This window comes from Paenibacillus sp. UNC451MF (genome assembly GCF_000686845.1).
Classification (GTDB): domain Bacteria; phylum Bacillota; class Bacilli; order Paenibacillales; family NBRC-103111; genus Paenibacillus_S.
Genome location: NZ_JMLS01000012.1, coordinates 57,672 through 115,342 on the forward strand (window position 1 = coordinate 57,672; position 57,671 = coordinate 115,342).

47 protein-coding genes, 1 pseudogene and 1 other annotated feature (2 of these 49 cut by a window edge) are annotated in these 57,671 nt (G+C 46.0%); of the genes and pseudogenes, 38 read left to right on the forward strand and 10 right to left on the reverse strand.

The annotated features are described in order from the left end of the window. The 12 genes from BP97_RS0114250 to BP97_RS0114310 form a co-directional block, all read left to right on the forward strand. Window positions 1–226, forward strand: the 3' portion of a protein-coding gene (locus tag BP97_RS0114250) for an HAD family hydrolase (protein ID WP_028549706.1). The gene continues 557 nt to the left of window position 1, outside the view; the window shows 226 of its 783 coding nt (coding positions 558–783); the start codon falls outside the window, past its left edge; the stop codon is at window positions 224–226. An 85-nt stretch (window positions 227–311) separates the two neighbouring features. After that, the gene (locus BP97_RS0114255) at window positions 312–1,253 is read left to right on the forward strand and encodes a DUF4432 family protein (protein ID WP_197035468.1); all 942 of its coding nucleotides are present in this window, start codon (window positions 312–314) and stop codon (window positions 1,251–1,253) included. After that, on the forward strand, window positions 1,225–3,231 hold the full coding sequence (locus tag BP97_RS40680) for a GSU2086 family protein (protein WP_197035469.1): 2,007 nt from the start codon (window positions 1,225–1,227) through the stop codon (window positions 3,229–3,231). Before BP97_RS0114255 ends, BP97_RS40680 begins: the two co-directional genes overlap by 29 nt. After that, window positions 3,221–4,303 carry a bifunctional heptose 7-phosphate kinase/heptose 1-phosphate adenyltransferase gene (locus BP97_RS0114270; RefSeq protein ID WP_051620587.1) on the forward strand — a complete coding sequence of 361 codons (1,083 nt, stop codon included), beginning with the start codon at window positions 3,221–3,223 and terminating at the stop codon, window positions 4,301–4,303. The genes BP97_RS40680 and BP97_RS0114270 overlap by 11 nt, the downstream gene beginning before the upstream one ends. A 131-nt stretch (window positions 4,304–4,434) precedes the next feature. Further along, window positions 4,435–5,850 (forward strand): HEAT repeat domain-containing protein, encoded by a 1,416-nt coding sequence (locus BP97_RS0114275; protein WP_028549709.1) that lies wholly within the window; start codon window positions 4,435–4,437, stop codon window positions 5,848–5,850. A gap of 326 nt (window positions 5,851–6,176) precedes the next feature. Further along, window positions 6,177–8,276 carry a right-handed parallel beta-helix repeat-containing protein gene (locus tag BP97_RS0114280; RefSeq protein WP_028549710.1) on the forward strand — a complete coding sequence of 700 codons (2,100 nt, stop codon included), beginning with the start codon at window positions 6,177–6,179 and terminating at the stop codon, window positions 8,274–8,276. A 134-nt stretch (window positions 8,277–8,410) separates the two neighbouring features. Then, entirely contained in the window at window positions 8,411–9,025 is a 615-nt protein-coding gene (locus BP97_RS0114285) for a nitroreductase family protein (RefSeq protein ID WP_028549711.1), read from the forward strand. Window positions 9,026–9,328: 303 nt separating this feature from the next. Further along, entirely contained in the window at window positions 9,329–10,366 is a 1,038-nt protein-coding gene (locus tag BP97_RS0114290) for a metallophosphoesterase family protein (protein ID WP_028549712.1), read from the forward strand. A 486-nt stretch (window positions 10,367–10,852) separates the two neighbouring features. After that, complete coding sequence (locus tag BP97_RS0114295) at window positions 10,853–11,746, forward strand: carbohydrate ABC transporter permease (protein WP_036745920.1); 894 nt, start codon at window positions 10,853–10,855, stop codon at window positions 11,744–11,746. Next, a complete protein-coding gene (locus BP97_RS0114300) occupies window positions 11,743–12,567 on the forward strand; it encodes a carbohydrate ABC transporter permease (protein ID WP_028549714.1) in 825 nt (274 codons plus the stop codon). Before BP97_RS0114295 ends, BP97_RS0114300 begins: the two co-directional genes overlap by 4 nt. A gap of 77 nt (window positions 12,568–12,644) precedes the next feature. Then, the gene (locus BP97_RS0114305) at window positions 12,645–14,000 is read left to right on the forward strand and encodes an ABC transporter substrate-binding protein (RefSeq protein WP_028549715.1); all 1,356 of its coding nucleotides are present in this window, start codon (window positions 12,645–12,647) and stop codon (window positions 13,998–14,000) included. A 177-nt stretch (window positions 14,001–14,177) separates the two neighbouring features. Beyond that, window positions 14,178–15,434, forward strand: a complete 1,257-nt coding sequence (locus tag BP97_RS0114310; protein WP_028549716.1) for a M48 family metallopeptidase — start codon at window positions 14,178–14,180, stop codon at window positions 15,432–15,434. 2 nt (window positions 15,435–15,436) lie between these two features. Here BP97_RS0114310 and BP97_RS0114315 read toward each other — a convergent pair whose 3' ends face one another. Beyond that, on the reverse strand, window positions 15,437–15,808 hold the full coding sequence (locus BP97_RS0114315; protein ID WP_081824171.1) for a winged helix-turn-helix transcriptional regulator: 372 nt from the start codon (window positions 15,806–15,808) through the stop codon (window positions 15,437–15,439). A 183-nt stretch (window positions 15,809–15,991) separates the two neighbouring features. On the opposite strand from BP97_RS0114315, the gene BP97_RS0114320 reads away from it, so the two are divergent. From BP97_RS0114320 to ilvN, 3 genes are all read left to right on the forward strand, one after another. Further along, the gene (locus BP97_RS0114320; protein WP_028549718.1) at window positions 15,992–16,729 is read left to right on the forward strand and encodes an SDR family oxidoreductase; all 738 of its coding nucleotides are present in this window, start codon (window positions 15,992–15,994) and stop codon (window positions 16,727–16,729) included. A gap of 71 nt (window positions 16,730–16,800) precedes the next feature. Beyond that, window positions 16,801–17,083: a binding site (T-box leader), on the forward strand. Between the two features lie 393 nt (window positions 17,084–17,476). Continuing rightward, window positions 17,477–19,213, forward strand: a complete 1,737-nt coding sequence (gene ilvB, locus BP97_RS0114325) for a biosynthetic-type acetolactate synthase large subunit (protein WP_028549719.1) — start codon at window positions 17,477–17,479, stop codon at window positions 19,211–19,213. Next, window positions 19,210–19,692 (forward strand): acetolactate synthase small subunit, encoded by a 483-nt coding sequence (ilvN, locus tag BP97_RS0114330; protein ID WP_028549720.1) that lies wholly within the window; start codon window positions 19,210–19,212, stop codon window positions 19,690–19,692. The genes ilvB and ilvN overlap by 4 nt, the downstream gene beginning before the upstream one ends. Before the next feature lie 128 nt (window positions 19,693–19,820). Here the strand turns inward: ilvN and BP97_RS0114335 are convergent, their stop codons facing one another. From BP97_RS0114335 to BP97_RS0114345, 3 genes and pseudogenes are all read right to left on the reverse strand, one after another. Then, a complete protein-coding gene (locus tag BP97_RS0114335; protein WP_028549721.1) occupies window positions 19,821–20,594 on the reverse strand; it encodes an AraC family transcriptional regulator in 774 nt (257 codons plus the stop codon). 6 nt (window positions 20,595–20,600) lie between these two features. Further along, window positions 20,601–21,197: pseudogene (locus tag BP97_RS36305) on the reverse strand (LysE family translocator). A 204-nt stretch (window positions 21,198–21,401) separates the two neighbouring features. Beyond that, the gene (locus BP97_RS0114345; RefSeq protein WP_028549722.1) at window positions 21,402–21,716 is read right to left on the reverse strand and encodes a metal-sulfur cluster assembly factor; all 315 of its coding nucleotides are present in this window, start codon (window positions 21,714–21,716) and stop codon (window positions 21,402–21,404) included. Between the two features lie 301 nt (window positions 21,717–22,017). On the opposite strand from BP97_RS0114345, the gene BP97_RS0114350 reads away from it, so the two are divergent. Together BP97_RS0114350 and BP97_RS0114360 are read left to right on the forward strand one after the other, a co-directional pair. Beyond that, complete coding sequence (locus BP97_RS0114350; protein ID WP_028549723.1) at window positions 22,018–23,313, forward strand: stalk domain-containing protein; 1,296 nt, start codon at window positions 22,018–22,020, stop codon at window positions 23,311–23,313. Window positions 23,314–23,503: 190 nt separating this feature from the next. After that, the gene (locus BP97_RS0114360) at window positions 23,504–23,863 is read left to right on the forward strand and encodes a DUF2500 domain-containing protein (protein ID WP_028549724.1); all 360 of its coding nucleotides are present in this window, start codon (window positions 23,504–23,506) and stop codon (window positions 23,861–23,863) included. A gap of 69 nt (window positions 23,864–23,932) precedes the next feature. Here the strand turns inward: BP97_RS0114360 and BP97_RS0114365 are convergent, their stop codons facing one another. Continuing rightward, complete coding sequence (locus BP97_RS0114365) at window positions 23,933–25,798, reverse strand: DUF2264 domain-containing protein (protein ID WP_028549725.1); 1,866 nt, start codon at window positions 25,796–25,798, stop codon at window positions 23,933–23,935. Window positions 25,799–26,084: 286 nt separating this feature from the next. On the opposite strand from BP97_RS0114365, the gene BP97_RS0114370 reads away from it, so the two are divergent. The 7 genes from BP97_RS0114370 to yidC all read left to right on the forward strand — a co-directional run bounded on the left by BP97_RS0114370 (window position 26,085) and on the right by yidC (window position 35,441). Then, window positions 26,085–27,125, forward strand: a complete 1,041-nt coding sequence (locus BP97_RS0114370) for a dienelactone hydrolase family protein (RefSeq protein ID WP_028549726.1) — start codon at window positions 26,085–26,087, stop codon at window positions 27,123–27,125. A 96-nt stretch (window positions 27,126–27,221) separates the two neighbouring features. After that, window positions 27,222–28,640 (forward strand): extracellular solute-binding protein, encoded by a 1,419-nt coding sequence (locus BP97_RS36310; RefSeq protein ID WP_051620588.1) that lies wholly within the window; start codon window positions 27,222–27,224, stop codon window positions 28,638–28,640. 251 nt (window positions 28,641–28,891) lie between these two features. Continuing rightward, window positions 28,892–30,211: an ABC transporter substrate-binding protein gene (locus BP97_RS0114380; RefSeq protein WP_028549727.1), complete on the forward strand. Its 1,320-nt coding sequence runs from the start codon at window positions 28,892–28,894 to the stop codon at window positions 30,209–30,211. 25 nt (window positions 30,212–30,236) lie between these two features. Further along, the gene (locus BP97_RS0114385) at window positions 30,237–31,295 is read left to right on the forward strand and encodes an SGNH/GDSL hydrolase family protein (RefSeq protein WP_028549728.1); all 1,059 of its coding nucleotides are present in this window, start codon (window positions 30,237–30,239) and stop codon (window positions 31,293–31,295) included. Continuing rightward, window positions 31,295–32,062: an SDR family NAD(P)-dependent oxidoreductase gene (locus BP97_RS0114390; RefSeq protein ID WP_028549729.1), complete on the forward strand. Its 768-nt coding sequence runs from the start codon at window positions 31,295–31,297 to the stop codon at window positions 32,060–32,062. Before BP97_RS0114385 ends, BP97_RS0114390 begins: the two co-directional genes overlap by 1 nt. Further along, a complete protein-coding gene (locus BP97_RS36315) occupies window positions 32,059–34,089 on the forward strand; it encodes an alginate lyase family protein (RefSeq protein WP_051620589.1) in 2,031 nt (676 codons plus the stop codon). Before BP97_RS0114390 ends, BP97_RS36315 begins: the two co-directional genes overlap by 4 nt. Window positions 34,090–34,622: 533 nt before the next feature. Continuing rightward, on the forward strand, window positions 34,623–35,441 hold the full coding sequence (gene yidC, locus BP97_RS0114400; protein ID WP_028549730.1) for a membrane protein insertase YidC: 819 nt from the start codon (window positions 34,623–34,625) through the stop codon (window positions 35,439–35,441). 101 nt (window positions 35,442–35,542) lie between these two features. Here the strand turns inward: yidC and BP97_RS0114405 are convergent, their stop codons facing one another. Beyond that, window positions 35,543–36,448 carry an SDR family oxidoreductase gene (locus tag BP97_RS0114405; protein WP_028549731.1) on the reverse strand — a complete coding sequence of 302 codons (906 nt, stop codon included), beginning with the start codon at window positions 36,446–36,448 and terminating at the stop codon, window positions 35,543–35,545. A gap of 437 nt (window positions 36,449–36,885) precedes the next feature. Here BP97_RS0114405 and BP97_RS0114410 point away from each other — a divergent pair, with 437 nt between their 5' ends. The 4 genes from BP97_RS0114410 to BP97_RS0114425 all read left to right on the forward strand — a co-directional run bounded on the left by BP97_RS0114410 (window position 36,886) and on the right by BP97_RS0114425 (window position 41,378). Then, a complete protein-coding gene (locus BP97_RS0114410; protein ID WP_028549732.1) occupies window positions 36,886–37,779 on the forward strand; it encodes a DUF2167 domain-containing protein in 894 nt (297 codons plus the stop codon). A gap of 39 nt (window positions 37,780–37,818) precedes the next feature. Then, complete coding sequence (locus BP97_RS0114415) at window positions 37,819–38,367, forward strand: hypothetical protein (RefSeq protein WP_028549733.1); 549 nt, start codon at window positions 37,819–37,821, stop codon at window positions 38,365–38,367. A 163-nt stretch (window positions 38,368–38,530) separates the two neighbouring features. Continuing rightward, on the forward strand, window positions 38,531–39,913 hold the full coding sequence (locus BP97_RS0114420; protein ID WP_028549734.1) for an ABC transporter substrate-binding protein: 1,383 nt from the start codon (window positions 38,531–38,533) through the stop codon (window positions 39,911–39,913). Between the two features lie 196 nt (window positions 39,914–40,109). Continuing rightward, window positions 40,110–41,378, forward strand: coding sequence for an alpha-L-fucosidase (locus BP97_RS0114425; RefSeq protein ID WP_028549735.1), 1,269 nt, complete (start codon window positions 40,110–40,112; stop codon window positions 41,376–41,378). A 59-nt stretch (window positions 41,379–41,437) separates the two neighbouring features. Here the strand turns inward: BP97_RS0114425 and aroC are convergent, their stop codons facing one another. Continuing rightward, window positions 41,438–42,493: a chorismate synthase gene (gene aroC, locus BP97_RS0114430; RefSeq protein ID WP_028549736.1), complete on the reverse strand. Its 1,056-nt coding sequence runs from the start codon at window positions 42,491–42,493 to the stop codon at window positions 41,438–41,440. 443 nt (window positions 42,494–42,936) lie between these two features. Here aroC and nirB point away from each other — a divergent pair, with 443 nt between their 5' ends. From nirB to cobA, 4 genes are all read left to right on the forward strand, one after another. Beyond that, entirely contained in the window at window positions 42,937–45,372 is a 2,436-nt protein-coding gene (nirB, locus tag BP97_RS0114435; RefSeq protein ID WP_028549737.1) for a nitrite reductase large subunit NirB, read from the forward strand. Window positions 45,373–45,398: 26 nt separating this feature from the next. Then, entirely contained in the window at window positions 45,399–45,734 is a 336-nt protein-coding gene (gene nirD / locus BP97_RS0114440; protein WP_028549738.1) for a nitrite reductase small subunit NirD, read from the forward strand. Between the two features lie 32 nt (window positions 45,735–45,766). Further along, window positions 45,767–46,588 (forward strand): formate/nitrite transporter family protein, encoded by an 822-nt coding sequence (locus BP97_RS0114445; RefSeq protein ID WP_028549739.1) that lies wholly within the window; start codon window positions 45,767–45,769, stop codon window positions 46,586–46,588. Window positions 46,589–46,683: 95 nt separating this feature from the next. Then, a complete protein-coding gene (cobA, locus tag BP97_RS0114450) occupies window positions 46,684–47,439 on the forward strand; it encodes a uroporphyrinogen-III C-methyltransferase (RefSeq protein ID WP_028549740.1) in 756 nt (251 codons plus the stop codon). A gap of 261 nt (window positions 47,440–47,700) precedes the next feature. Here cobA and BP97_RS0114455 read toward each other — a convergent pair whose 3' ends face one another. Continuing rightward, window positions 47,701–49,434: an ATP-binding cassette domain-containing protein gene (locus BP97_RS0114455; protein WP_028549741.1), complete on the reverse strand. Its 1,734-nt coding sequence runs from the start codon at window positions 49,432–49,434 to the stop codon at window positions 47,701–47,703. Next, window positions 49,425–50,279, reverse strand: coding sequence for an ATP-binding cassette domain-containing protein (locus BP97_RS0114460; RefSeq protein ID WP_028549742.1), 855 nt, complete (start codon window positions 50,277–50,279; stop codon window positions 49,425–49,427). The genes BP97_RS0114455 and BP97_RS0114460 overlap by 10 nt, the downstream gene beginning before the upstream one ends. Before the next feature lie 97 nt (window positions 50,280–50,376). Between BP97_RS0114460 and BP97_RS0114465 the strand changes: the two genes are divergently transcribed. After that, a complete protein-coding gene (locus BP97_RS0114465) occupies window positions 50,377–50,967 on the forward strand; it encodes a biotin transporter BioY (protein WP_028549743.1) in 591 nt (196 codons plus the stop codon). Between the two features lie 50 nt (window positions 50,968–51,017). Here the strand turns inward: BP97_RS0114465 and BP97_RS0114470 are convergent, their stop codons facing one another. Beyond that, entirely contained in the window at window positions 51,018–51,779 is a 762-nt protein-coding gene (locus BP97_RS0114470) for a DeoR/GlpR family DNA-binding transcription regulator (protein WP_028549744.1), read from the reverse strand. 333 nt (window positions 51,780–52,112) lie between these two features. On the opposite strand from BP97_RS0114470, the gene BP97_RS0114475 reads away from it, so the two are divergent. From BP97_RS0114475 to BP97_RS0114495, 5 genes are all read left to right on the forward strand, one after another. Next, the gene (locus BP97_RS0114475; protein ID WP_028549745.1) at window positions 52,113–53,453 is read left to right on the forward strand and encodes an ABC transporter substrate-binding protein; all 1,341 of its coding nucleotides are present in this window, start codon (window positions 52,113–52,115) and stop codon (window positions 53,451–53,453) included. Window positions 53,454–53,713: 260 nt separating this feature from the next. Next, a complete protein-coding gene (locus BP97_RS0114480) occupies window positions 53,714–54,352 on the forward strand; it encodes a VC0807 family protein (protein ID WP_028549746.1) in 639 nt (212 codons plus the stop codon). A gap of 22 nt (window positions 54,353–54,374) precedes the next feature. Beyond that, window positions 54,375–54,911 (forward strand): GNAT family N-acetyltransferase, encoded by a 537-nt coding sequence (locus BP97_RS0114485; RefSeq protein WP_051620590.1) that lies wholly within the window; start codon window positions 54,375–54,377, stop codon window positions 54,909–54,911. A 251-nt stretch (window positions 54,912–55,162) separates the two neighbouring features. Beyond that, the gene (locus BP97_RS0114490; protein WP_231506312.1) at window positions 55,163–57,478 is read left to right on the forward strand and encodes a helix-turn-helix domain-containing protein; all 2,316 of its coding nucleotides are present in this window, start codon (window positions 55,163–55,165) and stop codon (window positions 57,476–57,478) included. A 163-nt stretch (window positions 57,479–57,641) separates the two neighbouring features. After that, window positions 57,642–57,671: the beginning of an ABC transporter permease gene (locus tag BP97_RS0114495; RefSeq protein ID WP_081824191.1), read on the forward strand. It continues 942 nt past the right edge of the window; the window shows 30 of its 972 coding nt (coding positions 1–30); the start codon lies at window positions 57,642–57,644; the stop codon falls past the right edge of the window.

Here is a 57,671-nt window from a genome sequence, read left to right on the forward strand (position 1 = left end):
TAACCGCCATCTTGCAGGCGAAGAGCTTGCCGTTATTGGCGACGGTAAAGTCGAGATTCGGCTTGGGAAAGAGGCTGGAGCGATGTCCTTAGGCTTAGCGAGTGACGAAGAGCGGCGTGAAGGCATAAACCCTGTTAAGGAACGCAGGCTCCGGGCGGCGGGAGCTGACTGGATAGCAGGTGATTTCCGGAATATCGAAGAATGGCTCGCCAAGCTGGGGTTGTAGAGCTATGCCTCCATCCTATCGAAAGCATCGTAATTTTGGATGTCGTCTAACAGAGGACTTGATTTATAAAGGTTACCGCTCCCTGATGTTGGAGAACGAAGTTCTGCAAATCATACTACTGCTAGATAAGGGAGGAGAGCCTGTTCGATGGCTCCACAAGCCGAGTGACACCGATCTTATATGGCATACGAGAGCAGGGCTCCTGCCGGCTCATTCACTTTATCCCGATTATCAAATGTCTTATTTGGGAGGATGGCAGGAGATGCTTCCCGAGGTAAGCGAGACCCACTATTATCGAGGTGCGCTTGTGCATCGCGGGGAGTCGGCGGTCACCCCGTGGGAATACGAAGTCTTGCACGAGGATAGGGAAGGGCTGAGTGTCCGCCTGACGAATCGGATACGGTCTCTGCCGTTAGTGATAGAGAAGACTATCATTTTAACCCGCGAAGCGGCAACAATACGTATGGAGGAAACCGTATGGAATGAATCTTCAGTACCTATGGAATTTAATTGGGGGCACCATTTGGCCTTTGGTGCGCCGTTCCTAACTACAGCAACCTTGATTGAATTTGCACCGGGTTCCAAGGTTTTGAATCCTGCAACTCAGGAAGTTTGGGATTGGCCGTACGCTTCTAATGACGGATCAATAACCGATTTGTCCAAGATGGCTTCGGCAGGTACACAAAGAGAGCTGTTAGCTGTGGAATCACTGGATGGGGTGTACCGTCTTTGTAATGGAAGTAGTAATGGAGCAATTTCGCTAGAGGTCAAGTGGGATCGAGAGGTGTGGCCTTTTGTCTGGTTTTGGCAAAATTTTGCCCATGACTCGGATGCTCCTTTTTTCGCATCCGAGTATAACATCGGACTGGAGCCGTTTAATGTGCCTCCCAAGTGGACGCTTGCAGAAGCTGCCGCCAAGGGAGCGGCTTTGAGCCTAGAGCCTCAAGGCAGCTTGACATCCTTTTTGGAAATATCCGTGGTCGAGAGGAGGACGCAGGATGAAGCTTCACCCAAGAATATCGTTTGACGCCATCAAAACCAATTCGGTATATACTCGGACCAATCTGGTGACGATCCGGAATATGGCGAAACCCTATGAAGATACACCTGGGGAGTGGCGGCAAACGAAAGAGAAGCAGCGATCGTTTGAAGAGCTTGTTGAGCGTATCTTAATTGCAAGAATGGCCGGGAAGCCGGTTATTTGGTCGATGGGAGCTCATGTCATCAAAAACGGTTTATCCCGATATGTGATTGAAATGGTGCGTAACGGGATCGTAACGCATGTAGCGGGTAACGGAGCGACTAGCATTCATGATTTTGAGTTGGCCTTTCTGGGAGAGACCTCCGAAGATGTGGCACGGGCCATAGAAGACGGTTCCTTTGGCATGTGGGAGGAAACCGGGCGGTTTATGAATGAAGCGATCCAGCAGGGGACAGCGGAGCAGGTGGGCTATGGCGTCAGCTTATACCGATACTTGAACCGTTATCCTGAACGGTTTCCTCATTATGATGATTGCGTGTTCGTACAATGCCAGCATTCGAATATACCGTACACTTGTCATATATCTATCGGTACGGATATTATTCATCAGCATCCGATCGTGGATTTCAAAGCGCTGGGAAGCACAAGCGGACGGGATTTCGGAACCATGTGTCAATCGGTGGCTGAAATGTCGGAGGGCGGCGTATTCCTTAATTTTGGTTCGGCGATTTCAGGTCCTGAGATTTTTTTGAAGGCACTTACTGTGTGCCGCAATCAGGGACTGCCAATGGCGTCGATCACGGCGGCTAATTTCGATATCGTGCCGGTTTTTCAGGAGATAGTTCCACAACGTTCGGAGTCCGATTATTATTATCGACCGCGCCGCAATTTCCTAGATCGTCTAAGCCAGATCGGCGGTCAAGGCTATCTATTCCATGGTTTGCATCAGGTAACCATCCCGAACTTGTTTCATAGAGTGCTGGAGCTGAAGCGGGAAAGGGGACTTGAATTTCCTGGTTATTCTAGGGTTGAGAAGCTGTCCCCGGATCGGATACAACTATTTACAGTCGCAGATAGGCCTGCGGATTTGAAAGTAGAGCAGCTGGAGGTAAGAGAGGCCTGCACTGTCGAGCACCCATGGCCCAGCTCAAGCGATCCAATATTCCAAACCTTCGTTAAACGTATTCAAGAAGCGCGCCGTCAAGGAGGCGAAGTGCTTTTGTCCCTTGGCGGGAATGTCATTGGAAGCCGGGTTTCTCCAGATCTGTGCGAATTGATCGAACGGGGATTCATTACGCATCTTGCCATGAATGGGGCAGGGGCGTTTCAAGATCTGGAGCTGGCGGCATTTGGACAGACGGAAGAAATAGATACGGACGCCTTAAGGAACGGAACGCTAGGTATGTGGAAGGAGCCGGGTGAGCTTCTGCATAGGGCGCTCCGTGAAGGCTACGCCCAAGGATACGGCTATGGTGAAAGCTTGATGTCCCACATATCCAAGCATCCAGAGCTGTATCCTTATCGCCAATACAGTCTGCTGTATGCCTGCAGTCGTCAAGGCATTCCCTGCACCGTGCACGTCACTCTGGGCACTGACGCGATTCAACAGCATCCCGATGTAGACTTTGCGGTCCAGGGGGATGCAAGCGGCATTGATTTTAAGATTTACGCAAGTACAGTGACTCGATTGAATGGAGGCGTATATGCCAACTTCGGCTCCACGGTAACAGGACCGGAAGTGCTGCTGAAGGCACTCTCTATCGCTAGAAACCTGGGATACCCGGTTCATCGCATCACCACAGCGAATTTTGACATTGTAAAGCTTGGGGACTTTCACCGCAATGTAGGCTACGAGGATTGGGATTATTACTATCGTCCCCGCAAAAACATCATTCACCGCCCGACCAGCTTAGGGGGAGAAGGATTTCATTTTGAAGGACTGCATGTACAAACGATTCCTGCATTGCGACAGGCGCTTTTGGACGATGAACAAGAAATGGAGGGGCACTCTCATGATACCTGATGAGGAACAGGAGCAGGAACAGGAGCATGCAATCACCACGTGCATAGAACGATATGAGGGGCTGACACGACAACGTGCGGAGGAAATAATTCGTCATATTACAACCCTTCGGGCTGGTGTCATCGGCGATGTCTGTCTGGATGTGTACTGGGAGGCTGATATGTCGCGCAGTACATTATCCCGTGAAACGCCTCACTATACACTGCCTATTGTGGAAGAGCGCTTTTCCCCAGGGGCAGCAGGCAATGTGGCTGCTAACTTGAAGGAGCTAGGCTGCCGGGAGGTATTCGTATGCTCGGTAACAGGTCAAGATTGGCGCGGTGAGCTTCTAAAAAGCGAGTTTGCCCAACGGCAAATCGATACTTCATTGCTGATAGCGTCAAGCAGTTGGCATACGCCTGCTTATTGCAAGCCTATTAGGGTAGGGCTGCAGCAGGTTAGACAGGAGGACCCTCGTCTTGATTTTCAAAATTTTCAGCCGATGTCATCTTCAATGGAAGCCGAATTGATCGAACGGTTGGATCAAATGATGGAGCAGGTAGATATCGTTGCCGTTACGGATCAACTGCCTAATGGCGTTATAGGCCAGGAAATTCGCAATAGGCTTGCAGTATGGGCAGATCGCGGCAAAAAGATCGTGGTGGATAGTCGTAATAACATCGGAGCTTATCAAGGCGTCATTGTAAAGCCTAATGAGGTAGAGGCGAGCCGGTGGTTCGACCCGATTGCTGAAGTAAGAGAGCAGTCAAGTCAGCATTGGGCTGAGACCGCGTTGCGTTTGTCGAATGCGGTGAACGGGGTGTGCTGTATGACGCTCGGCTCGGAAGGAGCCTTGTGGGCGGAGAGGGAGCACTGCATATTCGTACCCACCCGTGCGGTTGAGCCGCCCATCGATATTGTAGGGGCTGGGGATGCCTTCGCCTCAGCGCTGCTGTCAGCGCTTGGAGCAGGGAGCACAGGGCCTGAAGCGATGGCGTTCGCTCACATTGCTTCTTCCATCGTGATCCGCAAAATCGGCACGACGGGTACCGCTTCGCCACAAGAAATGATCCAACAGCTGTCATCATCATGAGCAAAGTTTGTTCGAATAATCCTTACTTTTGTGCAAATTTGAATTAGCATTCTGTATGTGAACCTCCTCTTGCTATGACTATAATTTGATTCAAGATCACATTAATTAGAACAACCTTAGGAGGTAGAGTCATGGGTCGTGAAGTTCCAGTATTGTTAAACGATGAGCAAATGAGAACGTTTATTACCGAAGGTTTTTTAATCTTGAAGACAGACTTTCCAGAGGAGTTCCACCAAAGGCTGACCGAGCAGTTGAATCAGGTATATGAGCAGGAAGGCAATCCCGGCAACAATCTGCTGCCGCGTCTGCGAGACTTGCAAAAGGTGTTCGATCACCCTATCGTTACAGGTGCATTAACGAGCGTGCTTGGACCTAATTACTTAATGCACACTCATAGACACGGCCATTTTAATGCTTCTCCCAAAGCCGGCGGATGGCATAAAGACAGCTATTGGGGTTATAAAAAAATGCGTAATCACCATCCTTGGTGGGCGATGGTTATGTATTTCCCTCAAGATACTCCGGTGGAGCTTGGACCAACTGGCGTTCTGCCAGGTACGCAAAATTATGAGAGCCGCACGTTCGTGCCGGATGATGTTGAAGGAGAGGCAGTGGCGAGCGGTAAAGCAGGCACTTTTGCTTTGATCCATTATGATATTTGGCATCGCTCAACTCCGAATATTCTTGGAAAGCCAAGATATATGCTCAAATTCGAATTCATGCGCACTGAAGCGCCGACAGCTCCTAGCTGGGATTGCCTTGATCCGCAATGGAAGCAGCCGGCATCCTTCAGCACTAACATCGTAGAGCATGAAGAAATGTGGAAAGACACATGGAATTGGCTCTCAGGTCACGTAGGCAGCTTGGCGGATAGCGTACAGGCTGATACGGCTCAAATAGAAGAGCTTGCGGGACAGCTTGAAGATGCTTTCGAACCGAATGCCATTAATGCCGCGTACGGTTTGGCAGCAATGGGAGCGCAAGGAATAGAGGCGCTGCTGCAAGGACTTCGCAACGAGAATGTCAAAGTTTCGCGGACATCCGCTTACGGTTTGTCAGCAGCAGGTGCAGGAGCTGTCGCAGGTCTTGAGGCTGCTCTTGCTGATGAGAGAGTAGAAACGGTCGTCCATGCTGTATTTGCACTTGGCGAGCTGCGTCAGTTGGCTTCATCCTCGGTTCCTAAGCTTCTGGGGCAATTGAACGCATCGACGAACGTGGTTATCCGGCAAACCGTAACCGAGGCAATTGCAATGATCGGAACACCGACCGAGCAGGTCGTAGACGGCTTGATCAGCTGCCTTCAAGATGAGGACATTCAGGTCCGCTTTACAGCAGGTTTATCGCTTTGCCGTATGGGAGCGGCGGCAGATAAGGCTGTCCCTGCACTTGAACGTGCTCTGGAGGATGATAACCGCTATGTTCGCGGGCACGCGGCGGAAGCGCTTCATTATATCGGCACAGAGGCTTCCAAAAATGTCCTTATCGACTTTCTGCTGAAATCCCGTTGGTGTCCGACAACGACTCCGTCCAACACATTCTATCCATAAGCCATTATTGCATTAGAGAATCCTCATCCTTTGCCATTAGCAGAGGGTGAGGATTTTTTTCTATCCTTCGACCTATCTGAGCTGTAGTTCAAATGTAATGGTTTTATAAGTCACATCTTAACATACCTATTAGATTAAGGAATTATTTTTCATTTTGAGACTTTGGTCTTTCTTGAAACCTTTACCATAGTATGACAAAATCTTCCTAGGGTAAGAGGGAATAAACAGTAGGAAAGGAGGAATAACGCGGCAAAGAAAGCGTATATTTTGTCGTATGGTCAGGTTCACCGATAGATTTATAACCAAATTCGAAGAGTGGTGAAGAAATGAACAAAATATTTATTTTTCTATTTATTTTATTATTATCATTTCAATGGAGTGCTGTGGCAGCGGACAGTTCAATGGCCGCTCAGGAGAACAAGGATAAGGTGTATGTTCTAGTACCAAAAGATTGGGGCATATACAACGACGGTACGCATCCCGTAGAAACAACCAAAGGCTTTAATGACGCGCTGCAATGGGCGCATGAGAATGGAAAAACAACGTTCAAGGTTCCTGAAGGAACTTATCTTATTAAAAAACAGGATCCCAAGCTGTGGCTGGATACAACGGCACGAATCAATATGGTCCCGGATATGACATTCGAGCTTGATGACAAGGCGGTTATTCAGAAAGAAACGAACGGATTCGCAGGCTATCAGTTACTGCACATAGGATATGGCGCCAATAACGTAACCATAAAAGGAGGAACTTATAGAGGAGATAAGGATACGCATGATTACTCCGCTAAAGGAACTCATGAAGGAGGTTACGGGATTTATACCGAAGGAGCCGTCAATGTTACTATTGATGGAGTAAAAGCCGTGAATTTTACCGGTGACGGTTTGGTCGTTAGCGGTAAGGGGACGATGATCCAGGATCTCTATGAAACTAGCTTTGTGTCCGGCTCCATTGATGACAAGGGGAATCTTGTAGCGGATTCTAAGAAAATTCGTTTGAAGGGCTCGCTGAATTTTAATAACCCCATTTTTCAAACCGAACGGGAATTCGAGTTCTCTAACAAGCAGAAGCTTCCGAGCACTTTTGATATTTTCTTTTACAAGCAGGACGGAACGTTTCTAACTAGTTTGAAGGATCAAAAAATACGCCAAATCATGCAAATTCCTGATGGAGCCAGCAGCTTCAATGTCGTATTCAATCAAGCAGGAAGCGCTGGAGCCTATGTGGAATATTGGCAGCGCGCGGTATCCAAGGAGGTCTTGGTCCAAAACTCGGAATTTGCTTTTAACCGAAGACAAGGGATCACGATTGCCGGAGGAGACCGCATTACGATCGCCGATAACAAGCTGCACGACATCAAAGGAACAGCTCCTCAAGCCGGTATCGACGTTGAAGGCGGATATGGCGAGAATGGGCATATGAACAGCAATATTTTTATCAAAAACAATGATTTCTACAATAATACAGCCTATGATGTTGTATTATATGACGGTCATGATGCTACGGTGGAGGGAAATCATTTCGCATCAAAAGGTGTGATAGGCTTGGCCGTATCGCCTCCATTTACTTCGGCGTTAATCAAAGATAACCATTTTGACGGCACAAGTATTTATGCCTATCACGACGTGAAGTTTGAAGGTAACCAAATGAACGATTCTTACACCTTTTTGGAAGGCCCCAATATTCAACTGGACGGTATGACTTTTACAGATTCCAAGTTCGCAATCAGCAGCAAGCAGCCATTCGGCGTCTCGGCGTCGAATATTACCATGAACAACAATAAGAACGGCTCCGAGCTGTCGTTATGGGCGAGCCCGGTCCATTTAAGCAATATTGTTTTGAACGGCGGGGGAATATCAGGGGGCGTAGCGGAGGGCAGCATCTTTGATAATTTGAAAATTGTGAACGCCGGCGGCTTAAACTTACCTTTAGGTACGTATAACAATTGCGAAATTGAATCCTTAGGAGGATCAATTAGCGGGGGAATCATGCTGGACGATGCGGGCAAATATGTATTTAACCAATGTAAGCTGATAGTAAAGCAAGGATTTCAGATAAATAATGCTAAAGCAGACGTTACGATTACCGGTTCATCCTTCGAGCTGCTGGATAGACTGTATGCTTTTAAGGCGGTTAAAGCTAAGAAGGTACAATTTGAAAATAATGAACTTTACGCGGATCAATTCGTTAATCCGTCGGACTACATGGTCATGATAGGCGATTATTGGACTCGAAGCAATCCGTCAACCGTACAAGAGGCAATCATAAGAGGGAATACCCTTACTTCCAATATTGAAGTGGAAGGGATATCGACTCGATATGCGGGAACCAGCAATTACAAGTATACGGTTGAGAACAATGTGCTGACAAAAGCAAAGGTCAAATTACAGGATTCGGACAAGAAGACGAACAATATTGAACAATAAACCTACCAACCGGACTGCCGCGGCAGTCCGGTTTTATTTTCCACTGCAGGAGGTTAATGATCGAATAGGTGGTGTTATTCCAGCAAATACTAGCTTGGTTGCTATAAAAATTAAAATTTCGGAGGGATGCACAGGTGGCAGGTTCTGTTGGGACTGCAAATGATTTTTTGACGGCTATACGTGAACGACGTACGATTTATGGGCTTAGTAAGGAGTCTACTATTTCCGATGAACGCATTGTCCAGATTGTCGAGGAATCGGTTAAGCATACGCCATCGGCGTTTAATTCACAAAGTGCTCGGGTAGTTGTATTGTTTGGAGAGCAGCACAATACATTGTGGGATATCACTAAGGAAACGCTGCGGGCTATAGCAAAGGGCGACTTCCAAGCTACCGAGCAAAAAATGAACGGATTCCGCAATGCACACGGGACCGTCTTATACTTTGAAGATATGTCTGTCATTGATGGGCTTCAGAGCAGTTTCCCGCTGTATAAGGATAACTTCCCGGTTTGGTCGATGCAATCGAACGGGATGCTTCAGTTGGTGATATGGACGGCCCTCGAAAGCGAAGGACTTGGTGCGAATTTGCAGCATTATAATCCTTTGATCGATGATAAGGTGAAGGCAACTTGGAAACTGCCGGATACATGGAAGCTGCTGGCTCAAATGCCTTTCGGAAAACCGACTGCACCTGCCGGTGATAAGGAATTCAAACCACTTGAAGAGCGGATGAAGGTATTCAAATAACGAAACCCATGAAAACTCAGATGTGTATATGATTCTCCGGTGGGGTATCCTCTTCTGGACGCTTTCGCTCCTCCAAGGGATACGCTACCTCCCGTATTCATCCAGCTTCTGAATAGTGGGTTTCAACATTTTAGGCTAAGCTGTGGCTTAGCCTTTTTTTTGCGCTTCTCTATCACTCTATCTATAAATAGGACTATTGTAGATTTGAAGTAGACAAGCGTTATTGTTATGATAGGAACAGGACGGAATAGGTTCTAGATTACATAACGAAATTGTTACGTGCGTAATGATGAAAGGGATCGTATGACTAGACGTGAATTTGTAAAAATGCTGCTTAGCATGAGTGTAGTAGTGGACGGATCGGTCAATGCTTTGTTTAAAATGCTTTACAAGGCTTTAAATAAGGAAACGAATACCGGTACGAATACGGATACTATAGTAGAAGAGGTCAAGCCTGTCGTTTCGGCAGAGCCGCTGTTGTCTTTTTTTGTATTAAGCGATTTGCACGTTTCTATCTATGATAGTAATACACCTCGTAAATTGAGAAATGCACTGTATCAAATCCAGTATTTCAGTTATCCGGTCGATGGGCTGCTCCTGGGCGGCGATTTAACGGATTACGGTACGGAGCCTGAGTACAAATCATTGGAATCGATCTTGCATAGCTATAAGCTGCCGCAGCTGTATGCTAATATGGGCAATCATGACTATTATAATATTTGGATCGATAGGAAAGGCGCTTTCAATACGGCAACGATGCCGAACGGTAAAACGGATGCACAATCGAGAGAAAGATTCCAGAAGATGTTCTGGTATACCAAACCATATAATGATTTTGATATTAAGGGCTATCATTTCATTCTGATGTCACAGGAATCTTACCTTCAGGAAATGCCGGAGGTAGGAGAAGGAGCTTGGTACTCCGACGCACAGATGGAATGGTTGGAAGCGAAATTGAAGGAGACGAAGGATGGTAAGCCGATCTTCATACTCATTCATCAGCCGCTGCCTGCGATTGGACAGGATGGGGGATCCCACCGGTTAATTCGAGCCAATAAATTCAGAGAATTATTAAAGCCGTATCCTAACGTATTCGTGATCTCAGGACATACGCATCAGGATTTCGATAACGGTTCAAATCACTACACCAAAGAAACTTTCCATTGGTTCGTCAACGCCTCCGTCGGACTTACACGCCATCCGCAGCCTCTAACCAAGTCACAAGGAATGTATGTGCAAGTATATGAGGACAGGGTTGTCGTGAGGGGCTGGGAGTTCGCTAACAGCACCTGGATTCCTGAAGCGGATTGGACGATTCCTCTGGATAAATTGAAAGTATAAGATCAAGATGGACAGACGGATGCATGCTGCATCTGCCTGTCCTTTTTTAATCCATCTTAAAGGGGGGATGCAGGACCTCGTTAGAGCCCTTTTAGCCCCTCCTGAAGAGGCTTCGATGTCGGCTTCCTCAATTTTTTCGTTCGACTTTTCTGTTGTGAGGAATTACAAAATCGAAAAATAACCTATGGACAATAAAACCGGAAAATAATGGTTGACACTGTTAATGACAGCGTTTACAATAAATTCACAAGTTAATACATTGTGTAGGAGATCCGGAGATATACACATAGATTGCTTCGATTTAGGAAGGCGATTTATGTGTTTTTATTTTCCCGTAAAAACTTCAAATTTGGAGATACAGGCCTGTTTACTCCGATTAAGCAAGTTTGCGAGGATTGTAGGGATCTTTTTAGCAACACGAGTTAAGCGCTTTACCTTTTTGTCCAATAATAAAAGGAAAGGGGGCTCTCTCCATTGTCTGCATCTATGCAATCATCTGCAAAAAAATCCCAACCAAAAGAAGAGCTTCTAGGCTATTTATTTCTGGCTCCGTCGCTAATTATTTTTATTTGCTTCCTGTTTTATCCGATGATTCGTTCCGTTTACCTTAGCATGACTTTAACGGATCCCCGTGGACGTGTTGCCGCCTTCGTCGGTATGGATAATTATGTGGACCTGTTTTCCTCGGGCCAGTTTTATTCCAATCTGAAGGTGACACTGCTTTTTATATTATTTACCGTTCCAACGACGATTGTATGGTCGCTATTTCTGGCGGCACTGACGCATAACAAGCTAAGAGGAATGAAGGTGTTCCAATTCATTTTCTCTCTTCCCATTGTAATATCAGTCGGTACAGGTTCGATTATTTGGCTGCTGCTATTCCACCCGACAGCTGGGATGTTGAATTACTTTATTGGACTTATCGGCATATCTCCCATCTCTTGGTTGGCTGATCCCTCATGGGCTTTAATCTCCATTTCCTTAATGACAGTATGGATGAATATGGGCTTCGTTTACATTATATTGCTAAGCGGTTTGCAGGGGGTACCTGAGGAGCTCTATGAGAGCGCCAAGATTGACGGATCAGGTCCCATTCGAACGTTTATCCAGATTGTGCTTCCACTTCTATCTCCAACCTTGTTCTTTGTCCTCATCGTATCGGTTATTTCCGCATTTCAAGCCTTCGGACAAATTAATATTTTGACCAAAGGCGGTCCCATTAACAGCACCAACGTGGTCGTTTACTCTATCTATCAGGACGCATTTATCAATTTCCGATTCGGTATCGGCAGCGCTCAGGCATTGATTTTATTCCTTATCATCCTGCTGCTGACGATCTTCCAATTTAAAGTTTTGGAAAAGAAGGTGCATTATCAGTGATCATCCGCGGAGTCTCCCAGACTATTCTGTATGTATTCTTGGCACTACTCGCTTTGGCTGTGCTGTATCCGCTTTTATTCACGATACTGTCCTCCTTTATGACGGAAAAAGAGGTTGCGGTCTTCCCGCCGCCATTAATCCCTCATCAGCTTTATCTCGGCAACTTCATTAAGGCGCTTCAGACGGTGCCGATTATTCGGTTTATCGTGAACAGCTTTGTCGTTTCCTTAGCTATTACGATCTGTCAGGTCATCACTTCCAGCATGGCGGCCTATGCATTCGCTTTTTTGAAATTTCGGCTTAAAAGCGCAATGTTCCTACTCTATTTATCCACGATGATGATTCCTTGGGAAGTGACCGTCATTCCGAACTACTTGACCATTAAATCACTTGGCTGGATGGACAGCTACCAGGGCTTGATCGTTCCATTCATGGCCGGCGCCTTCGGAGTATTCTTACTGCGCCAGTTTTTTCTCCAGCTTCCGAATGAACTGTTCGATGCGGCGAAAATCGATGGCTGTGGACAGCTGCGCACCTTTTTCTCGATTGTTCTTCCGTTATCGCGTCCGGCTATAGCCACACTATTCGTCTATGTTTTCATTAACCACTGGAATGCGTATTTGTGGCCGCTGCTCATTACGAATAAACCGACCATGCGTACGGTACAGATCGGCGTCTCCATGCTTCAGCATGAAGAGGTGATGTCGTGGAATTTGATATTGGCCGGCGTATCGCTTGTGCTTTTACCTTCTTTTATCATGCTGGCCTTCGGCGTAAAACAGTTGATCCGCGGCATTACCGCTGGGGCTATCAAAGGTTAGATGTAAGAATGAACCTCTTAGAGATACTTCGATTCTGAAGTTTTTCTATATATTATTCAAACTAGGGGCGTGAAACAATGAAGCTTATGAGCAAAAAAGGTTTACTGAGTCTCACGGTTGCAGCCATGATGTTGGCTACGACCGCCTGTGGCGGAGATCAACAAACGGCAGCTACGGACAAAGGCGGCACATCAGCCGGGCAAAAAAAGGTCGTGTTCTGGCATGCAATGGGCGGATCGAATACGAAAGTGGTAGATCAGCTCGTAGCCGATTTCAACGCTTCGCAGGATAAAATCAAGGTAGAGGCTATTTTCCAGGGCACCTATGACGATCTGCTCAGTAAGCTGAAAGCGAGCATGGGGACCAAGGACGGCCCAAGTCTGGTTCAGATGTACGAAATTGGAAGCCGCTTTATGATTGATTCCAAAACCATTACCCCTGTACAGAAGTTCATCGATGAGGACAAATTCGATGTAACTCAGCTTGAGCCTAACATTACGGGCTACTACACGTTAAACGGTAAGTTGAATTCCATGCCGTTTAATACTTCTAATCCTATTCTTTACTACAATAAAGATTTATTTAAAGCAGCGGGTCTCGATCCGGAGAAGCCACCCAAAACCTACGAAGAGGTGCAAAAGGCGGCGGATGCGATCACGAAGACAGGAAAAGCGACAGGGGCTAACTTCGCCATTTACGGTTGGTTCATGGAACAGTTTTTCGCTAACCAAGGTGCAGAGTATGTGAATAACGGCAACGGACGTACATCTTTAGCGACTGAATCGATCGTCAACAGCGAAGCGGGCGTGAAGACGCTGACGTGGTGGAAGGATATGATCGATTCGAAGGCGGCGAACAATTTGGGCCGCAAAACCGACGATTCGAAGAAAGCATTCTCCGCAGGTCAAGTCGGAATGATCCTGGAATCGACGGCATCACTGAAGGGCTTGGTCGATAACGCGGAAGGCAAATTCCAGGTCGGAACAGGCTTCCTGCCTAAGCCGGCCAATGCCAAAGAAGGCGGAGTTGTCGTTGGCGGCGCCAGCCTGTGGCTTATGAATGACCGACCTAATGATGAGCAGAAGGCAGCATGGGAGTTCATCAAATTTTTAACTTCACCTAAAGAGCAGGCTTATTGGCATATTAATACAGGTTACTTCCCGATCACGAAGAAGGCCTACGATGAACAAAGTGTGAAAGACAATTTGAAGAAATTCCCGCAATTCCAGACAGCGGTTGATCAATTGCATCAAACCAAAATGAGCACGGCTACGCAAGGTGCTGTCATGGGCGTATTCCCGGAAGCGAGACAGATCGTAGAAGGAGCCATCGAGGAAGTTCTGAATAATAAAAAATCGCCGAAGGATGCGCTGGATGCAGCGGCGAAGGACATTACGTCCAAGATTCAGCAGTACAATAAGACGGTGAAGTAAGACGAACTTTATTAGGCTTTTTAATGGTAATATTAAAGCATGTAAGCCCCGGAGCTTTTTCCGGGGCTTTATTGTTGTACGGCTGCTTAAGCACCAAATGTGATAAATAGGAAAAGAATGGACTATAATGAACAAATAGCTTGTTTTATCTGATGTTTAATGAGAGGTAGGGGACTTATGAAACGTGGACTTATCGGCTTGCTTATTCTGATCGTCTACAGTGTGGCAGTTAGCTATTATTTCCTTCATCAGCCTGCATCGAACGTTCCTGAAGCGCTGCGCGGAGGTCCGGCAGATCCGACAACCTTTATGACTGACGAGCAAATACAAAGTATCCATAAGCTATCAACGATCGGATATCTCTCGTATTTTATTTCAACCCCGATCATGTGGGTTATTATATTGCTGTTGTTGATATTAAGCGTTTCATCTTGGCTTCGTAGACGGTCGGAGTTGATGTTCCGTTGGTCGCTTCTGCAAGTAGCCGTCTACCTGCTCTTGTTGCAGTTAATACTGGAAATCATCGAGCTCCCATTAAACTTTTATTTACATGAACTGGACCGATCTTATGGATTGACGAATCAGAGTCTTGGATCATGGGCGCTGGATATTGCCAAAAGCTTCGGAGTGAATCTTGTCATCTCCATACCCATGTATTGGCTGCTGTATCTAGCTATAAAGAAAAGCCCTAAACGCTGGTGGCTGCTAGGGTGGGCGGTATCCATACCGCTGACGCTGTTCTTTACTTTTATTCAGCCTGTCGTGATGGAACCCATCTTCAATGACTTTAAGCCGCTTCAAAATCAGGAGCTCAAACAGGAAATTCTAGACCTGGCAAAGCAGGCAAATATCCCAACAGATCAAGTGTACCAGGTCGATAAGTCCAAACAAACGAATACACTTAACGCTTACGTAAGCGGGATTGGTTCAACGACCCGAATTGTCTTGTGGGATACGACATTGCAGAAACTAAAGCCTGACGAAATATTGTTCATAATGGCTCACGAAATGGGGCATTATGTGAAGCGTCACGTGCTGTGGGGAACGTTATGGGGGATTGTGGAAAGCTTTATCGGCTTTTGGCTTGTGTATCGCCTGTTCAACTGGATCATTACCCGCTGGGGATCATCATTCCAGGTGAGAGGCATGAATGACATTGCCGGGCTGCCAGTACTGCTGCTGGTCGTATCTGTGCTGTCTTTTGCTGCATCACCCATCGATAATGCGATTTCCCGAATGCAGGAGCATAGTGCGGATGAATACGCCATACAGCTGCGGAAAGATCCGAATGCTGGAGTTCGGGCTTTTCAACAGTTAGCTGCTAACAGCCTATCCGATGTAAATCCGCCTCCGCTCGTGCAATTTTTTGTCGGATCTCATCCGACACTGGCGCAACGGATTGATTACGTACAGCATGTCGGTGGAGGGAAGTAAGATCATTCCGGCTGTCCCATGCTACGCGAACGATGAATGACTCCCCAATCGTACATGATGTCGAAGATGGGTTCCAATGTTTTGCCGTAAGCAGACATTTCGTATTCAACCCGTGGGGGTGTCTCCGGGTATACCCTGCGTTCGATTAATCCGTCCTGCTCCAGCTCGCGAAGATGCTGAGAAAGTACCTTCTGCGAAATGCCAGGGAGAAATCGGCGCAATTCATTGTATCGTTTGCTCCCAGCGTGAACATGCCATAAGATGAGCATTTTCCATTTCCCGCCGATGGCTTGCATGGTTGTCGTGACATGGATATAGCAATCGATATCTTCGTCGTTGTAGCCCGGATGATCTTTTAAAAAATCAAGAGACATGACAGCTCCTCCTAATAAAAACAATTTGAATTATTCTCTATAGTACCATAGATGCTTAATTCTAACCTCAAAGTAACTATCCGGTAAAAAAGTGCCTTCTTGTGCGGTTCAGGATGCCGATGTACATTATCCATATCGGAATCGGAGTATTCAAGATGTCAGGCCCAAAGAGGAGAGAATAGGATGAAATTCACAGGGAAAGTAGCACTTGTCACAGGCGCGTCAAGAGGAATCGGGCGCACGATTGCAGAACGGTTCGCTCTTCAAGGAGCTAAAGTCGTCGTCAATTACAGCAGTAATGAGAAGCAGGCGGGGGAAGTTGTCGAGGGCATAAAGCATGATGGCGGAGAAGCGATGGCCGTTCAAGCAGATATCAGCCGCATTAGTGAAATAGATAAGCTATTCAAGACCACGTTGGAGGCCTATGGACAAATCGATATTCTGGTTAACAATGCGGGAGTCATGGTGACTAAGCCCATTCAGAATATGACGGAAGAAGATTTTGACCGGATGTTCGATATCAACGTGAAAGGTACCTATTTTGCTTGTCAGCAAGCTGCAAGGCATATGAATGCCAATGGCAGAATCATTAATTTCTCGACCTCGGTTGTTGGGGCCATGTTCCCTCAATACAGCGCATATGCTGGTACCAAAGGTGCCGTGGAGCAGTTCACAAGACAGTTGTCCAAAGAATTCGGACCCCTTCACATTAATATTAATGCGGTTGCTCCTGGACCGGTGGGTACCGAGCTGTTCTTGCAAGGTAAGTCTGAGGAGCAGATTAAGCACCTGAGCGGCATGAATGCATTCGGCAGATTGGGGGAATCCGGCGATATTGCCGATGTCGTAATGTTCCTTGCGAGCGAAGAAGCTCGATGGATCACGGGTCAAACCGTTCGAATAAACGGAGGCTTCGTATAAAAAAATGTGTACGTTAGGGTATTGAAAAAGTAAGTTTGCATATGTTATTATAGTGAAAATTAATGAACATATCGATTGCGATGAAGAGAAAAAAGCACAAGGGCTCTTATGCCCAGAGAGCGAAGGGAAAGCTGAAACCTTTGCCGTAACCCTTTGTGTGAAGTCATCTCGGAGCCTTTGCTCGAAAGCTGATACCCATGCTGATGCAGGGTTGAAGTGAGTAGTAACAAACGGAATAGCACACGTTATCGTGCTGAAGGTAAGGCGATCCAGCTTTACCTCATGAGGCCGGAATTGTGAAATTTCTGGCAAACCAGGGTGGTACCGCGAAAAATAACCCCTTTCGTCCCTTGAGCATGGCACAGATGTGCTTGCTCGGGATGAGAGGGGTTTTATTGATGATATAGCGAAAAAAGCAATGAAGAGAAAAAAGCACAAGGGCTCTTATGCCCAGAGAGCGAAGGAAAAGCTGGAACCTTTGCCGTAACCCTTTGTGTGAAGTCGTCTCGGAGCCTTTGTTCGAAAGCCTTGATCGGTCAGATGTCAGGTGAGTAGCAGCAAACGGAATGGCACACGTTATTGTGCTGAAGGTAAGGCAATCCAGCCTTACCTCATGAGGCCGGAGTTGCGAAGCTCCCGGCAAACCAGGGTGGTACCACGAAAAATAACCCCTTTCGTCCCTTGAGTATGGCATAGAAGTGCTTACTCGGGATGGGAGGGGATTTTATATTTTCGGGAGGTATTCCAATGGAACAAACTACGCTGATTGGAAATCAAGGGAGAACGATGGAGCCATCCAATGATATCATCACAGGCTCGGAGATTTTACTGCGAGGATTGCTGCAAGAGGGGGTTGAGTGTGTATTCGGTTATCCAGGTGGTAATGTCTTGTATATTTATGATGCGATGGTGGGCAACCCCGAATTTAAACATATTTTGACCCGTCACGAGCAAGGGGCGATACATGCTGCAGACGGTTATGCGCGCTCCACCGGAAAAGTAGGGGTTTGTATTGCTACCTCTGGTCCGGGAGCGACAAATCTGGTAACAGGCATTGCAACAGCTTACATGGATTCGGTTCCGATGGTCATCATTACGGGTAATGTACCAACGACTGTGATGGGCACGGATGCTTTTCAAGAGGCGGATATTGTTAGTATTACAATGCCGATAACGAAGCACAGCTACTTGGTACGAGATGTTCGGGAACTGCCGCGGATTATTCACGAAGCATTCCACATTGCCAGCACAGGGCGCAAAGGACCGGTATTAATCGATATTCCGAAAGACGTATCCAATCATAAGACAGCGTACACTCCATATGAACATAAGCCGATTCGTGGTTACAAGGAGACACCTGAGCCGGCATACTCGCAGCTCGATAAGCTGCTTGATGCTATTCAAGGGTCCTCCAGACCGGTAATTCTGGCAGGAGGCGGCGTGGTGTATTCCGATGCTTCCGAAGAATTGATAGCTTTCGTAAATCGAACAAGGATACCGGTAACGACGACGCTATTGGGCTTGAGCGGTTTTCCAAGCTCCCATGAGCTTTGCATGGGAATGCTGGGGATGCACGGAACTTATACAGCGAACATGGCTATTCAAAATGCCGATCTGATCATCTCGATAGGCTCCCGATTCGATGACCGCGTGACGATGCGAGTAGACGGTTTTGCTCCCAGGGCGCGACAAATTGCGCATATTGACATTGACCCTGCTGAAATCGGCAAAACCATCAAGACAGATATCCCGTGTGTGAGCGACATCAAAGCAGCGCTGAAATATTTGAATGTGAACGCGGAGGCGGCTGGAACTCGTGAGTGGCTTGAAGAGATTAATAACAACAAAATAAAACACCCATTGAAGTATGAAGATTCGGCAGGTCAGCTAAAGCCGCAGTACGTTATTGAGATGTTGAACGAAACGACGGAAGGCGAAGCTATCATCACTACAGATGTCGGCCAGCATCAAATGTGGGTAGGTCAGTTCTACAATTTTAAGCATCCCCGCTCACTGATTACTTCAGGCGGACTTGGAACTATGGGATTTGGTTTCCCGTCCGCTATCGGCGCCCAAGTAGCGAATCCGGACCGTCTTGTCATCTCCGTTAACGGGGATGGCGGTATGCAGATGTGCGCGCAAGAGATGGCGATTTGCGCCATTCATCAAATTCCGGTCAAAATTGTTGTTATTAACAATCAGGTGCTTGGGATGGTGAAACAATGGCAGCAGCTGATTCACGATAATCGGTACAGCCATATCGATTTGGCGGGAAGTCCTGACTTTGTAAAGCTAGCTCAAGCTTATGGGATTAAAGGCATGAGAGCCACAACGAAAGCCGAAGCCATCCAAGTGTGGCAGGAGGCGCTGGAAACACCGGGACCTGTACTTGTAGAGTTTGTTGTTCCGAAGGAAGAGAATGTGTTTCCTATGGTAGCTGCTGGAACGAGATTGGATCAAATGATGTTGGGGGATTTCGAATGATGAGAAAACATACGTTAGCTATTTTGGTGAACGATCAGCCCGGAGTTCTGCAGCGGGTATGTGGACTATTCGGTCGCAGAGGTTTCAATATTGACAGTATTAGCGTAGGCGGCACGGAAGAGTCAGGATTATCTCGCATGACTGTGGTTACCACAGGAGATGATCGTACGATTGAGCAAATCGAGAAGCAGCTTTCCAAGCTGATAGATGTAATCCGTATTCAAGATGTAAGCTCTAAACCGATGGTTTCTCGGGAGCTTGCGCTTATCAAGCTGGAGGCAGAACCGTCCATACGTCCAGAAATATTAGGCATCGTCGAGACGTTCCGTGCCTCGGTCATTGACGTTGGTCCGAAACATATGATCATTCAAGCAGTGGGTGATTTAAGTAAACTGGATGCGATTATTGAACTATTGCGTCCCTATGGAATTTCCGAGCTATCGTATACGGGCGCTACAGCCATGACTAGAGGAAGCTAACAGCGTCAGTTGTTATGCCGATGATAGGATCAGAGCCAAACCCTTACACAACGTAACGGTTTGGCTTTATCATGGCCTGAAAAAGTAGAATCCAGTTCGGAATTGGACTCTATGCATATTTACATATTTTACAACTGAGACCTATACTCAAATGCCGTCGTACCATATACGGTTTTAAAATGTCTGTTTAGATGAGCTAAATCGACAAACCCGCATTCGGTTACAGCCGAATAAATATCGCGGCTTTTTTCTATTACGTGTTTCGCCTTCTCTACTTTACTGTTGAGAAAATATTGATATGGCGATAATCCCGTATTGGCTTTAAACGCTCTGATAAACTGGAATTTGGACATCTCGAACGTTTGACTTATATCATCGAGCTTGAGCACATGCTCCAGATTACTGTGCATCATTTCTTTCGCTTTTCGTATGAATGCATTGTCTCTCTTGCTTAAGGAATCCAGAGTATCCTCGGAAAAATGCCCTGCGAGCGACAGTAGCAATTCACTGCATAATGCTTCTTGCTGATCGCTAAGAATTGCGTTCGATAGTTGAAGAATGCTCCTCCTTAGTCCGGTCTTGTATAGGATAGGAGAAGAAAAACGAACAATGTCTTTTTTGCCGATGGCATCCAAAAAAAGCTCGGGGTGAATATAGAGCATGACATAATCAATACCAGAACTAAGCTGTGAATAACCGTCATGCATCTGCTCAGGATGAAAAAGCATGACCCCATTTTCGTGCGAAGATTGCATGCTTCCATCCAGGTTATACTGCTGCACTCCCCGCAAAGTAACTCCTAAGGCATATTCCTCATGGCAGTGCTTTTTATATTTAAAATCAGTAATGCTTGCAGATAAAGCGGTGACTCCGGCGGCATGTTTATACAGAAATTGCTCCAACTTTATTCACCCCTTTATGTATTCAATGAATCCCGATACTAATATGGCTGAATAACCCAGAAACAACGCCATTATGGCGTTGGCAGCCTTTTGGTATTTGTGGAGGAACCTCTTGAAAATCGTACCGAATACAGCCCACGTCATATAAGCTGTGACACCTATGATCGATACTACCGCAATAAATATCGATAACACAAGCCCTGATGTGTAATAAGGCATCACATAACTTGGAATAACCGTCATCGTGAATAACACAACCTTGGGATTTAGGAATTGAGTCAGGAAGCCTGAGGTAAAGGAAGCAGCCTACTTCGAAGTTGAATTCGTTATATCCATTCTGAATACTTGATAAGCGAGATACAGCATAAATATACTTCCTGTAATTCGAATTGCAGTCAGAATCGTCGGTACGCTAGCTGTTAATGCACGATTCAGTACAACGGAAGCCGTGAGCAATAGAGCGAATGCAATGGAAGCACCGGCAATATATCGAATGGCGTTTTTAATGCCATAATGATGTGCTGCCGACAAGATGACGATGTTGGATGGCCCCGGCGTGAACGTTACGATGACGCAGTAGATGAGAAATGATGTGATATTCATGATTTATGCTCCTTGATGAGGAAGTTTATTGCATTATAGATCCAGGCCTGCACGGGAGCATAGTATATTATTGCAGTGAACGACAAGCAGGATTACTGTGCTCAAGAAATCCTCTAACTTACTTTCTTATGTTATGGAGTGGAATTGGCAGCCTCGCAGCAATGCAAAAAACCGCCCTCATGGGCGGCTAACGAAGATGTAAACTCACACTAAGGTTTGGCGTGCTCGTATTTGTTCCTTCGCCAGGTCATTCATTTTGGCAGGGGTCCATTTTGGTTCCCACACGAGCTGGACTTCCGCTTTTTTAACTCCCTGAACTTTTTCAGCGGCATTCTTGACGTCTGCAACAATTTGATCAGCCAGAGGGCATTCGGGGATCGTCAAAGTCATCTTAATGGTTGCCGTTCCGGGTTCATTTATTGCTATATCGTAGACCAGACCCAGATCTACGATGTTAACGCCAACTTCAGGATCAAGCACTTCTTCCAATGCTGACATAATGCGGTCTTCCGTGTTCAAGATTCCACCCTCTATCTTATTGTTTAAGCTTCAATTCAAGCAGTTCTATATTAGACAGCGGCGTAGTAAACTATTCTTTGAAGATCATGGGAAAATTTAGGGAAAAATCAAATGCATACAAGGAGAACAAGACATGCACTGCTAATTTGTTCAACAAATTGCCATAAAAAAAGTCTGCCTCTACCCGGAAAGTCAATCTCCATTTCGAAATACATTAGTATAAAAAATTCCTTTTTAAACTCGGAAATCCAGGGTAATAAACAAAGAGGTATATTGTAGAAAGAAAAGGAGAGTTGTGTGTATGAAGAAAGGGATCATAACCTGTGTAGCGGCTGCGATGGTGACTTTGGCCGCTATTCCTGCTGCGGTAACGTCTAGCCCGCAAAAAGTATTTGCGTGTTCCAAGGGGGAGGTTACGTCAGCGGAAACCGATTACTCGGTTGCAAGCAATGTGCTTTACGGTTCAGTTACAAATGTTGAAAATGTGTTCTATGATGGCAAACCTTATCGAATGGCAACATTTGCGACGTTTTCGAACCTAAAAGGAGGGTATGTGAATACCGTCCTGACAGCGCCAGACAGCGATCAATGTGGTGTTACCTTTGAATTGGGACACACTTACCTGGTGTATGCTAACAACCGTCTAGGTAGAGCGGCAGCTAGCGCGTTCGATGTGTTCGAAGGCCAGGAAGCGGAGAATCGGGTCAATGAACTTAAAGACATGGCTATGGTACGTTATCCTGACCCGGGACCGCAGCAAATTACGCTCTACCCAGGCTCGGATGTAACGGTGACGCTGGATGGGAAAACCATTCCTGTCACGCCGGGAGCGTTGTTCTACAATAACACACTGTACACTCCTATGACTTTCTTTAGAGATATTCTCGGGTATGTTACGGTATGGAATGCGGATAGTAACCGCTATGAAATTTTGTTGCGCTCCGAATGGGCTGGAATTGCGGCTCAAGGAGATCCGTCTCAATCCGAATTCAAAGACGCTTCGGCAAGTATCCCGATTGGGACTGACCCGTTTGAAGCGACTGTCACCTATTCTGATGTTCAGGCGAGAGTGGATGGCAGAGTATATCCGCCTGAAACGCATCCTTTCAATTATGGCGGGGTTGTATATGTGCCGCTTCGGGATACCGCAGAGAAACTTGGTTTGCTAGTGAACTGGGACCCTCAAACCTACACGGCAAGTATAAGAGATACTCGTCCCTTAGATCGGGATGAGCATCCGGCGCTGGTGATGAAGCTGTCGTCGAATAAGGAAGGGGTATCGGACCTTATTGTAGATCGTATCGAGAATGATCAGGCGTTGTACCGGGTTGATCGTGTGCTTCAGTACGGTGAAACTCCAGAGCAGTTGAAAGCTTCGTTCACCGATTTAATCCAAGAAAATGATGGTGTTTCGGATCGAAGAATCCGATTGTTCTTGGAGAAAGGCGACAGGGAGTATGAGCTGGTTATGACCGATGAGTTGATGAAGTCATTAATTACGAATCCTTTAGTACGGAATTCCATCAGCTTGACGCTCGGACGCGAGTATTATACTTGGCCAGATAACGGTGTTATCAGACAGTCTAATGTACATTAAACCTTAATAAAAGAACCGTCCGATCCTTCGGGCGGTTCTTTTGGCTTAAGCAGCTGATGATATGAAACTTTTTCCAGTGAAAAAGCGTCATACATAATGAAAGCATCCCATAGCTTCTTTGGAGGCTCATGAGCCGAAGCGGTTTGGAAGATAGGTTTGATGAATGGAATTATGTAAGGAGGTGATACATATGTCGGTTGGCTTCTCAGGTCCTCCGCCCATATTCAGTGTTATGTTTGTCGTTGTCCCGTTATTTATAGTCGGAGTGCTTATTTTTATCGTTGTAAAAGGATTATCAATCTGGGTAAGCAATAATGCTGCGGATGTTGTTAACACTCAGGCCAGGATCGTATCCAAAAGAATAGAAGTATCCGGAGGTTCCGGAGATACGAGCTCCAGCACGACCTACTATGTCACTTTTGAATTTGCAGACCGTAGACGAATTGAACTACAGGTGCGAGGTTCTGTTCATGGATTATTAGTAGAAGGAGATCAAGGGACTTTGAATTATCAAGGGACACGCTTTAATGATTTTCAAAGAGACCAATAATGAAAAAATCGCCATTCATCCATGTTTCTAGCAAGGACGGAAGGCGATTTTTTTGTCTGCGTGATGAAATTAGTCTAGTGCACGCTTAAACACAGGAATACTGGAACCGCTCATTGTGATGAGGAGCTCATTACCAGCAACAAGTGCAGAAGGTGCAGCCTTCCAATGGCTTTGAGCAGAACTGGAGAACGGTTCCCCATAAACGGCAGTAACAAGCCAGTGACTGCCAGGCTTAATGCTCATTTTGACTGTTGGAATAACCGTACGGGGATGCATCAAATTTGTATTGGAGTGCGGAGTTATCAGATCAACTGTACCTGTACCATACAGCAGCTGCACCCCTGCTGAGCCTAAGTCGTTAGAGGCTCTAATAGCATGTTTCCGTTGATCGACTTGCAGCGATCCCAGTTGTATTCGCCCTTGATCTATACCCAGGGCAAAGCCGCCGTCAGCCAGATCCAGTGTTCTGCTTGAATCAATCCGGTGCACTCTTATGTGCCAAGGCGTTCCAGGAATCAACCAGGTCTGAACCTCGACGTCCAACCACGGCTTCCATCGCGTATAAATCGTACCATTCTCGGAAATCAGGCTTTCCTCTGTCTTTCGTTTAACACGGTACAGGTTATCGCCTTCGCTTATAGCCAGCATAGAATCAAAGGCACCTTGAGCAAGTCCCCATTCCGCCCGCGGAACACTGAAGCCAAAGAAGGTGGAATAAACAAATTTCTCGTATTTGGCTGAAGTATGAGTATGCTCATTAGTTCCTATGTGCCCCGGATTAAAAGCAAGCACGTGCGGATGTTCTTCATCTCTGCAAATTACTAGATGAGGAGGCTGCTGCACTGATAGTCTCGGAAGCTTTGGCAGTGGAAGCTCCTCTGCTGTCCAAAACGGATGGTTCTCATCCAGTGCCAAAGGAAGAAAAGTCTTCAGCGCCCAGTAAGGTGATCCGGGCGAATTATAATTTTCAGCCATGATCAGGTTCGAATAAGCGTATCCGATGGACAGAGTGCCGTCAGGGTGAAACATCGGCTGTTGGAACCACCAGCGCAGATTTCTAAGAATAAGCCCCTTCATGACCCCTAAAGAGAAAGGTTCCACTCCGGCAAATACAAGCGCACTCCAGAAAGCAGCCTGAGAGAATCGATAAGCAAGGCTTCTCCCATAGGGAAGCGCGGCTCCATCTTCGTCGAACCATTGAATAAAGGAATGGGCAAACTCTAAGGCTCTGCTCTTATATAAACGGGAGCGTTCGGCATCATCGGCTTCCATCAGCTTGGCATACAGCAGACCGTAGTAATGGAGAGCAAAAGGCACATAATAGTCGCTATGTCCCTGAACACCATCCGCATACCAGCCTTCCGTTAAGTAGAAGCGGTCCAGGTCGCCCAGCGTTTGTTCCATTAACGGTTGATTATACGGCAATCCTGCTTTTTTGAATCCCATTTGGACAAGGACAAGGAAGAACAGCCAATTGCAGTCCCAGAGCTTTTTACTGCTAATTTGGTCTAACCAGTCCGTGAGACGTTGTAATTCCTGCTCACTAAAGCTTGATTTTATTTTTTCTGGAATTAGCGCTAGTGCGAAGCCGTAGGCAGCCATTTCAACTAATCGTTGATCATAATCGACGACATCTCCCCAATACTCCTCGTGAGTAGAGTCTGTACCGTTCTTAATACCCTGAACATAAATATCCCATAAATCGCAGTTGTCCCCGCCAGCCAGCAGTGGTACTAATCCCCAGAGAACTCTAGAAAAGCCTTCCATTCCTGCTACATCGTCCGTATAGCTAGTTCCGGTATTACCAATATATAAACGGGTTGAACCTTTAGTGTAATAAGGCTTTAGCGGATCGCTAAGCTGCAAGAAAGCTTGGCGTAAATCATCTCTTGTGCGCAGCGGGTTATGTGTTATCGGTAAGTCCCATGTTTTCATCTTGTTCGACTTCCTCCAGTGTCTAAGCGAATTGTTTCGATTATACATCTATTTTTCTGAAAAAAAACGGAGTTCGCATGAACAAGTCAAATTTGTCTGAAAGAAATCAATATACCGTTATTGCCGCTATCGGTTCCTATTTATTATTTGAGCATTATTTTGAAAGAAAAGTACAATGTTTTTGAAGAATAAGTCCGATTTCTATGATATGGTTAAACTAACAACAATTGAAATCAATGGAACAAGAAAAGGTAAGCGCTATCAACAACAAATGGAGGTTATGTTCATGTCTCATTTAGACTCATTTCTTAACGGTATTTATGACTCCTTACAAAACAAACGTGATGATCAACTCGATGCACCTTGGGAGCAGAAGCGGGCGTATCTCATAGAACATTTAATCCCGGCGCTCGGTGAATTCGAATTGCCTGAGGGGGAGGCTGCCGACTTTAGACCAGTGCTCCTTGAAAGTGTGGAGCTCGATGAAGTGATTCGAGAACGCATCGAAATTACGACTTTGGGCGGGCTGCGAATGCCGGTATATATCGTGAAACCGAAGAATATGCAGCACGGCGAACAAAAGCCGGCAGTTGTGCTCTGGCATGGTCACGGCTATGGAAGCAGATCGCTGGTTGGGTTGATGGAGGATGGTTCTCCCAAGCTCGAGACGGGCAAGCTGTCGGATAATATCGCCCTGGAGCTAGCGCGCCGTGGGTTGGTTGTTATGGCACCGGAGGTTGCAGGATTCGGAGACCGTAGGCTGCAGCGTGACAGGATACAGGACCCAGAATTGAAAAATTCATGCTACAACTTATCGGCAGCTCTATTTATGACAGGCAAAACGACAGCCGGCCTTCGCGTCTATGAGGCTCTTCGTGCGGCTGAATATTTATCTACCTTGGAATATGTCGACGCCAACCGGATAGGAAACATGGGACATTCAGGCGGAGGTACCATCGCATCGCTGTCTGCAGCACTTGATCCAAGGGTAAAAGCATCTGTAGTCGGGATTTATCCGAATACATATAGGGGAAGTATACTGGCAGTGCGTCATTGTCTGTGCAATTATATACCTGGTATTATGCTTCATGCTGAAATGCCGGATTTGCTTGGCTTAATCGCTCCTAAACCGTTATTTATTGAAGCTGGTATTGATGATCCTATATTCCCCGTTGCAACGACCCGTGAAGCTATTCAAGCTCTTGAGCAGATTTATGGAGAGTTGGGGATCAGTACGAAATTTGACTCTCATATATTTGAAGGGAAACATGAGATCAGCGGAGTACGATCCTTCGATTGGATGATGAATACGTTACATGCGCTTTAATAATATTATGTAGGCATGACTTGTCCTCCCATCGTATTTTCAGTATGCTAATAAAAGGTAAAGACAAGGAATATGAGGCAGATGTGGGGTAGGTCCATGCAGAAAAGAAACAGCCGCAAACATTTTCGAGCACGATTGGATGAGATGATCGCTACTTTGCGTGAAGAAATCATCTCGGGAAAATTTCCTGTTGAGAGCTATCTTCCCTCAGAGAGCGACTTGGAATTAAGATTTCAATTAAGTAATAATTCAATCCGAAAAGGGCTGGAAACACTTGTAGCGGAAGGCTTGATTGAGAAAATTGCCCGCGTAGGCAATAAAGTGATAAGTCCCTCTCATATGAAGGGTACCGTAATCAAGTTCGGCTACGTGCAGGCTACTGGTGAGCTTGCCGGGGTGGACGGAATGCTTAAGGCCTTTCATGAGAAGTATCCGCATATACAAGTACAGCCGGTTGAGCTGGCATCGATGAATTACAGCCGAACGCTGCTCGAATACATGGATGCAGAAATGCTGGATGTTGCTATGATTAATAACAACAGTTTTCAGGATTTTGCCGAAGCTGGGCAAACAGGCCTGCTGGAGCCGCTGGAGGTTGACAGTGAGTTATATCCGTTTGCAACTTCGCCATTTGAGCAGGAAGGCAGTACGCTGGTACAGCCGTTTATCTTATCTCCTGTTATTCTATGTTATAACAAAGACCATTTCCGCGATTCTAGGGTTCCAGAGCCAGACAGCAGCTGGACTTGGCAGGATCTGTTTCGGTTTGGGAAGCAGCTAGCGGTGAAGGGAAAGCGATTTGGATTTTATTTCTATCTTCCATCCCGCAATCGCTGGCCGATCTTCATGCTGCAAAGTGGCGGAAAGTTTGAAGCTGATAATAATGGCGAATACCATTTAGCTGCGAGTAAAGCGGTGGAAGGCTTGGGGATTTGCAGGGAACTGATGGAGATGACGGATGTATTTCCGGTCCTGTTGTCCGAAAGCGATGCCGATGCGGAGGCGCTTTTCCTTGATGGAAAGGTGTCCGTTATCATGACAACGTACTACTTCTTGAACCAATTGAAGGATGCTGGCATTTCATTCGATGTCTCGCCACTTCCTGGATTGGAGAACAACAAGACGCTGCTGATTGTTAACGGATTAGCCGTCAATAGCCGCTCCCGCAGCAAGGAAGCTGCCAAGCTGCTTGTGCAGTTCATGACTTCTTATGAAACGCAGCTGAAGATACGGAACCAAACTTTGAATATTACGGCTCACCGGGCGGCAATGGAATGGCAAGGAGAGGAAAGTATATACCGTCCTTCGCGTTTTTTCATGTACCGTGAGATCATACCGACTTTCCGTCTTATAACGGAGATGGGGCTTAGTAACAATCAGCTTAAAGAAATGCAGCGTGAAGCGATGCAATTCCTGTCCGGTCTGCAGGATCGAGAGACGCTGTGCCAAAGGCTCGAACAGCTCCTTCCTTCAGTCGACAAGGAACAAGGAGAAGGACAATCGTTTATCGGATAGATATCGTCAACCTAATGGAATAAACATAGGTAGTGGCAAACCAGAGGTGCGGGCTCTTAACAGAGCTTGTGCCTTTTTTGTTAGACATGGTTCGCATAACGAGCTTGTCTCTGACTCATATCTAACCTATAAATATACCATAACAGTATTGACCGCGCTTACAATGTGGTATATAGTTATTTTGTGAGTCAGATAAGAGTCAATGTTTCATTGTATAAGCTAGTAAGTAGAATATACAAGGAGGGGTACGAATGCGGACGAAATCAAGGCGCCTGTCAGGAATTATTCTTTGCTTGCTTGCGGCATCTCTCACAGCATGCCAACAAACGGGAAAGAGCGAAGAAGTGACGGTCAAGGGGCAGGATTTAGTCAAGAAGGTAAGCGATACGCCGACGGAGCTTGTGTTCTATGTATGCGTCAATGGTTGGACGGAAGAGCAGTTCATGAGCACCTACGGAAACCAGATTAAGAAGAAGTTTCCGAATTATTCGCTGAAGTTTATCCCGCAGAAGGATGCTCAGACGCTGCCGAGTGTTATCACATCGGGCCAAACCATCGATATTTTGATTACATCGATTGGGTTGACCTCGAATTTCTTGCTCGCCTACGAGATGCAGGATGATATCAGCGATCTCATCAAAAAGTACAACTTTGATTTGTCACGACTGGAGCCATCGACAGTGGATATCCAGAGACAGCTTGCCGGCGGAGGAATATATGGACTGCCTGTTAGCACGACATCGGCTGCGCTTTTTTACAACAAAAGCTTGTTCGACAAGTTCGGAGTTTCCTACCCGCGTGATGGTATGACCTGGGATGAGATCAACGATTTGGCCAAGACGATGACTCGCACTGATAATGGTCAGCAGATTAAAGGGATGACCATGTCTGTACAGCATTTGATGCAGCTGAACCAGCTCTCCGCTCCGCATATTGACTCCAAGACGTCCAAGGCTGCGTTCACTTCTGACTCATTCCGACAAGCATTCGGGAACTTGACACGATTTTATAAAATTCCGGGCAATGGACTCCTAGATAACAAATATAATCTGGTTAGCCAGCAGGAGCCTTTCTACAAAGACCAGAATGTAGCGATGTTCGCCGCTCTCAGCACTACGGCGAGAGTGTTCAAGGATACTTTGAACTGGAATATCGTGCAGCTGCCGGTTTATAAGGATAAGCCTAACGTCGGTCCGCAATCGTACCCTACGTACTTTTATTTATCCAAAGGCAGCAAGAATAAAGACGCTGCATTCCAAGTGATGTCTTATGTCACGTCGGATGAGTTTCAGGATTTTATCGTCAAGGACGGCTATTCCTCTATCTTAAAAAATCAAGATCAGATCATGAAAAACTTTGCAACAAATGATCCTGCATTGGCAGGTAAAAATGTAAAATCGCTGCTTCCGGCGAAGTTTGCAGACCCGACTGAGAAGACGAAGTATCAGGCTATCGCGGACAAGGAAATGCTTGCTGCGTTGGTCGATATCGCTTCGGGTAAGGATGAGAATACCGCTTTGCGAGAAGCTGAGGAGCGGGCAAATAAAGCTATTGAGGCCGAGAAGAAATAACAGAGATCAAGGTGGAGGGTGAACAATGGAGTATCAGGGCATTCGGTTTCATAATGTGGTTGAATTGGAGCAAAAGGAGCTGCTGCCGGGCCTGCGGCTTCAGCGATTTCCAAAGCATGTTCGGCATTCATTAAGTGAAAACGGAAGGACGAAAGCTGTTCAGTCGAACGGCTGTGAACTCCGATTTGTTACAGAGGCTAAGCATGTGAGGGTCACGCTGGCGTCCCTTGAAACGAATGGGCGTGTGCTTGTATTCCGGGGAGACTTCTTTCACTCCTCCCACAATCTTCAAGCAGGCGTCCCCCACACCATTCATCTGGAAATACCTGAGCGGTTCGCAGATGTGGAGCCGGATCGGCTGCACAACGGGGCATTTTCATCGAAGGTTTGGCGTATATTTTGCGAGCGGTTCAACGCTGTGTTTTATGATGTCGATGCATTCGGGCATGAGGTTCGCCCTCCTTCCAAGGAAGAGGTACCGAGACTAACCTTTGTTGCGTATGGTTCTTCTATCACGCAAGGTGCCGGGGCCTTGAGCCATTATAACGGCTACATACAACAGGCGGCACGAAGGCTGGAGGTTGATGCGCTGAACCTCGGGTTAAGCGGCTCCTGCCATTGTGAGAAGGAGGTCGCTGACCATATCGCTGAGCGTGAGGATTGGGACTTGGCTTTCCTGGAAATTGGCGTCAATATGATGTCATCGGTCCCTGTCGAGGAATTTTCACGTCGAGCCACTTATTTGCTGGATACTATTATAGGAAAGCATCCGGACAAACCGATTTTTCTGACGACCATTTACCCTAACCGGGCCAGTTATTTCAAAGATCAAAGTCACACGGCAAGCGAAAATTTCAAGAAATATAATCAATTTCTTCGTGAATACGCGTTAGCTAAAAATCGTAGCCAGCTTCATCTGCTGGAGGGCAGTGATATTATGACCGATTTTACAATGCTAACCAGCGACTTGACCCATCCTTCCGATTACGGTCACATTGCAATGGGAGAACGTCTGGCGGAGAAAATGCGTTTCGCGGTAGAACAACTGCGAGAAACCAAACAACATGAGGAGGCTTCATTATGATAACGATGAATTTATCAGGACAAATTGCTTTAGTAACAGGGGGGAACGCGGGAATAGGCTTTGCTGTAGCAAGTAAACTGGCTCAAGCAGGTGCCCGTGTGGCGATCAATTATTTAAGTAAGAAGGAAGCGGCTGAACAAGCAGTGCAGGCCATCAGAGACGCAGGTGGTGAAGCGCAATGCTTCCAGGCTGATGTTACCGATGTAGGACAGATTTTGTCCTTAGTGGATCGTGTAGAGGCAGCATTCGGAGGGAGAATCGATATTCTGATCAATAATGCTGGGCATATGATCCAACGTATTCCGAATACGGAGATGACCGAGGAAGGATATGAACGCATTATGGATGTGAATTTTAAGAGCACCGTGTTCCTGTCCAAAGCGGTTTTGCCTGGGATGATCGAGAAGGGAAAAGGTAAAATCGTCAATATGGCATCGCTGGCGGCCCACAATGGTGGCGGTCCGGGTGCTTCGGTCTATGCAGCGAGCAAGGCGGCGGTAATAGCCTACTCTAAAGGCTTGGCGAAGGAGGCTGCACCTCACGGAATTCAAGTCAACGTGCTATCTCCGGGATTTATCGGGCAGACGGCGTTCCACTCCACCTTTACGTCAGACGCTGCAAGAACAGCAACGGTGAACGGTATTCCACTGGGCCGTGAAGGCGTACCGGAGGATGTGGCCAACAGCGCCTTGTTCTTGTCTTCATCGCTGTCCGATTACTTGACGGGGGAAACCATCGAGATCAACGGTGGCATGTTCATGCGATGAATATCAGCGAGAAGACTTCAACCTACCGGTGGGCGGAGGAAGTACTACAGCAGCTGAAGGGCGAACTGGAGCCTGTAATGTCTCCGGCGTTGGACATCCCGGTTGAGCCTGGCGGCTGGTGGCATCAATATGTATGTCCGGAGCATCATGCGGAGCTGCTGTTCGATCCTTCGGAATCCGATGCCCGACAGTTTTACTGCCCGTATGGCTGCAAGCTGCATGGAGAGCCATATCGCGGCGCTTGGCTGGTCATGAAGCATCAATCTTACGCTCGATATGCGCTTCAGGCTGCAGCAGTGTACGCAGGGACGCGGGATGAACGCTACGCGAATTGGAGCATGGACATTCTTTTGCGTTATGCGGAGCAATTTCCGCGATACCCTGTCCATCCGGAGGCGGAAAGCTGGATGCTTAAGGGACGCGCATTCCACCAAGCGTTGACAGAGGCCATTTGGGCGACGACCTTGATTCGTGCTTACTTGTTACTCCAGGATGAGGGAGGAGCAGCAGTCGGGGCTGAGGAAAAAAAGGTACTGGACCACTTTTTCTCCATGCTGGAGGAAAGCATGACGCAGTCGAGAATGCTGTTGGTTTATGAACAGCAGAAGCCAGAGAACAATTACACGGCATGGCTCAATGCTGCTCTAGCTTGCTTGTACGCCTGCAATAAGGATACTGAGAGCCTGAAGAAGCTTATCGAAGGAGCTGGAGGGCTTAAGAACCATCTGACCATTGGGGTCAACCCGGATCAATTGGAATATGAGGGAAGCACATACTATCACGTATTTGTCCTTAGAGCTTATTTCATCCTGGCGGAAATGGCAGCACGGCTTGGTGTTGACCTTTATTCCGTCACTGGAGAGAAGGGGCAATCCTTTGAGGGGATGCTGGATGTGATGGTTGCCCTTTCTAACGATCAAGGCGAGCTCATCGCACTTCATGACGGGCCATATCAAAGAGTTCCCTATGCAAGAGAAATTGCCGAAACGGTGGAGATTGGATTAGCCCATTACGGCAATGGGGATTATGTTCCTATCCTTAGAGAAGCTTACCGTCAAATGTACGGCAAGCCGGAGAGGGCGGGATTGGAAGCTCTAGTGTATGGTCAAGGTCAATTGGAGGATTACCAAAATCAAGATTCAGAAGCCAAGGCTTCTTTGTTGCTGGAATCCTCCGGTTTCGTTATAGGCAGAAGGAAGAATGGCATTCTTTCATTTTATGCTGATTTTGGAGCGCATGGGGGCTCTCACGGTCATTATGATAAGCTTCATTTGACATTGGCCAATAAAGAAGGATGGATAGCCCCTGAGCTGGGAATGGTCCCTTATGGCTCTCGGATGAGAAAAGACTGGTACGCTTGTACCGAAAGTCACAACACAGTCGTAGTTGGACAACGATCGCAGGCGGCTCATAAAGGCGAGCTAATCCGGTATGAGGATACGCAGAATTGGACTTATGTATGGCTTCGCTCAACGGAAGCCTATAAAGGCAGTAAGCTCAATAGGCATCTGCTGCTTACTGCCGATTGGCTGCTGGATTGGTTTGATGTGGAGCTTGAAGAAGCGGATGTAATGGATTGGTGGATGCACAGTCCTAAGCTGTCCACAATACAAAGTGAATTATGGCAGCCGGCTGCAGGTGTGCTTCATGATACTGATCCATACAGTTATATACAAGCAGTAGCTGAATGGATTGGGGAGACTGATTGTAACGCTGTCCAGTTACAAATGACAGGCTCAAACGACAACAATATCCATTTGACTTCATTGCTTTCTCCGGCTTCACGGATTGTGCTTGCAGAAACACCGGGTACGGCGGATCAGCCGCTAAACATGATGAATGGACTGCTTCATCGGCAAATCGGCAAGAAGGCTTCTTTTATCAATGTGTATAGTGACAGCCGTGATCCTGTGAACCTACAGTCAGAGGGAGCAGAGGACGTAAGCGCTGTGAATCTGTCTTCCCGCAACGCTGCATGGCGGGTGGTCATGGATTGTAAGCAAGGACTCAGGCTCGAGAAGAAGTAAAAAACGATTATTGGTGTTATATTTCATATAGTCGAAATGAATGGACCGTTGTCTCTCTATGAATAGAGGCAGCGGTCTGTTGTGATTATAAGTCTATCTACAAAATGGTTCTGGACTTAATGCAAAGAAGAAAGTAACATTACTAAGTAGGTTGAAACATCTTTGATGGGCAACACGTATACAAAAAGTATAACCAATCCGTATGATTATTACTAAAAGGAGGTGAATGCATTGTTTGAGGTACAAGAAATCGTCATCCATGAGTGGATACCTTATTTGATTTCAATCAGCTTGATTTGCTCATTTACGTATGCTTATTTAGCTCATTTACATGATGGAGTCGTGGAAGGACTATTTCCCGCTCATTATGAATGGGTGCCTATTCTGCCTATGCCGGAGCCCATTGGGAACCGGGTTGAAAAGCATCATTGGCTAACAAGAAAAGTAAAGCGTAAGGAAGCGCCTGATGGTGATTCGGATGATTGTTGCCCTTCGTTTGGATTTAAGAATGACATCCAACGAGGAGGGCTTCTATGGGCAATCACAATGCATTCACCTTTTTCAAAAAATATAGCTTGTTCGCGGCTATTGCCGCATTGGTTTTATTAAGCGGCTGCGGGGTTAGTGGGCCTAACGCTACGGTTGATGCTAACACGCCGGGTTTTTTCAATCATTATATAGTATTTCCTTTTTCATTTTTAATTCAGCATTTTGCTTCGTTCTTCGACGGCAGCTACGGTATGGCGCTTATCCTTATTACTTTGTTGGTCAGACTTGTGCTGCTGCCGCTTATGATGAGACAGTATCGAAGCCAGCACATGATGAAGCAAAAGATGAACATCCTGCAGCCCGAATTAAAGGAGCTTCAGGAGAAATATAAGGACAAGAACGACACGGAGTCCAAAGCTAAGCTCCAGCAGGAAACCATGCAGCTATATCAGAAGCATCAAGTCAATCCACTGGCAGTAGGCTGCTTGCCGATGCTGATTCAAATTCCAATCTTGTCTGGTCTGTATTATGCCATCAAGCTCACGCCGGAATTGGCGGATCATTCTTTCCTCTGGTTCCAATTAGGACGCCCGGATCCAATTCTGCCTTTCATTGCGGCGGTCATTTATTTCTTTCAATACAAAGTGTCGCAGATCGGTACGGACCCTGCACAGCAGAAACAGTTCGCTATAGTCGGGTATATCTCCCCAATCATGATGGCTGTATTCTCATTTAGTGCCCCTGCTGCAGTTCCTTTGTATTGGGTGATCGGCGGTGTGTTCGTCTTGCTGCAGACCTTGTTGGCCAAACGAATCTATCATACCAAATCAACGGAGACCTTAAGCTTGGAAAAGAATGTTTAATAGACATAAAGGCTGTATCTGCGAGTTTTGCTTGCAGAACAGCCTTTTATTTTTGTTGAGAGGCATAGTGAGTTGTGTTTTGTAGGACTGCGATCATCCTCCTAGGATGTGATGAACTGGCCGCCGTTCACATGCATCGTTTCCCCGGTAACGAATCTGGAGTCGTCACTAGCTAAGTACACATAGGCAGGAGCAAGCTCAAAAGGCTGGCCTGCGCGTTTCATGGCGGTATCGGTTCCGAAAGTTGAGACTTCCTCAGCTGGATAGCTGGATACAGTTAGGGGGGTCCATATGGGACCTGGAGCAACCGAGTTGACTCTAATATTTTGATCGACCAAGGACATCGAGAGGGAGCGTGTAAACGTTACAATGGCTCCTTTAGTAGACGAGTAATCTATTAGCTGTTTGTTGCCTCTGTACGCTGTAATAGAAGCAGTGTTAATGATCGAGCTGCCTGACTTCAAATGAGGGAGTGCCGCCTGGGTCATATAAAAATAAGAAAAAATGTTGGTGCTGAACGTATTGAGCAGCTGTTCCTCCGTAATATCAAGCAAGCTCTGCTGGGGGAACTGAACGCCGATATTATTGACAAGCACATCCAGCTTTCCGAATGCCTGGAGCGTTTGATCAACGATTGGGGTGCTGTTGGCTTTGTAGCGCAGATCTGCTTTTATGGCAAGGCAGCGTCCTCCTAGCTGTTCAATACGCTTCTTGGTTTCCTCGGCATCCGGTACTTCGTATAAGTAAACAATGACAACGTTGGCCCCTTCTTTTGCAAAGGCCACGGCTGCCGCACGACCGATTCCGCTGTCGCCTCCCGTAATAATGGCAACCTTATTTTTTAGTTTACCGCTACCGGTGTAAGATGGGTTTTCGAAAATAGGACGAGGGGTCATTAAGTATTCAAGCCCGGGCTGTTGATCCTGATGCTGAGGGGGGAAGGCGATGGGCTGCTCGGTACAAACCGTTTCTTTGCTGTAATAAGGATAAACAGGGTATGTGTTCATAGGTACCTCCAAACATTCTGGGTATTTGTCTGGAGTTAGTTTATTCCTTGAATCAAGTTATGGTTACTGGGCTTAGATAAATATGAAAAAACAATCTGACATCACTTATGAGAGTTGTCTTTTTTGTTTATTCACAAATTGTACACATTTAAAGTCTAAATAATAGTACGCTTTTTGTCGAAATAATAAAAGCGTTGAAAAGTAAATGTAAACCATTTATGTTAAATAATACACATTTTTAACGATTTTGATGGTTAAAAAACAATGATTTCAACAGCATAACGTAGTCTGATCTCTTCATGGAATGGGGATTAAGGCACAAATTGAAAAGAAAGGAGTAGGTGCTTGGACCTGGTCGTATATACACGACGAGGGTGATAAAGCGAGACTGTTTCGAGAAAAAGAATAGACAAACAGAATGTGGAGGATCACAAAGAATGAAAAAACGCTTGTTAGGAATGACACTTGCATTAACTTTAATATGCAGTACTGCGGTATCGGCTGCGGAGAGCAAATTTAATTGGATCGAAGGTGGAAAGAAGGTCGACTTGAAGCAAATTGCGACGCTCGATCTGGATCCATCCTTTGTGTTCCTGGATGCAGCGAACACGATGAAAATGAGTAAAGAGAGTCATGAGACTCCATCGGGCAAGGAAATTGGGAGTGTGTATCCTACTGACGAGAAACAGAATTGGGCAGTTATTTTCGAATATGATAACTCTGGTCACATTAAAGATGACGAGAAGCAAAAAATAGATGCCAAAGCTATTCTGAAAAGCTATAAGAAAGGGACTGAGGAAGCTAATAAGGAAAAGGAGCCAGGCCAACGGCTGTATGTAACAGGTTGGGATGTTGAGCCTTTTTATGACGAGAAGTCCCACAATTTGACTTGGTCCATGTTGGCGGAGGATGACAATAAAGAACAACTGCTGAACTATAACGTTCGTCTGTTGACAAGAGAGGGTTATATATCTGCAATTCTCGTTTCCGATCCTGAACATCGTGAAGCTGATAAAAAAGTGTTGACCGAGAAAATCCTACCGAAGCTGGAAATGCAAGCGGGTAAACGCTATGAGGATTTCGACGCATCTAAGGACAAGGTATCCGAGTATGGCTTGAGCGCTCTAATCTTAGGGGGAGCAGGCCTAGCTGTAGCGAAAAAAGTAGGATTACTTGCTACGATCGCTCTGTTGGGTAAAAAATTCGGGATCGTGATCATAGCGGCATTCGGTGTCCTTATTGGTTTTATTAGAAAATTATTTGGTAGAAAGAAAGCTGAGCCTGTGCAAACACTCCCTCAAGATCAACAAGAGAATACACCGACTCCTTAGTTGAACATGGACTCTACGTACTCAAGGGAGGGGCGGAATTTGCTTAAGCGAGAGCTGACAAGATTTATCTTTAAATATGTGTTGGGATATGCATTTCAGCCTGCTCGAAGAAATCGAAGGGGTGAGATAGTCCTAGCAAAAGGAAAGTTGATTAACTGGATCGTATACATAGCATTTTTAATCGCCGTAATGGCATTTGTTTTGTTTTATATGAATGAAGAGGATTCGGATGAATGGATTTATAATCTAGTTAATTTGGGAGCGGCCAGTATTTTTCTAGGTGTGTGTTCGTTCATGTTGGCTCTTTCCAAGACGGTTGTCAATGAGCAAACCGTAACGGCGCATAGATGGTATGGTAAGAAATCTATTTCCTTTTCGGATGTTCATACGATATCGTTCACAAGATTTTTTGGTGGGTGCTTTGTTTTAAAGGGTGAGAAAAAGACGGTGTGGGTCCCGTTGGAAAATGTAGGTAGTGCTGAATTTGTTGAGCTTCTTTGCAAAAGGCTGGGTACGGAACGTTGTACTGTGGCCGTCGAGGCACTCAATAATAGAAGAAAACAGTTAAGTCAATTATTTCAAGGATAAAGCAGGGAATAATGGATCGGTTCCTAATGGGGATCGATCTTTTTCTATTAAATGGAAATCAAAACGTAAAGCATGACATGTGAACTTAAGAAATCATATAGCAGCGTTGATCAGGGCTTTGTATAGTAAAAGAGGCTTCTTACTTAATTGTTATAGGCTAGGGATGGAATTTCATTTCGGAAATGGGGAGAGAAAAGAGAATGAGACACGCAAAAAGGGAATTTACCGCCTCTATATTGACAGCTGTACTGCTGGTAACTGCAGTCACAGGCTGCTCCGGGGGGTTAAGGAGGCTGCAACGCCGAAGGCGGATTTAGTCAAGGATACGAACGGTGCTATAACGACTGATCCGGTCACTATTACTTTTTATCGTCCAAGCACAGGTACGACGGAAGAACAATTCATGGATTTAATGGGCAATGCGATCAAGGCTAAATTTCCGAATGTGACGCCCAAGTTCATTCCGTACGGTCAAGGAACGAATGTTGAAAAAGTTCTAACGGCGGGTTCTGAGATCGATATGTTAATTCTGAATATCAATCTCGTTGCCCAGTTTCCAAAATACAACCTGATGCAGGATATTTCCGAGCTGATCAAAAAGAACAACTTCGATCTGAATCGATTGGAGCCAACGACGGTTGATTTTATTAATAAATTCACGAATGGAAAAATGAATGCATTGCCGATATTCAGCACAGCTCAATCTCTGGTCTACAACAAGGACATCTTCGATAAATTCGGTGTCCCTTACCCGAAGGAAGGAATGACATGGGATGATCTTTACGAGCTTGCGAAAAAAGTGACGAAGTCAGACAACGGCGTTCAGTATTACGGCTTTGCCGGTTCGACGCCTTTCAGCTCGATGGCCCGTGTGAACCAAAAATCGCTCGCATATGTAGATCCGAAAACGAATAAGTCGGCGGTTGCCAGTGAAGAATTCAAAAAGATCGTAGATAATTTCTTGAGATTTTACCGGATTCCTGGAGCTGAATTCCCTAAAGATAAGATGGGGAAAGAAGGAGATATGTTCTCCAAGGATCGTAATTTGGCTATGTACGTGGGTAATAGCAGTTTGCTGATCAACAGTGCAGTGAACATGAATGTCGATGCGATTTCACTGCCTTATTTCAGCGATACTATGGGAGTAGGGCCGCAAATGTATCCTACCTACGCAGCGGTATCAAGTATCAGCAAGCATAAGGAGATCGCTTTTCAGATCCTTACATATTTGACGTCTAACGAAATGCAGGAGAAATTCGCTAAGGATGGTACGGGACTGCCGATAATTAAGGATCAAAAGATCATCGAGATGTTTGGTGCCGATCTGCAGCAGCTAAAAGGGAAGAACACGAAGTCGTTCTATCCGCAAAAGCCAGCCTCTATCGCTATGAAAACACCGTATGATGATAAAATCGAAGGTAAGGTGAGTAATGCGTTTAAGGAAGTGGTCGGTGGAGAAAGTGATGTGAACACCGCATTCCGCAAGGCCGCGGAGCTGGCTGATGCTGATATTGAAGCTGCAATGAAGGCTTCTTCAGGAAAATGATAAGGGAGTAACGGAGTAGGCGCCATCAAAGCGTCCTCCGTTATTTTTTCGACCAGATTAGATGTGTGGTTGATAGGCATAGGTTCTTATTTTTGTGCAAATATGCAACAGGATTGGATATTCAACCAGAATCTTCGTCTGCTTATAATTAAAACAGCATGAAGCAATCGATAGATCCAGTATAGGAGGACAAGCGATGATACCTAAATTTCATGATGCGAGAGATGTATTTTTTGAACGGCGGTTCGGACTGTTTGTACATTGGGGGCTGTATGCCGTACCTGCTTGGCATGAACAAATATTGTGGCGTGGCAAGATGAAACGCAAGGAATATGAGCAATTGATTCATCAATTTAATCCAACTGAGTTCGATCCGGATGCTTGGCTTGATTTGGTTGAAGAAGCGGGTATGCAGTACGTTTGTTTTACGACGAAGCATCATGACGGGTTTTGCATGTGGGATACAGCCCAAACAGAATACAATATTATGAATACACCCTACGGGAAAGATATTTTGGGTATGCTGGCTGAAGCCTGCCATCGGAGAAATATACCGCTTAGTTTGTACTATTCTTGCCCGGATTGGCATCATCCGAACTATCCGAATCAAGGACGGCATCACGAAATGTTCGGTCCCCGCAGCGGTGACGAACCGGATATTGAGAAGTATTATGGTTTTGTCAAAAAGCAGCTGGAAGAGCTGCTCACCAAATACGGGACCATCTATCAACTATTCTGGGATGTCAATGTCGCGGAGTATTACGATCCGAGCATCAATGACTGGATTCGTACGCTTCAGCCGGGCATCCTCATTAACGACCGTGGTCCTGGAAAAGGCGACTATAATACTCCAGAGAGGCATGTGCCGGAAGGCGGATCGTTCAGCAAGCCGACAGAGGCTTGCCAGTCGTTAGGCCGCGAAAGCTGGGGCTTCCGCACGGATGAAGATTACTATTCGCATAAGTTCCTTATGCAAAGTGTGGACAAGATTTTGGCAATGGGCGGAAACTATTTATTAAATGTAGGGCCTAAGCCGGACGGAACGATCGCTGAAGAAAATGTGCAGGCGCTGCGTAAAATCGGCTCTTGGTATAACCTGGTGAAAGAGGCGTTTGAAGGGACAACTCCTGCTTCGGACATGGGAGGAAATGACGAAATTGTGATGGCCGGATCACAGCGTAAGGTCGAAAGGGATCATGTGCTGCTGACGCGGAAAGGAAACACGATCTACATACATTTATATCGCGATATCCAAAGTGCCTCTGTTGTGCTAAAGCCATTGGATGTTATGCCGCGCAAAGCCGTGTTGTTGAATAATGGTCAAGAGCTTCCGTTTAGTGTGGATCTGTTGCCGTGGTATTGGAAGGAAAAGCCTTACCTTCGGATTCGCAATTTGCCTGTAAATGAACTGTCGGATACGGTCATGGTCATTAAACTAGAGTTTGATGAAGAGGTCTGTGAATAGAGAGTTGATGAAGAAACCCGGCATTTCTACCAAGGAATGCTGGGTTTCGTATGACATTTTTAGCTGTGTAGTGCTGTCTGCCGTTTGCAATGGTCCTCAACAACCAGACAGGCCATTGCTTCGATGACGGGTACAATTCTGGGGCAGATACATGGATCGTGCCTTCCTTCGGTTACGATAGTTTGTTCTTCTCCGTTGATGCCGACTGTTCGTTGAGGGACGGAGATCGAGGAAGTCGGCTTAATAGCTACACGGAATACGATCTCATCTCCTGTACTGATGCCGCCAATGATGCCTCCGGCATGATTGCTTATGAACCCGGAGGCATCCATAGCATCGTTGTGTTCACTGCCGAGCATGGATGCAGCGGCGAAGCCTGCTCCGAACTCGATCCCCTTCACAGCGCCGATGGAGAGCATTCCTTTGGCAAGATCGGCATCGAGCTTGTCAAAGACAGGCTCTCCAATTCCAGGCAATACCCCGCGAATTCTGCATTCCACGATACCACCACAGCTGTCTCCGGCAGCAGCCAAAGCTTCGATCTTCTTAATCATCCGAATTGCAGCATCAGGATCGGCTGCCCGTACGGCATTGCGTTCAATTTCACTTTCGATCATTTGGGTACTTGTGATGCCTCCGATTTCCTTCGTGTAAGCGACTACACGGATACCTCGCCTCTCAAGAAGCTTCCGGGCTACCGCCCCTGCGGCGACTCTGCCGGCAGTTTCTCTGCCCGAGGCTCTTCCGCTTCCCCGGTGATCCCGGATCCCATACTTCTGCAAATAAGTAAAGTCGGCATGTCCGGGCCTAAAGGCCAGCTTGATATCGTCGTAAGCTGACGGTCTCATATCTTTGTTATATAAAATGATAAACAATGGGGTGCCAGTTGTTTTACCTTCAAACATCCCAGATAAAATATGAACTTGATCGTATTCGCGTCTAGGGGACGTGACTGACGATTGACCGGGCTTCCTTCGATCCATCTGGACTTGAATATAGGCTTCATCTATTTCCACTCCGGGCGTCACTCCGTCAATAATGACTCCAACTGCTTCTCCGTGGGATTCTCCGAAAGTCGTTATTTTAAACGCATCACCGAATGAATTTCCTGCCATTTGTATTTGCTCCTTTTTCGAACTGTATGAAGTAATGAATAAGGCAATTATAAAGCCCTTTTTGAAATAGATGAAATAACAATAACTAGATAATGATATAGATTAAATTAATACCACGAATAACATTAATGTTATGTTATATGACATTAAAATATCTTGTGGATTTTCGAAAAACGAGTTGGTAGTTAATGAAAACGAATTCAATAGATTAAAGACGAACGATTTAATGAAATTGAACAAGTAATGTACGTATTGTTAAAAAATATTTTTAAAAAAAGTGGAATTATTTTTAAAAATGTATTGTATTATCCGTTTTCCACGGTTAAATTATAAGTATTAACATGTAATAAAACATAACATTTAATTGATGGTGAGATGATTATTTGGAGATTTTTTAAAAAAACGAGTTAGATTACATGACATTTAATGAGGAGCGGATAGGTATGAGAAAGAAGCTAGTCTTAATCGGAAATGGCATGGCGGGAGTGAACGCTATTGAACAACTACTGAAGCTTGCGCCAAATGAATATGATATCACCGTATTCGGAAGTGAGCCGCATCCGAACTACAATCGAATATTGTTATCTTCCGTGCTAGCTGGGGATGCAGATATACAAGATATCGTAATCAATGACTGGAATTGGTACAAAGATAACGGAATCACTCTTCATGCGGGACAGACGGTGAATCATATCGACACTCAGCGTAAAATCGTGAAAACAGTCAGCGGGATTGCGGCAGCTTACGATGATTTGATCCTGGCAACCGGCTCGCTTCCTTTCATGCTTCCTCTACCTGGTGCAGATAAAGAAGGTGTTATTGCTTTTCGTGATATTCAGGATTGTCAGACTATGCTGGAAGCATCCAAAACCTATAAGAAGGCTGTTGTTATAGGAGGCGGTTTACTGGGGTTGGAAGCGGCTCGAGGCTTGCGTAACTTAAATATGGATGTATCCGTCGTTCATATTTTTAAATATTTGATGGAACGGCAATTGGATGAAACGGCTTCACGTATGCTGCAATCGGAATTGGAAGCACAAGGGATGCGGTTTTTACTTGAGAAAAATACGGACTCCATATTGGGCAAGAAACGAGTGACCGGGGTCCGGTTTAAAGACGGCAGCGAAGTTGAAGCGGATCTTGTCGTGATGGCCGTTGGCATACGCCCGAATGTCGCCTTGGCTAAGGAAAGTGGAGTAGAAGTAAATCGGGGCATTGTAGTCAATGATTACATGGAGACGAATGTGCCACATGTATATTCCGTGGGTGAGTGTGCGGAGCATCGCGGTGTTGCTTATGGATTAGTGGCTCCTCTATATGAGCAGGGTGGAGAATTGGCCAAGAGGCTGGCAGGAGTCGCGTCACCGGGTTATCAAGGTTCAGTAGTGTCCACTAAGCTCAAAGTATCGGGAGTTAATGTCTTCTCTGCAGGGCAGTTCTCGGATGAGCCGGGTACGCGTTCGGTGCGGGTTCAGGATGATTTTGAAGGTGTTTATAAGAAGGTTGTCATCAAGGAAGGTAAAGTGATAGGCTCCGTTCTTTTCGGCGATACGAGTGAGGGCTCCAAACTCTTCGCTATGATTCGAAACGGGGAGGATGTAACGGGAAAAGAGAAGCAGTTGCTCCTTGGAGACAGTGCCGGAGGCAGTGCGAAATCCGGAACCGATTATGTGGCTTCCTTGCCGGATAGTGAAATTATTTGCGGCTGCAACGGTGTGTCCAAAGGAACGATCATAGGCGCGATTCAAGAGAAGGGCTGCACTAGTGTTAATGAGATCAAGGCTTGCACCAAAGCTTCCGGTTCTTGTGGAGGCTGTAAACCGTTAGTTGCAGATCTTCTGACACTCACCCTGGGAGCGGATGGAGTCAAGACGGTCAAAGAAGGAATTTGCGGATGTACAGAGCACTCGCGTGATGAAGTGGTGGAAGCGATTCGCGGCATGCATTTAACAACGACGAAGGAAGTTATGAATGTGCTGGAATGGAAGACGGAGGAAGGGTGCTCCAAGTGCCGGCCGGCGTTGAACTATTATTTAGGAATGATTTGGCCGGAGGAGCATGAAGATGAGAAAGAATCGCGCTTCGTCAATGAGCGCAATCATGCCAACATTCAAAAGGATGGCACCTATTCCGTTGTACCGAGAATATATGGGGGAGTAACTTCTCCTCAGGAGCTAAAGCGAATTGCTGAAGTAGCTGAAAAGTACGAAGTGCCAATGGTCAAATTTACAGGCGGACAACGGATCGACCTGCTTGGTGTGAAAAAAGACGATTTGCCGAAAATGTGGGCGGATCTTGACATGCCATCCGGCTATGCGTACGGAAAAGCTTTAAGAACCGTGAAGACGTGCGTGGGATCGACCTTCTGTCGATTTGGAACTCAGGATTCTATAGGAATGGGGATACAGCTCGAGAAAAAATTCGAGCGTTTGAACACTCCAGCCAAGGTCAAGCTAGCGGTTTCCGGTTGTCCTCGAAATTGTGCCGAATCTTCCATTAAAGATTTCGGGGTCATTGCTATCGATGGCGGCTGGGAGCTGCACGTAGGAGGTAACGGGGGAGTGAAGGTAAGAGCAACGGATTTACTCTGCAAGGTGAAGACCGAAGAAGAAGTGCTGGAATGGGCAGGGGCCTTCTTGCAATATTATCGGGAGGAAGCCAAGTGGAACGAACGGACTAGCGAATGGGTACAGCGTGTAGGCGTAGCATCCATTGCTGCGGCGCTTGAGAAGAAGGAAGATAGGGAAGTTCTAGTGGAGCGTATCGAGAAGACGCTCAGCCTAACGACCGACCCATGGAAAGAAATTATTGAGAAAGACAAACTTCGAGCTACTTTCGAAGAGCTGCAAGCCAAAGATATGGCTCCAGTCGAAAAATAAGTGTGTTGATGAATAGGAGGAAGCTCATGAAAAGAATTATAGTAGCCCACGAATCGGAAATTATGGAAAGAAGAGCAAGGGTCATCCATATCGATGGGGTAGAGATCGCGATATTTAAACTATCGGATGGAGGTTTTAGAGCCATCGAGAACCTCTGTCCACATAAGCACGGAAAGCTGTCTGAAGGAATTGTGTGCGATCACCACGTATTTTGTCCCCTTCACGATTGGAAAATCGATCTGAATGACGGCATCGTGCAAGCGCCAGATGAAGGCTGTGTAAAAGCTTATCAAATTGAAGTTGATAAGGATACAAGGAACGTCATCTTGGTAGTCGACAGCCCTGATAGTATCGCTTCATAATCATCCCAAAGGTTTAAAGGAGTTGTCCAACTATGGATTATGTCAAACCGGAGCAGGTTGTTGAACAGATGGTTCAAGCGGGTGTGAGTAAGGCCCTTCTATCTAAAAAAGATTTGCTGATCCGAGGATTTTTAGGTGGGGCTATATTGGCCTTTGCCACGACGCTTGCTTTTACTGCTACGGCTCAAACGAAACTGGGGCTCGTCGGAGCCCTGGTATTCCCGGTAGGCTTCGTGATGATCGTACTGCTAGGTTTGGAGCTCGTCACTGGGAGCTTCGCTCTCATCCCATTAGCCGTTCTTAATAAGAAAGTTACGGTTAGGAACATGCTGAACAATTTTTTGTGGGTTATCATTGGGCATTTAGCAGGCTCGGTGGCCTATGCGGCTCTCTTTTATGCGGCGGTAACGAACTTTGGGCATGTGGGAGATAACGCCGTCATCCAAACGATTATAAAGACGGCTGAGACTAAAACGAACGCCTATTCAAGCATAGGATTCGATGGGATGGTAGCTGTTTTCGCCAAAGCTGTACTGTGCAACTGGATGGTCACGCTGGGCGCGGTCATGGCCATGACCTCTCAATCGACATTAGGCAAAATCGCTGCAATGTGGCTTCCGATTATCACTTTTTTCGCACAAGGCTTTGAGCATGCAGTGGTCAATATGTTCGTCATCCCAGCTGGTATGATGTATGGCGCCAATGTATCCTTTGGGGGCTGGTGGCTGTGGAATCAAATCCCTGTGCTGGTAGGCAATTTTGTTGGTGGGATCTTGTTTACAGGATTGCTGTTGTACTTTACCCATATGCGAAAGGATGCGAGTGTTAACTCAAAGCATTCTAAGGCAGCGTGATCGTTTGAAATGAGATCGCCCTCAAAGCGGGTGGTGATCCATCGGACTTTTTTCCACTATTATAGCCTGATTTGAGGTGCTGCTTTATCGAGACGATGAATGGTAAAGTGTTTTTTGTTGGAGCAGGCCCGGGTGATCCGGATTTAATTACAGTTAAAGGCTTAAGATGTATACAAACCTCCGATGTGATTCTATATGACCGGTTAGCCAACCCGGAATTGCTGAAATATGCTCAACCCCATGCAGAACTCATTTACTGCGGGAAGCATCCGAATCATCATATGATGGCGCAGGAGCAAATCAATGAACTTATTGCCCAAAAAGCACTTGAGGGGAAACTTGTTACCCGCCTAAAAGGTGGAGATCCCTGCATATTCGGGCGTGTTGCTGAAGAGGCGGAGATTCTGGTGGAGAATGGTATCGCCTACGAGATTGTTCCTGGAATTACTTCCGGCATAGCAGCACCAGCCTATGCAGGTATCTCCGTTACACAGCGGAAAGTAGCTACAACGTTCACCATGGTAACCGGGCATTTATGTCAGGAGGATACATTGTCTCCAGAGAAATGGCAAGCGCTGGCTACCGGCACGGATACGATCGCATTCTACATGGGGATGGGTAATATCGCTTATTTATGTGAGGAGCTTATCCATTATGGGAAAAATCCAGAGACACCTGTTGCCGTCATATCCTGGGGAACTAGCGCAGAGCAAAGAACGGTCACGGGATGCTTAACAACGATTGCTACAACGGTTCAACAGCACAAAGTGCCAAATCCCGCGATTATTTTGATTGGCGAAGTGGTTAGAATGAGAGATAAGCTTGCCTGGTTTGAGGAGAAAACAGGATAATTAATAGAAGGATCGGCTTGAGGCGTATGCTTCATGGACCGATTCTTTTTTTGTTTAGATACATGCAGAACAGTGAACGAAAATATGTTTTATATGAAACTTTTTTCGAGAAAAAAATGCAAGATTAATGTAATATTTTACAGTATAATGGTAGATTCCTACTTTTTGTATTCTTAATAAAAGATTGCTTAACCATACAACGGAAAACGATCTTTTATTAAGAAACACCTTACTTGCGAAGATCGTAGTAGGACAAAAAATTTATAAAAGCTTATCCAAAACAGCCAACACCCCAAACAACCCCAACCCAATCAATACAAGAACCCAATCTTTCCGAGCGAACTTGATCGGATCCTTGGTCGAGCCTTCGAGCCTCCGCAGCTTATAACCCCTTGCTTCTAAGGCCATAGACAGATCCTCCGTATGCTTCATCATGGCAAGCAGGAGTGGGATCATAAACACCGGGATGTCTCGCAGACGGAGGGTTCCTTGCTTTGTGGTGGTTTTGCCCCGAGCTTTAACGATTAATGCCATCCGTTCTATCTCCTTAGCTATGAGCGGAATGAACCTCAGCAGCAAGGAAGCGGAGAACGTAAACACAGACACTGGAATTCGAAAGCGTTCCAGGAATGATAACCCTTGCTCCAAACCACGCTGCATCATGGATTGGTTAGTGCTGGAGGCAAAAGCGACTCCAGTAATCAGCACGAGGAAGAATACAGCCAATTGCCGAATCGTACCGGATGCGGCAACAAATGAGAAAGAAACATTCTGCCATTGCCACCACGCTTCGGCAGTGGAAATTTGCAAACCTGATATGAGACCAGAGATAACAATAAAGAGTGCAAAAGCTTTTCCCGCTTTATAAAGGCTGCGAAAGGTAACTCGAGAGACCTTCACAATACCAAGCGCAAGGAGGAGTGAAGCTAGTATGCCGATCCATTGGTTTTGAATCAGCATTCCTGTAGATACTGCGACGTAGAACGCCCATTTTGCTATCGGGTGCAGTTGATGTAGCCCACTGACTGGTCTGGGTTGCTTTTCCATCGGTACAGACAGGCGATCCTCATCCATTTCCAAGTCTGTATCGAGTTGTACCGGAAGCTCGCTTAACTTGTTAGTGGGAGGGATTGCTGTTGCTTCTGCGGACCCCTTCCGCAAGCTCTTCAATATGGCATCAGCCGTTTCCTCTGCAGTTAATGGTCTTTCCGCACGGATATCCATTCCCACTGCTTCCAATTCGCTAGCAATCTGTAATGAGGCTGGCAGCCCTACATGAGCCCGAAGCAGAAAGGAAGGGTTGACATATAGCTGTTTTGGCTCCATTACCGCATCGAGGGCACCGCGGCGCATGATGATCACTTGATCAGCTACTGGAAGGAAAGTATCCAGATCGTGGCTGACAACAATGACCCCTCCATCACTACAATCCCGATGGTTACGTATTGCTTCCAACAGCGGTTCAATACCTTGCGGATCGATTCCTGCAGTTGGTTCATCGAGCAGCAGCCACTTCGGCTTGGCAGCTAACGTGGTCGCAAGAGCTGCTTTCCTTTTCCAGCCGTCGGACAGGGTAAATACAGATTCCCCCAGAATCGATTCGGGCAGTTCTAATTGCTGTAACACTTCTTGTATTCTACTCCGTGCTTCCTCTCTTGTAAGGCGCAAATGCCTCAGTGAATAGGCAAATTCCTTCAAAACGCTGTCGGCAAACAACTGACGCTCGGGGTATTGGAACACAAGTCCCGTCTGGAGAAGTGCGGCACGATTTATTTTATTACCAGTCCACAATGGTTCGTTATTATAATGTACGCTACCTGAGTCTAAAGAAAGTAGTCCTGTTAATGTATTTAACAGTGTCGTTTTTCCAGACCCTGTTTGACCTACGATGAGTGTTACGGTTCCTTTGATAAATTGATGGTTTACATTAGTTAAAAGTGTTTTTTTATCACCCTTCGGCGATAATACTGTGACATCCACCAGTTTTATTGACATAGTACCCCCACGACATGACTCAGTTCTTCAGGAGAAAGCGGCTTAGTCTTCAGCACGCAGCCTTGTCTGATAAGACGCTGAGCCACTGCGACGACGTAAGGCGGAGTAAACCCAAGACTCTCACAAGGGGTCATACCAGCATCGGATAAACTGTTGACCATGTAATCGGCCGCCGTCCCATAAAAAAATTCCCGACTCGAACCGTCGAACGCGACACGTCCGGACTCTAGTGCAATAACACGGTCAGAACCTGTCAATTCATCCAGCAGTTGAGTAATCCATATTACGGTGCTGCCTTCAACGTGCAGCTGGTGAGCCAGCTCAAGGATTGTTTTCCGGGACAGTGGATCAAGCATGGAGGTGGCTTCGTCGAAAATATAAAGCGAAGGACTTACGGCCAGACATCCGGCGATAGCAAGTAACTGCTTTTGTCCCCCGGATAAAGATGAAGCTGGTGTATGAGCAAGAGAAGCAAGCCCGACCCTGCCCAATGCTTTCATAGCTATTTGTTCCAACGCAGGCTCACTCACCCCATAATTGACTAAACCAAAGCAAACATCCTCGTACACCGTTTCTCCGATGATAGAAGTATCCGGATTCTGAAAAACCAGCTGAGCAGCTGGATTCCCCGGAATTGATGAAGTCATGCTGCCTTCAGTAATCGGATGAAGACCGGCAATGACTTTGGCCAACGTGCTTTTACCGCTGCCGTTTGTTCCCACAATGGTTACCCATTCCTTGGAATGAATATGTAAATGGATATCGTGAAGAAGCATTTTGGACGTTTCTTGCAAAGGAATGGTGCAGGATAAGTGATGAAGGGATAAGATTACCGATGAATTCATTTCATTTAACTCTTTTCTAACCGAATGGTTTGTGCTAGAATTCAATTGTCAACTTAAAACGTCATACATAGGTTAACAAATAAAAGGAGCGTTTGCAATGAAAAATCTTATAACCACAAGAGGCATTGCCTTCAGCGCATTGTTTGGTGCGTTGCTGGTCGTATCGAGTTACTTGAACATTCACCTTGGCTTTACCCCGATTCCTATTTCTTTGGAGAATTTGGTCGTGATGCTTACGGGAGCTATCCTTGGCCCGTTATATGGATTTATTAGTGTGGCGCTTGTCGTCGTACTGACGGCCATCGGGATTCCTTTGCTGCATGGAAGCGGAGGCTTTGCTTTACTGCTCGGACCAACAGGAGGATTCATTTGGGCCTATCCATTTGCTGCATTGTTGATCGGATGGCTAGTTAAACGTATCAAGGGGCGTGGTCCGCTGACCTTTGTGTTCACGTTTTTGATTTTGGAGCTGTTTGGCTCGCTGTTTCTTTATCTGCTTGGGGTGCCGTGGCTTGCGCATAAAGCAGGCGTATCCTTGCAAAAAGCGATGGTGATGGGATGTTATCCTTATTTGCCTGGAGATGCGGTTAAGGCTGTATTAGCTGCGATTATACTTGTACCCATACGTCAAGTTTTCCCTGTAACGAGAATCATTGGTGCAAAGCAGAGAACGGCAGCGGCAAAATAAAGAAACGGCGCTTCGCAATATTGCGGGGTGCCGTTTTTTTTGGCTTAATGTTAAACCGTAATCAAATGTACACCTGAGTCCCTAAACAGCTTCATTTGAGATTCAGAAGCTTCAGAGCCAGTAATAAAGGTATGGATGCTGCTTATAGGTGCTACTGTATGTAGTGAAACTTTTCCGATCTTCGTATCGTCGGCCACGACAATGATTTCTTGTGCCGCTCTGATCATGCCCTGCTTCGTTGGGACGAGTTGGGATTCAGGATGGGTCAAGCCGTGTATCGGATGAATAGCCGGAGTGCCGATAAAAGCTTTTTGCACATGTAGGCTCTGCAGCAGCGTATCGGTATACATTCCGTTAAGCATGAAGCTGGAATGATATAGCGTTCCACCTGTCACGATGACGTTAATCCCCGGTGAATCGCGGAGCTCGGCAGCTACGTTGATATCGTTCGTAACGACGGTGATGTCTTTTCGGCTGACCAAGTGGCGCGCGATATGAATGGTTGTTGTTCCGGAGTCGATAATAACGTGATCTCCATCTTCTATTAAGGATGCAGCCTCTTTACCTATACGGGCTTTTTGATCCAATTGATCGCTGACGCGTTCAGAGAATGAAGGCTCAATATTCGCACCCTTGTCAACGATTACTCCTCCATGGGTTCTCTTAAGAAGGCCTTCCTGCTCAATTTCCGCCAGATCCCTGCGTATGGTTGCCTCATGCACCTGGAACTCTTTAGCCAAATCGGCCACCGTTGCCACATGCTGATGCTTAACAAGTTCAATGATGCGCAACTTACGTTCAGCTGCTAACAAGGATTACACCTCCAATACAGTATCCATTTTCGAAAATGTTCATTTATATCATTATACATTTTATTAGATTATTTGCATGATTTTAGATTATGGAGAAAAACGGCTAGTGTCAAGAAAATCTTAACATTATTTGGATTGACACAAAAATAGACATCTATGTAAAATGAATACAAACAAACATAAACGAACAAAAAATGTTTGGAAATGCGCAGAGGGGGTTGTTTCAGATTAATCAAGCTATTGGTGAGTGCATCAGGGTCTAGGCATACAGTGACGGAAAGAACGAATGACAGTGGACAATAACAACAACACTATTTTCGTGGAGGCGCTGATATGGGGAAAAGAAGAGCCGTTTCATTAATTGCTTTAACAGCTTTAGCGGGTGGAGCTCTGCTTGCTGGATGCAGCACCACAAGCAATGTCAAGCCAAGCACCGAGACAGCTAAGCCCGCCGTAGAAGAGTTGTACAACAATGATCCGGTTACATTAAGATTTTATTCACACAATGCAGGAATTCTTAACGATGCGGACCTAGAGGAGCTTGTTGGAAAGCCGGTGCGTGCCAAATATCCGAATATTACGGTTGAACTGATAAAAGGTACGAATTTGGATAAAATGCTGGCTGCAGGTGAAGTACCGGACATAATTGCTACTAGCAATTATTATTTGCATGATGTGCTTCAGATGGGACTTGGCAGCGATTTGAACGAATTCGTGAAGAGCCAACGAATCGATATGAGCCGGTTTGAGCCAGAGGCTGTCAACGTGATGAAGACCTTTGGTAAAAAGGGCGAGCTCTTCGGCATTCCCTATGCAATGAACTATGGCGTCCTCGCGTACAACAAAGATATATTTGATAAATACGGTGTTCCTTATCCGAAGGATGGGATGACTTGGAACCAAATCATAGAATTAGCGCGCAAGGTAACCCGATCCGATCAAGGAAATCAATATATTGGGTTGGATATGGGCGATCCCCAAACATTAACACGCGCCTATTCGCTCCCAGTCGTGGATGAGAAGCAAGAAAAGTCTGTGCTTGCTTCAGATGGCTATAAAAAAATATTTGGCTTGTACCAGCAGTTATACGAAATTCCGGGTATTGTCGATTCCAAGAAAAAGTATACATACGGCATTGACGCTTTTCTGAAGGAGCAAAAGGTAGCGATGTTTCCTTACTGGATATCCGCCTTGACCGCACGTTTACCTCAATTGAAAGAGCCTGGAAAAGATTTTAATTGGGACGTAGTGGCCTTCCCTTCCATAGATGACAAACCAGGACTAGGAAGGGAAATCGATTTCCATCTTGCTATGGTGCCTCCTAACACCCCTCATCCCAAGGCAGCATACGCCGTTATTCAAAGCATGATCAGCGATTCGGCACAAATTGCTATGAACAAATCGGGAAGCCGCTTGTCCATCCTTAAGGATCCGGCTATTCGCAACCAATTCGCAGCGGATGCCAAGCTATATGATGGGAAAAATCTTCTGGGTATTTTTGCCGTAAAGCCGGCTCCTTTGCCTGAAGCAACTGCTTATGATGTGAAGTCCTATGGGTTTTTAAAGGAAGGTATCAAATCCATGATCAATGACGGCAAGGATATCAACACCGCGTTAAGAGAATCTAACGATAAGGCGGATAAGTACATACAAGAAATGAAAGCGGCCAAATAACACCATGAGATAAATGAATGGGGACTTTTCCTTCAAACGGGAGAAGTCCTTTCCTATGTTGACGGCAATAGACGAGAAGAGTGAAACGACAATGAAAAATTAAAGGAAAATGTAGGAATAAAGTGATTGACAAACCGACGGTCGGTATTTATTATTAAGACATAAACAAACTGACGGTCGGTGATGAGTTGGAAGTTATTCATTGACAGAATCGGCGGAAGCCGTCGGTTCGAATTCATTTTAGAGGAGGATACAATCTCATGTCACGTGTATTTCGCGGAATTATCATTACTTTACTTATTAACGGTGCAGTTCCTTATGTCTTGTACGTATGGTTGTCCGAGTATATGTCCAGCTTTGCGGCTTTATCCATTGCAACGGTCGTTCCGATGGCTGATAACCTGATTCATTTGGCTAAGTATAAGAAGCTGGATGTCTTTGGCGGTATGATGCTTTTCACTTTTTTGATGGGGATAGGGCTTATTCTGTTGGGCGGTGATGAGAAGCTGCTGCTCATTCGGGAATCGTTCATTACAGCTGCGGTAGGCTTGCTTTTCTTGGTTTCACTGTTGTTCAGAAGACCTTTGATCTATCATCTAGCCATGCGATTTACGGTCAAGGACAACACGAATGAGAAGTCGAGCTTCGCCGCTAACTGGGATTATTCGTACTTTCGCTTTGTCGTTCGGCTGATGACGGCCGTTTGGGGTGGAATGCTGCTTGCGGAGGCGGGGGTACGTATCGTGCTTGTTTTCGAATTGACTACAGCTCAGTTTTTGGCCGTATCGAACTTGGTTTTTTACGGTTTCATTGGCGTAACGATCTTATGGACCGCACTGTACCGGAAACGCTCCAAAGCCCGTATGCTCGAAATTAAATCGAGTAAGTCAGTATTGTAATGATTGGAGGATGAGGGTCAAGATGAGAACCGGTCAAGATATGAATATTGAGCAAATCGACTACAAAGAGCTTGAAGCTATAACAGAATTGTATGGTGCGGTAACACGAGATATGCAGATGAGGGGGATAGACCAGTGGGACCAATATTACCCGACCAAGCCGGTATTTCAGAACGATCTGCATAACGGTCACTTGTATGGAATTCAGAAGGATGGACAGTGGATTGGTGCAGTGGCTGTGAATGAAGAGCAAGATACGGCGTTCGAGGGACTGTCTTGGAAGGATCCATCTGGAAAATCGTTAGTAATACACCGACTGGCGGTACATCCGGATTATCAGGGGCAAGGCATCGGCAAGAAACTTCTCCTGTTTGCAGAAGCGGCGGCAGCTTTAAATTACACCAGCATTCGGCTGGACGCTTACTCGGCTAACCCCGCGGCTATCGGTATGTATGAGAAAGCAGGCTACATCAAGATTGGAGAAGCCAGGTATCCTTTTCGCAAGCATCCATTTTCTGTATTTGAAAAAGTCCTTTCTTCGGAGCTTCGCCCTTTATAAGGCGAGGCTCTTTCTTTTGGTTGGCTGCAACATTGCAAAACAATTGTTAATATAATTAAATGTAGTCGTGATGCGATATAGGAAGATATGGTACAATGTGAGAGCCGGCTCAGGTCTTACTTATGACTTGTAAACCGTAAATGGGATGCGCTTACATTTAAAGATGAGCCCAAATATGAGCTTCCACATAGGACTACTTAGCAGCTTTATCATGTTGGAATCCAATTGAATTGGGGGTATAACGATTGCTGGTGAAAAGCGAAGCAGTGCGCTCCAAAGGAAGACACCGTCTTTTTGCTCGTCTTCTAATTCCATATCTTGTCTTTCTAATGCTTGCCATGATGATCGGCTGGATCATTTACCAGAAGACGATCGTATTGATAGAGAAAGAAGCTACAGAGAATCATATGAACCTGCTCGAGCAGAGTAAGGATGTGCTGGATCGAAGGCTGGAGGAGCTGGCTTCCATAACACAGCAGCTTGTGGCAGATACACGGATCATTCAGTTTCAACCGGTAACAGACCCTTTTAACGGAACCAATACCTACCGAATTATGGATATGAACAAAAGCTTATATGATTACAAGCTGTCCAACAACTTCGTATTCAATTATTACGTACTGTTCAAAAACAGTGAAATGGTGTTCACCTCAGGAGCGAGTTACTCCTATGAGCATTTTTTTCAGCGTGTTGCCAATTTCAATCAGATGGATTCTAAAGCGTGGTCATCCTTAATCGCGAATCAATTCCACACTCGGCATATGCTGCCTGCCCAGAACGTTATGATGGAAGGGCTGCCATATTCGATGCTGACCTATCTCCAGTCGATTGGCTATCCAGGTAACCCACAAGGGGTTATCGCCGTAATGATCGATCAGAAGGAGATTCAAAAGCTGTTTCAAGGTCTTCACATTTCGGATGGAGGCTGGGCTTACATATTGGATAATGAGGGGAAAATCATCAGCTCCTTGTCTCCTGGAATAGAGAAGGATCATGTGCCTTTTGAAATCAAACGGCTTACCGGTTCCAAAGGTGTCATAGAACAGGAGCTTGATTCCAATCAGATGATGGTTACCTATACCAAATCCAGCTATAACGGCTGGACCTATTTAGTAGGGCAGCCGACGGCTGTCGTGTTAGGTAAGGTTCGATATATACAAAAAATTATTTTTACTTTCGCCTGTGTGTTCCTGGTAGCGGGTATATTCGTCGCCTATTTGTTAGCTTATCGTAACAGTCGGCCACTTCGGAATATTGTAAATATGATCATGGAAAAAACAGATGCGCTCTCGCAGCAGCGAGACGCTATAGGCTTTATAGGCGAAACGGTGAGCGGGCTGTTTCAGAACAATCATCGGCTCCAATCAGAGATCGAGCAGCAGGTCCCCTTGCTAAGGGCGGCGTACTTTCAACGGCTCCTTACCGGTCAATTCGTGTCTGCCCGTGATGCAGATGTGTTGTTGAAGCATGTCGGGCTGGATCTGCAGGGCATGTCTTACCTCGTGACTATTGTCCATTTGCGTGGCTTTGACAATGGATACAGCAGTGACCTGCTGGAGGAGCTTGATATGAAGCGGGTGCTCGCAAAAGAGATGCTGCGCAGGGCGCTGGACTATGATGGCTTTGTCTATGATATAGCCGATGATCAATTCGCTGTGCTGTTTATTTATAAGGCAGACCAAGTTGCCTCCTACAAGGCGCATGTTGAACAAAAGCTGAAGGGAACGAGAGATACAATCAACGACCAGCTCAAGCTGGTGTCTGTCTATGGGATAGGCGGTGTGTGTGATAGTCTCACGGGGATATCCAGATCCTATGAGCAGGCACGCGAGGCGTTAAACGCACAAATTTGGAACAACAAGGAAGGCGGGCTGTGGTATGATGAGCTCCCGACCGATATGAACAATTACTATTTTCCTCAGGACGTGGAGACTCGCTTGATCCACTTGGCCAAAGCAGGGGACCAGATCGAGGTCCAGCATATGCTGGACGAGCTTTATCGTGAAAACTTCGAACACCGGCATCTTTCCATGTCTGTTATGAAGCTGTTTCTGTTTGAAATGTGGGGCTGTCTGGTCAAGCTGCTGCCGCAGATGGAGCTCGATCAGCAGATCGTATACAGTCGAATGGCCGTGTTGAACAGCAGCAATGATTCGTACGACAGTATGCGCAAAAATTACGTGTTGATTCGAGCTACCTTCCAATGGGTATGTGAAAGCGCGAATGAAAACAAAAAAAGTCAAAATGTAGAGCTGATTGAAACCATTATTGCTTTGCTTCAAAGCTCTTATATGGACAGTGACCTGTGTCTGGATAAAGTAGCCGACCAGATTCGTATATCTAAAGTGTATTTGTCGCAATTTTTCAAAGAGCAAACCGGAATTAATTTTTCCGATTATTTGGAAACCCTGCGTATGGAGCAAGCAAAAATGCTGCTTCAATCGACAGGACAAACGGTTAACGAGATTTCGGAGCATGTAGGCTACAGCTCCTCCAATACGTTTTGCAGAGCGTTCAAGCGTCTGCACGGGGTAAGTCCTACTGCTTATAAGAAGCTGCATACCTAAAGTAACGGCTGAATAAGCCGTTTTTCTTTACTTTTGCACAAAATATAAGCAAGTGCACAAGCGATATCCTAACTTTTGCACAACATTTTAACGCTTTCTTCTTACGCTTTAAGGTCGTTCCTTTTATGATGAACGTATTCACATGAAAGGAGATGAACACATGATGAAAGCGGTTGCACCTGCGAAGGTGGAA

What these genes read in the sequence shown, in the direction of transcription:
- BP97_RS0114255 (WP_197035468.1), top strand. Translation starts at nt 312, where the DNA reads ATGTTGGAGAACGAAGTTCTGCAAATCATACTACTGCTAGATAAGGGA.
- BP97_RS40680 (WP_197035469.1), top strand. Translation starts at nt 1,225, where the DNA reads ATGAAGCTTCACCCAAGAATATCGTTTGACGCCATCAAAACCAATTCG.
- BP97_RS0114270 (WP_051620587.1), top strand. Translation starts at nt 3,221, where the DNA reads ATGATACCTGATGAGGAACAGGAGCAGGAACAGGAGCATGCAATCACC.
- BP97_RS0114275 (WP_028549709.1), top strand. Translation starts at nt 4,435, where the DNA reads ATGGGTCGTGAAGTTCCAGTATTGTTAAACGATGAGCAAATGAGAACG.
- BP97_RS0114280 (WP_028549710.1), top strand. Translation starts at nt 6,177, where the DNA reads ATGAACAAAATATTTATTTTTCTATTTATTTTATTATTATCATTTCAA.
- BP97_RS0114290 (WP_028549712.1), top strand. Translation starts at nt 9,329, where the DNA reads ATGACTAGACGTGAATTTGTAAAAATGCTGCTTAGCATGAGTGTAGTA.
- BP97_RS0114295 (WP_036745920.1), top strand. Translation starts at nt 10,853, where the DNA reads ATGCAATCATCTGCAAAAAAATCCCAACCAAAAGAAGAGCTTCTAGGC.
- BP97_RS0114305 (WP_028549715.1), top strand. Translation starts at nt 12,645, where the DNA reads ATGAAGCTTATGAGCAAAAAAGGTTTACTGAGTCTCACGGTTGCAGCC.
- BP97_RS0114310 (WP_028549716.1), top strand. Translation starts at nt 14,178, where the DNA reads ATGAAACGTGGACTTATCGGCTTGCTTATTCTGATCGTCTACAGTGTG.
- BP97_RS0114315 (WP_081824171.1), bottom strand. Translation starts at nt 15,808, where the DNA reads ATGTCTCTTGATTTTTTAAAAGATCATCCGGGCTACAACGACGAAGAT.
- BP97_RS0114320 (WP_028549718.1), top strand. Translation starts at nt 15,992, where the DNA reads ATGAAATTCACAGGGAAAGTAGCACTTGTCACAGGCGCGTCAAGAGGA.
- ilvB (WP_028549719.1), top strand. Translation starts at nt 17,477, where the DNA reads ATGGAACAAACTACGCTGATTGGAAATCAAGGGAGAACGATGGAGCCA.
- ilvN (WP_028549720.1), top strand. Translation starts at nt 19,210, where the DNA reads ATGATGAGAAAACATACGTTAGCTATTTTGGTGAACGATCAGCCCGGA.
- BP97_RS0114350 (WP_028549723.1), top strand. Translation starts at nt 22,018, where the DNA reads ATGAAGAAAGGGATCATAACCTGTGTAGCGGCTGCGATGGTGACTTTG.
- BP97_RS0114360 (WP_028549724.1), top strand. Translation starts at nt 23,504, where the DNA reads ATGTCGGTTGGCTTCTCAGGTCCTCCGCCCATATTCAGTGTTATGTTT.
- BP97_RS0114365 (WP_028549725.1), bottom strand. Translation starts at nt 25,798, where the DNA reads ATGAAAACATGGGACTTACCGATAACACATAACCCGCTGCGCACAAGA.
- BP97_RS0114370 (WP_028549726.1), top strand. Translation starts at nt 26,085, where the DNA reads ATGTCTCATTTAGACTCATTTCTTAACGGTATTTATGACTCCTTACAA.
- BP97_RS36310 (WP_051620588.1), top strand. Translation starts at nt 27,222, where the DNA reads ATGCAGAAAAGAAACAGCCGCAAACATTTTCGAGCACGATTGGATGAG.
- BP97_RS0114380 (WP_028549727.1), top strand. Translation starts at nt 28,892, where the DNA reads ATGCGGACGAAATCAAGGCGCCTGTCAGGAATTATTCTTTGCTTGCTT.
- BP97_RS0114385 (WP_028549728.1), top strand. Translation starts at nt 30,237, where the DNA reads ATGGAGTATCAGGGCATTCGGTTTCATAATGTGGTTGAATTGGAGCAA.
- BP97_RS36315 (WP_051620589.1), top strand. Translation starts at nt 32,059, where the DNA reads ATGAATATCAGCGAGAAGACTTCAACCTACCGGTGGGCGGAGGAAGTA.
- yidC (WP_028549730.1), top strand. Translation starts at nt 34,623, where the DNA reads ATGGGCAATCACAATGCATTCACCTTTTTCAAAAAATATAGCTTGTTC.
- BP97_RS0114405 (WP_028549731.1), bottom strand. Translation starts at nt 36,448, where the DNA reads ATGAACACATACCCTGTTTATCCTTATTACAGCAAAGAAACGGTTTGT.
- BP97_RS0114410 (WP_028549732.1), top strand. Translation starts at nt 36,886, where the DNA reads ATGAAAAAACGCTTGTTAGGAATGACACTTGCATTAACTTTAATATGC.
- BP97_RS0114420 (WP_028549734.1), top strand. Translation starts at nt 38,531, where the DNA reads ATGGAATTTCATTTCGGAAATGGGGAGAGAAAAGAGAATGAGACACGC.
- BP97_RS0114425 (WP_028549735.1), top strand. Translation starts at nt 40,110, where the DNA reads ATGATACCTAAATTTCATGATGCGAGAGATGTATTTTTTGAACGGCGG.
- aroC (WP_028549736.1), bottom strand. Translation starts at nt 42,493, where the DNA reads ATGGCAGGAAATTCATTCGGTGATGCGTTTAAAATAACGACTTTCGGA.
- nirB (WP_028549737.1), top strand. Translation starts at nt 42,937, where the DNA reads ATGAGAAAGAAGCTAGTCTTAATCGGAAATGGCATGGCGGGAGTGAAC.
- nirD (WP_028549738.1), top strand. Translation starts at nt 45,399, where the DNA reads ATGAAAAGAATTATAGTAGCCCACGAATCGGAAATTATGGAAAGAAGA.
- BP97_RS0114445 (WP_028549739.1), top strand. Translation starts at nt 45,767, where the DNA reads ATGGATTATGTCAAACCGGAGCAGGTTGTTGAACAGATGGTTCAAGCG.
- cobA (WP_028549740.1), top strand. Translation starts at nt 46,684, where the DNA reads ATGAATGGTAAAGTGTTTTTTGTTGGAGCAGGCCCGGGTGATCCGGAT.
- BP97_RS0114455 (WP_028549741.1), bottom strand. Translation starts at nt 49,434, where the DNA reads ATGTCAATAAAACTGGTGGATGTCACAGTATTATCGCCGAAGGGTGAT.
- BP97_RS0114460 (WP_028549742.1), bottom strand. Translation starts at nt 50,279, where the DNA reads ATGAATTCATCGGTAATCTTATCCCTTCATCACTTATCCTGCACCATT.
- BP97_RS0114465 (WP_028549743.1), top strand. Translation starts at nt 50,377, where the DNA reads ATGAAAAATCTTATAACCACAAGAGGCATTGCCTTCAGCGCATTGTTT.
- BP97_RS0114475 (WP_028549745.1), top strand. Translation starts at nt 52,113, where the DNA reads ATGGGGAAAAGAAGAGCCGTTTCATTAATTGCTTTAACAGCTTTAGCG.
- BP97_RS0114480 (WP_028549746.1), top strand. Translation starts at nt 53,714, where the DNA reads ATGTCACGTGTATTTCGCGGAATTATCATTACTTTACTTATTAACGGT.
- BP97_RS0114485 (WP_051620590.1), top strand. Translation starts at nt 54,375, where the DNA reads ATGAGAACCGGTCAAGATATGAATATTGAGCAAATCGACTACAAAGAG.